The organism is Oceanisphaera avium, from assembly GCF_002157875.1.
GTDB lineage: Bacteria > Pseudomonadota > Gammaproteobacteria > Enterobacterales > Aeromonadaceae > Oceanimonas > Oceanimonas avium.
On sequence record NZ_CP021376.1, the window covers coordinates 2049748 to 2107418 of the forward strand.

51 protein-coding genes (2 of these 51 only partly in view) are annotated in these 57671 nt (G+C 46.6%); 39 read left to right on the plus strand and 12 right to left on the minus strand.

All coding sequences use genetic code 11. The features are described from left to right. Positions 1-119, minus strand: the beginning of a protein-coding gene (rph, locus tag CBP12_RS09495) for a ribonuclease PH (RefSeq protein WP_086964216.1). 604 nt of this gene lie to the left of the window's left edge; only the first 119 of its 723 coding nucleotides appear in the window; it begins with the start codon at positions 117-119; its stop codon lies off the left edge, out of view. Positions 120-288: 169 nt separating this feature from the next. Here rph and CBP12_RS09500 point away from each other — a divergent pair, with 169 nt between their 5' ends. Continuing rightward, positions 289-1152 carry a YicC/YloC family endoribonuclease gene (locus CBP12_RS09500; RefSeq protein ID WP_086965512.1) on the plus strand — a complete coding sequence of 288 codons (864 nt, stop codon included), beginning with the start codon at positions 289-291 and terminating at the stop codon, positions 1150-1152. Positions 1153-1267: 115 nt separating this feature from the next. Here CBP12_RS09500 and thpD read toward each other — a convergent pair whose 3' ends face one another. After that, complete coding sequence (gene thpD, locus CBP12_RS09505) at positions 1268-2185, minus strand: ectoine hydroxylase (RefSeq protein WP_086964217.1); 918 nt, start codon at positions 2183-2185, stop codon at positions 1268-1270. 647 nt (positions 2186-2832) lie between these two features. Here thpD and gmk point away from each other — a divergent pair. From gmk to murQ, 7 genes are all read left to right on the plus strand, one after another. Beyond that, positions 2833-3462, plus strand: coding sequence for a guanylate kinase (gene gmk, locus CBP12_RS09510; RefSeq protein ID WP_086965514.1), 630 nt, complete (start codon positions 2833-2835; stop codon positions 3460-3462). A gap of 49 nt (positions 3463-3511) precedes the next feature. Then, complete coding sequence (gene rpoZ / locus CBP12_RS09515) at positions 3512-3790, plus strand: DNA-directed RNA polymerase subunit omega (RefSeq protein ID WP_086964218.1); 279 nt, start codon at positions 3512-3514, stop codon at positions 3788-3790. Positions 3791-3867: 77 nt separating this feature from the next. Then, the gene (gene spoT / locus CBP12_RS09520; RefSeq protein ID WP_086964219.1) at positions 3868-5985 is read left to right on the plus strand and encodes a bifunctional GTP diphosphokinase/guanosine-3',5'-bis pyrophosphate 3'-pyrophosphohydrolase; all 2118 of its coding nucleotides are present in this window, start codon (positions 3868-3870) and stop codon (positions 5983-5985) included. 107 nt (positions 5986-6092) lie between these two features. After that, on the plus strand, positions 6093-7115 hold the full coding sequence (locus tag CBP12_RS09525; RefSeq protein ID WP_232455049.1) for an alpha/beta fold hydrolase: 1023 nt from the start codon (positions 6093-6095) through the stop codon (positions 7113-7115). Positions 7116-7225: 110 nt separating this feature from the next. Next, entirely contained in the window at positions 7226-7426 is a 201-nt protein-coding gene (locus CBP12_RS09530; RefSeq protein ID WP_086964221.1) for a hypothetical protein, read from the plus strand. Beyond that, a complete protein-coding gene (locus tag CBP12_RS09535) occupies positions 7426-8553 on the plus strand; it encodes an anhydro-N-acetylmuramic acid kinase (protein ID WP_086964222.1) in 1128 nt (375 codons plus the stop codon). Before CBP12_RS09530 ends, CBP12_RS09535 begins: the two co-directional genes overlap by 1 nt. Positions 8554-8743: 190 nt before the next feature. Beyond that, a complete protein-coding gene (murQ, locus tag CBP12_RS09540) occupies positions 8744-9646 on the plus strand; it encodes an N-acetylmuramic acid 6-phosphate etherase (RefSeq protein ID WP_456299469.1) in 903 nt (300 codons plus the stop codon). Between the two features lie 28 nt (positions 9647-9674). Here the strand turns inward: murQ and CBP12_RS09545 are convergent, their stop codons facing one another. Further along, complete coding sequence (locus CBP12_RS09545) at positions 9675-9992, minus strand: hypothetical protein (protein ID WP_086964224.1); 318 nt, start codon at positions 9990-9992, stop codon at positions 9675-9677. Positions 9993-10143: 151 nt separating this feature from the next. Between CBP12_RS09545 and CBP12_RS09550 the strand changes: the two genes are divergently transcribed. The 5 genes from CBP12_RS09550 (at position 10144) to CBP12_RS13575 (ending at position 13318) form a co-directional block, all read left to right on the plus strand. After that, positions 10144-11019 carry an aldo/keto reductase gene (locus CBP12_RS09550; RefSeq protein WP_086964225.1) on the plus strand — a complete coding sequence of 292 codons (876 nt, stop codon included), beginning with the start codon at positions 10144-10146 and terminating at the stop codon, positions 11017-11019. 65 nt (positions 11020-11084) lie between these two features. Beyond that, positions 11085-12047: a sulfurtransferase gene (locus CBP12_RS09555; RefSeq protein ID WP_086964226.1), complete on the plus strand. Its 963-nt coding sequence runs from the start codon at positions 11085-11087 to the stop codon at positions 12045-12047. A gap of 1 nt (position 12048) precedes the next feature. Further along, on the plus strand, positions 12049-12963 hold the full coding sequence (locus CBP12_RS09560; protein ID WP_198341781.1) for a YeeE/YedE thiosulfate transporter family protein: 915 nt from the start codon (positions 12049-12051) through the stop codon (positions 12961-12963). 41 nt (positions 12964-13004) lie between these two features. Then, positions 13005-13139: a YeeE/YedE thiosulfate transporter family protein gene (locus CBP12_RS13830; protein ID WP_269765815.1), complete on the plus strand. Its 135-nt coding sequence runs from the start codon at positions 13005-13007 to the stop codon at positions 13137-13139. 11 nt (positions 13140-13150) lie between these two features. Further along, positions 13151-13318, plus strand: a complete 168-nt coding sequence (locus CBP12_RS13575) for a hypothetical protein (RefSeq protein WP_198341782.1) — start codon at positions 13151-13153, stop codon at positions 13316-13318. 61 nt (positions 13319-13379) lie between these two features. On the opposite strand, the gene CBP12_RS09565 is transcribed toward CBP12_RS13575, so the two are convergent. Then, positions 13380-14582: a BaiN/RdsA family NAD(P)/FAD-dependent oxidoreductase gene (locus CBP12_RS09565; RefSeq protein ID WP_086964227.1), complete on the minus strand. Its 1203-nt coding sequence runs from the start codon at positions 14580-14582 to the stop codon at positions 13380-13382. Positions 14583-14803: 221 nt separating this feature from the next. Here CBP12_RS09565 and CBP12_RS09570 point away from each other — a divergent pair, with 221 nt between their 5' ends. The 3 genes from CBP12_RS09570 (at position 14804) to CBP12_RS09580 (ending at position 17441) form a co-directional block, all read left to right on the plus strand. Further along, positions 14804-16012, plus strand: a complete 1209-nt coding sequence (locus tag CBP12_RS09570) for a methyltransferase (RefSeq protein WP_086964228.1) — start codon at positions 14804-14806, stop codon at positions 16010-16012. A 27-nt stretch (positions 16013-16039) separates the two neighbouring features. Further along, positions 16040-16822, plus strand: coding sequence for an ion transporter (locus CBP12_RS09575; RefSeq protein WP_086964229.1), 783 nt, complete (start codon positions 16040-16042; stop codon positions 16820-16822). A 172-nt stretch (positions 16823-16994) separates the two neighbouring features. Continuing rightward, the gene (locus CBP12_RS09580; RefSeq protein WP_086964230.1) at positions 16995-17441 is read left to right on the plus strand and encodes a universal stress protein; all 447 of its coding nucleotides are present in this window, start codon (positions 16995-16997) and stop codon (positions 17439-17441) included. 7 nt (positions 17442-17448) lie between these two features. On the opposite strand, the gene CBP12_RS09585 is transcribed toward CBP12_RS09580, so the two are convergent. Beyond that, a complete protein-coding gene (locus CBP12_RS09585; protein WP_086964231.1) occupies positions 17449-18372 on the minus strand; it encodes a LysR family transcriptional regulator in 924 nt (307 codons plus the stop codon). A gap of 528 nt (positions 18373-18900) precedes the next feature. On the opposite strand from CBP12_RS09585, the gene CBP12_RS09590 reads away from it, so the two are divergent. The 3 genes from CBP12_RS09590 to CBP12_RS09600 all read left to right on the plus strand — a co-directional run bounded on the left by CBP12_RS09590 (position 18901) and on the right by CBP12_RS09600 (position 22244). Further along, positions 18901-19764: a carboxylate/amino acid/amine transporter gene (locus CBP12_RS09590; RefSeq protein ID WP_086964232.1), complete on the plus strand. Its 864-nt coding sequence runs from the start codon at positions 18901-18903 to the stop codon at positions 19762-19764. A gap of 101 nt (positions 19765-19865) precedes the next feature. Beyond that, positions 19866-20840, plus strand: a complete 975-nt coding sequence (locus tag CBP12_RS09595; protein ID WP_086964233.1) for an MDR family oxidoreductase — start codon at positions 19866-19868, stop codon at positions 20838-20840. A gap of 375 nt (positions 20841-21215) precedes the next feature. Then, the gene (locus CBP12_RS09600; protein ID WP_086964234.1) at positions 21216-22244 is read left to right on the plus strand and encodes a CobW family GTP-binding protein; all 1029 of its coding nucleotides are present in this window, start codon (positions 21216-21218) and stop codon (positions 22242-22244) included. 286 nt (positions 22245-22530) lie between these two features. Here the strand turns inward: CBP12_RS09600 and dps are convergent, their stop codons facing one another. From dps to prlC, 3 genes are all read right to left on the minus strand, one after another. Continuing rightward, positions 22531-23007, minus strand: a complete 477-nt coding sequence (gene dps / locus CBP12_RS09605; protein WP_086964235.1) for a DNA starvation/stationary phase protection protein Dps — start codon at positions 23005-23007, stop codon at positions 22531-22533. 356 nt (positions 23008-23363) lie between these two features. Further along, positions 23364-24173 carry a class I SAM-dependent methyltransferase gene (locus tag CBP12_RS09610; protein WP_086964236.1) on the minus strand — a complete coding sequence of 270 codons (810 nt, stop codon included), beginning with the start codon at positions 24171-24173 and terminating at the stop codon, positions 23364-23366. Positions 24174-24279: 106 nt separating this feature from the next. Continuing rightward, complete coding sequence (prlC, locus tag CBP12_RS09615; protein ID WP_086964237.1) at positions 24280-26328, minus strand: oligopeptidase A; 2049 nt, start codon at positions 26326-26328, stop codon at positions 24280-24282. A gap of 239 nt (positions 26329-26567) precedes the next feature. On the opposite strand from prlC, the gene gorA reads away from it, so the two are divergent. Beyond that, entirely contained in the window at positions 26568-27923 is a 1356-nt protein-coding gene (gorA, locus tag CBP12_RS09620) for a glutathione-disulfide reductase (RefSeq protein WP_086964238.1), read from the plus strand. Between the two features lie 143 nt (positions 27924-28066). Here the strand turns inward: gorA and CBP12_RS09625 are convergent, their stop codons facing one another. After that, positions 28067-28384 (minus strand): DUF736 domain-containing protein, encoded by a 318-nt coding sequence (locus tag CBP12_RS09625; protein ID WP_425383207.1) that lies wholly within the window; start codon positions 28382-28384, stop codon positions 28067-28069. A 175-nt stretch (positions 28385-28559) separates the two neighbouring features. On the opposite strand from CBP12_RS09625, the gene CBP12_RS09630 reads away from it, so the two are divergent. The 8 genes from CBP12_RS09630 to CBP12_RS09655 all read left to right on the plus strand — a co-directional run bounded on the left by CBP12_RS09630 (position 28560) and on the right by CBP12_RS09655 (position 42127). After that, positions 28560-31844 carry a DEAD/DEAH box helicase gene (locus tag CBP12_RS09630; RefSeq protein WP_086964239.1) on the plus strand — a complete coding sequence of 1095 codons (3285 nt, stop codon included), beginning with the start codon at positions 28560-28562 and terminating at the stop codon, positions 31842-31844. 470 nt (positions 31845-32314) lie between these two features. Beyond that, positions 32315-33313 carry a hypothetical protein gene (locus CBP12_RS09635; RefSeq protein WP_198341783.1) on the plus strand — a complete coding sequence of 333 codons (999 nt, stop codon included), beginning with the start codon at positions 32315-32317 and terminating at the stop codon, positions 33311-33313. Positions 33314-33380: 67 nt separating this feature from the next. Then, a protein-coding gene (locus CBP12_RS09640) for an IS3 family transposase (RefSeq protein WP_157420055.1) occupies positions 33381-34561 on the plus strand; the annotation gives its coding sequence in 2 pieces (ribosomal slippage) (positions 33381-33648 and positions 33648-34561; 1182 coding nt in all). 253 nt (positions 34562-34814) lie between these two features. Then, complete coding sequence (locus CBP12_RS13580; RefSeq protein ID WP_002020314.1) at positions 34815-34961, plus strand: HTH-like domain-containing protein; 147 nt, start codon at positions 34815-34817, stop codon at positions 34959-34961. Between the two features lie 31 nt (positions 34962-34992). After that, positions 34993-36570 (plus strand): ATP-binding protein, encoded by a 1578-nt coding sequence (locus CBP12_RS13585; protein WP_232455050.1) that lies wholly within the window; start codon positions 34993-34995, stop codon positions 36568-36570. A gap of 218 nt (positions 36571-36788) precedes the next feature. Continuing rightward, positions 36789-39725, plus strand: a complete 2937-nt coding sequence (locus tag CBP12_RS13590) for a hypothetical protein (protein ID WP_198341784.1) — start codon at positions 36789-36791, stop codon at positions 39723-39725. Next, a complete protein-coding gene (locus CBP12_RS09650) occupies positions 39718-40581 on the plus strand; it encodes a hypothetical protein (RefSeq protein WP_086964240.1) in 864 nt (287 codons plus the stop codon). Before CBP12_RS13590 ends, CBP12_RS09650 begins: the two co-directional genes overlap by 8 nt. A 365-nt stretch (positions 40582-40946) precedes the next feature. Further along, a protein-coding gene (locus CBP12_RS09655) for an IS3 family transposase (protein WP_157420055.1) occupies positions 40947-42127 on the plus strand; the annotation gives its coding sequence in 2 pieces (ribosomal slippage) (positions 40947-41214 and positions 41214-42127; 1182 coding nt in all). Positions 42128-42506: 379 nt separating this feature from the next. Here CBP12_RS09655 and CBP12_RS09660 read toward each other — a convergent pair. Further along, positions 42507-42869 (minus strand): hypothetical protein, encoded by a 363-nt coding sequence (locus CBP12_RS09660; RefSeq protein WP_086964241.1) that lies wholly within the window; start codon positions 42867-42869, stop codon positions 42507-42509. Between the two features lie 242 nt (positions 42870-43111). Between CBP12_RS09660 and CBP12_RS09665 the strand changes: the two genes are divergently transcribed. From CBP12_RS09665 to CBP12_RS09690, 6 genes are all read left to right on the plus strand, one after another. Then, a complete protein-coding gene (locus tag CBP12_RS09665) occupies positions 43112-44542 on the plus strand; it encodes a DUF2868 domain-containing protein (protein WP_198341785.1) in 1431 nt (476 codons plus the stop codon). 27 nt (positions 44543-44569) lie between these two features. Next, on the plus strand, positions 44570-45907 hold the full coding sequence (locus CBP12_RS09670; RefSeq protein WP_198341786.1) for a GTPase/DUF3482 domain-containing protein: 1338 nt from the start codon (positions 44570-44572) through the stop codon (positions 45905-45907). A gap of 310 nt (positions 45908-46217) precedes the next feature. Continuing rightward, positions 46218-47549 (plus strand): diguanylate cyclase, encoded by a 1332-nt coding sequence (locus CBP12_RS09675; RefSeq protein WP_232455200.1) that lies wholly within the window; start codon positions 46218-46220, stop codon positions 47547-47549. A 60-nt stretch (positions 47550-47609) separates the two neighbouring features. Continuing rightward, entirely contained in the window at positions 47610-48605 is a 996-nt protein-coding gene (locus CBP12_RS09680; protein ID WP_086964245.1) for a catalase family peroxidase, read from the plus strand. Positions 48606-48848: 243 nt separating this feature from the next. Continuing rightward, entirely contained in the window at positions 48849-49292 is a 444-nt protein-coding gene (locus CBP12_RS09685; RefSeq protein WP_086964246.1) for a CopD family protein, read from the plus strand. A gap of 213 nt (positions 49293-49505) precedes the next feature. Next, positions 49506-50240 (plus strand): hypothetical protein, encoded by a 735-nt coding sequence (locus CBP12_RS09690; protein WP_086964247.1) that lies wholly within the window; start codon positions 49506-49508, stop codon positions 50238-50240. 206 nt (positions 50241-50446) lie between these two features. On the opposite strand, the gene CBP12_RS09695 is transcribed toward CBP12_RS09690, so the two are convergent. Next, the gene (locus CBP12_RS09695) at positions 50447-50929 is read right to left on the minus strand and encodes an FKBP-type peptidyl-prolyl cis-trans isomerase (protein WP_086964248.1); all 483 of its coding nucleotides are present in this window, start codon (positions 50927-50929) and stop codon (positions 50447-50449) included. 370 nt (positions 50930-51299) lie between these two features. Between CBP12_RS09695 and CBP12_RS09700 the strand changes: the two genes are divergently transcribed. Beyond that, entirely contained in the window at positions 51300-51995 is a 696-nt protein-coding gene (locus CBP12_RS09700; protein WP_086964249.1) for a TVP38/TMEM64 family protein, read from the plus strand. Between the two features lie 164 nt (positions 51996-52159). Further along, positions 52160-52711 (plus strand): polyhydroxyalkanoate synthesis repressor PhaR, encoded by a 552-nt coding sequence (phaR, locus tag CBP12_RS09705; protein WP_086964250.1) that lies wholly within the window; start codon positions 52160-52162, stop codon positions 52709-52711. A gap of 44 nt (positions 52712-52755) precedes the next feature. Here the strand turns inward: phaR and phaP are convergent, their stop codons facing one another. Next, a complete protein-coding gene (phaP, locus tag CBP12_RS09710) occupies positions 52756-53379 on the minus strand; it encodes a TIGR01841 family phasin (protein WP_086964251.1) in 624 nt (207 codons plus the stop codon). A gap of 879 nt (positions 53380-54258) precedes the next feature. Here phaP and gcl point away from each other — a divergent pair. The 3 genes from gcl to glxR form a co-directional block, all read left to right on the plus strand. Further along, positions 54259-56037 carry a glyoxylate carboligase gene (gcl, locus tag CBP12_RS09715; protein WP_086964252.1) on the plus strand — a complete coding sequence of 593 codons (1779 nt, stop codon included), beginning with the start codon at positions 54259-54261 and terminating at the stop codon, positions 56035-56037. A gap of 68 nt (positions 56038-56105) precedes the next feature. Continuing rightward, positions 56106-56891, plus strand: coding sequence for a hydroxypyruvate isomerase (gene hyi / locus CBP12_RS09720; RefSeq protein WP_086964253.1), 786 nt, complete (start codon positions 56106-56108; stop codon positions 56889-56891). A 100-nt stretch (positions 56892-56991) separates the two neighbouring features. Continuing rightward, positions 56992-57671: the 5' portion of a 2-hydroxy-3-oxopropionate reductase gene (gene glxR / locus CBP12_RS09725; protein ID WP_086964254.1), read on the plus strand. 208 nt of this gene lie beyond the right edge of the window; 680 of the gene's 888 nt are visible here — the first part of the coding sequence; its start codon is at positions 56992-56994; the stop codon falls past the right edge of the window.

Sequence of the window (57671 nt, forward strand, 5' to 3'; positions counted from 1 at the left end):
AACACCTTGGTATGACCAAACTCTACCAACACCGAGCCTTCTGCATGGCGCGTATAATGAGAAGTGAGGGTGACGGGGCGTATTTCATCAACCGCGCGCCCGCAGGCTCGTGTAGACATGGGATTCTCCGAAAGAGGCAGCGGTGTTAACACCAATTGAATTTAAGGCGTCATTATAAAGAAACTCGCCCTGCATTGCATGCGCTCACCGTTGCCGCAAGGGGTGGGGAATGGCACACTGAGCGCTTGCCTAAAGCTAAACTTACGCACCATTAATAGTGAGAGCCACATGATCCACAGCATGACCGCCTACGCGCGACACGAATTTAAACAAGACTGGGGGACGGCCGTTTGGGAAATCCGCTCTGTTAATCAGCGCTACCTCGAAACTTACACCCGTTTACCAGAGCAGTTTCGCAGTCTTGAGCCCTTAGTACGCGAAAAACTGCGCGCGAGTTTACAGCGTGGCAAAGTGGAGTGTGGCTTACGTTTTGAGTCTAATTTGGCCAGCCAAGGTCAGCTGCAAATGAATAAGCCGTTAGCTAAGCAGCTGATTGATGGTGCCGAATGGGTAATAAGTACTGCCGGCCAAGGTACTTTAAATCCACTCGATATTTTACGCTGGCCCGGCGTAATGGAAGCGCAAGCCCAAGACATGGATGCACTTAGCAATGAGCTGATGGCGTGTCTAGATAAAGTGGTGGCGGACTTTTTAGAAGCGCGCGCCAGTGAGGGCAATAAGCTAAAAGAATTAATTGAGCTACGCTTAAGCGGCATAGCGCAAGAAGTCGATCAAGTGAAAGCCGACATGCCCACTATTATGGCATGGCAGCGCCAACGCTTATTAGATCGCTTTGAAGAAGCTAAAATTGAGCTAGAACCGCAGCGCGTTGAGCAAGAAATGGTGCTGTTAGCCCAAAAAGTAGATGTCGCTGAAGAGCTAGATCGCTTAGTGACGCATATCGGTGAGACTCGTAAAATTCTCAAAAAAGGTGGGGCCTGCGGCCGGCGCTTAGATTTTATGATGCAAGAGTTTAACCGCGAGTCTAATACGCTCGGCTCAAAGTCCATTAGTACTGACATCACTAACTCAGCCGTTGAGATGAAAGTCTTAATTGAGCAAATGCGCGAGCAAATTCAAAATATCGAGTAATAGATGACTCGCTTTTAAAAGCCTCCTATTGCTAGCAATAGGAGGCTTTTTTTAACTTAGCATTGGGGATTTATCGCTTCTCGCTCACTCTGAGAGCCAATAATAGGGAAGCACTCTAAGCATACGCAGCTATATCTGAGCTCACTAAAGCACCACTGTGTTGGCGATTAGCAAGATGCTCAGGGCGCGGTGCTTGTCCACAAAAAGGCGTGGTGAGCCGATTATGCACGCTGTTATAAACAAAGAATAAATTGCTTCGCGGCCACGGAGACAGATTGGCGTTAGAAGCATGCAAAGTATTGCACTCAAATAAAATTAATGAGCCCGACGGACCCGTTGGCATACTAATGCCCCCTTGATTTGCCAAGTTATTTAGTGCTTGTTCACTTGGCACCCCGACTTGTTGTTTTTGTAACGAAGAGCGGTAGTTATTGGTAGGGGTGGGACCGACACAGGGCACAAAGTAATGATGTGAGCCCGGAATTAGCATTAAAGAGCCATTAACTTGAGTATTTGGCGTAAGCGCAATAGAGCAACTGAGCGCGCGCATGCGAGGCATACCATCTTCTGTGTGCCAGGTTTCAAAATCAGAATGCCAATCAAATCCTTTACCATAAAAAGCCGGTTTTACATTAATTCGCGACTGATGAATATAAACCTCGCTACCTAAGAGTTGCTCGACCATAGCTAACAAGCGCGGCTCGCGGGTGAGCTCATCAAAGCGCGGGTTATGTTTATGAATATCAAAGATAGAGCGAATATTAGCCTGCTGTGCTTCTTTTATAACAAGCTCATTAGGCAGTTGCTGAGGATGCTGTTGGTAGTGTTGTAAGTCTTGTTGGAAGTCTTGAACTTGCTGTTCATCTAAAAAATCTTTGATGACTAAAAAACCATCGCGCTCATATTGCGCTAATTCGGTGGACGTGAGCGGTCCTGTACTCTGGCTGCCATAAACAATGGGATCGAGTCTTTTAAAAGGAGCTAAGGTGTGGCTTAAGCGGCTAGGGTAACAGTCGTCAGTACACATCGTCATTATTCATCTCCTTGTTACAGATAATTAAGCAGTGATTATGAAAAGTGTAATATTTAGAGGGTTTATTAAACGCGTAAAACTACCTTTTCAACCATAGCGCCTATCCTTACAATCTCAAGTTGCACACAGCCCCGCTCACTATTTAAGCTAAAAGCGCAATTTTTAGGCGGTTTATAGATAACCGTCACCTCAGAAATTTCTTTTTAACTCTCAAATAAGTCGATTTTTCGCGGTTATTGGTATTTCTTTACCGTTAATGAAGGCTTTTTCGGGACGGTTGACTCTGAACGGCTAAGCCTCCTAAGTAGGCAAGCATAGCTGGCTATTAATTGCTTAATTTCATAGCTAGCAACCACTTAGCTATAATCTTTATAAATTTAGCCCACGCTATTAGAGACCTCAACTAGGCAAACAACTCGGTTTTACCGAGTATTAACTCAGGAATAATCTGTTAGAACCGATGGGATAATCTAGATCATAATGGAATTTGCGTGGAGGGCACTTCCGCAGCAAGCTATAGTTATTTTTTGATTGGCCGTTGTCTTTACAGCGGCCATTTTTTTATGGCGCACATTCTGGTAAGATTTGCCGCCCTTGGTTCCAGCCCAGCTCGGCGCTGGCAGATAACCCCGAACGGGCATAACACTATGGCGCACTGCGGTACCTTATTTATTATTTCTTCTCCTAGTGGCGCAGGCAAATCTAGCCTGATCCGTGCCCTGCTCGATCGCCCCAGCGTGGACGGTATGCTGCAGGTCTCTGTCTCTCATACGACGCGTTGCGCACGCCCCGGCGAGATAGACGGCATTCATTATCACTTTATTAAACCCGCCCAATTTGAAAGCTTAATTGAGCGCGGTGCTTTTTATGAATGGGCACAAGTGTTTGACAATTATTACGGCACTTCGCGAGAGTGGATTGATCAACAACTTGAAAAAGGCATCGATATTTTGCTCGATATCGACTGGCAGGGAGCACGCCAAATTCGTGCCCAATCTCCCAGTGCTAAGTCTATTTTTGTGTTGCCGCCCAGTAGAGTTGAGCTAGAGCGGCGTTTAAATGCTCGCCAGCAAGATACGCCCGAGGTAATAAAGGGTAGAATGGACAAAGCAGTGTCAGAAATGTCACATTATGATGAATATGACTACTTGCTGGTTAATGATAACTTTGATCATGCCCTTAATCGTCTCAGTGCCATTATTGAAGCTGAACGAGCCAGTACCGAAAAACAAGCGATCCGCTTTCAGCCCTTGCTAAATGCATTGCTGGCAGAATAAGCTGGGATCGAGTAGAATTTTGCACCTTTTTTAATCATTGGAGTCCATTATGGCACGCGTTACTGTTGAAGATGCTGTTGAGCAGGTAGGCAATCGCTTTGATTTAGTGTTGGTTGCTTCTCGTCGCGCTCGCCAACTGGCCACCCAGGGCAAAGACGCACTGGTACCACTTGAGAACGATAAACCGACGGTTATTGCACTGCGTGAAATTGAGCAAGGCTTAGTCAACCATGCAATGATGGATATGCAAGACCGCCAAGAGCAGCAAGAAACCGATGCTGCTGAACTAGCAGCGGTTGCCGCTATTGCCGAAGGTCGTTTACTCTAAGCGCGGCCTAGCGCCCAGCACTCACTGGGCGCTCAGTTTAAGTCTGCATCTATGTAGCTACATGAGCGGAGTATATATTGTATCTATTTGAATCTCTTAAAGAGCTAGCCTCCAGTTATCTTCCTCCCGAACAAATAGAGCAGCTCACTGCCGCCTATTTGGTAGCAAGAGACGCGCATCAGGGGCAAACTCGGTCCAGTGGCGAGCCCTACATCACCCACCCGGTGGCGGTGGCGCGCATTCTGGCAGAGATGCATTTGGATCATGAAACGCTCATGGCAGCCCTGCTGCATGATGTTATTGAAGACACCGCTACCACTAAAGCGGCCCTCGCCGAGCAATTTGGTATAGCGGTAGCCGAATTAGTGGAAGGGGTGTCTAAGCTTGATAAAATTAAGTTTAGAGATCACAAAGAAGCGCAGACTGAAAACTTTCGCAAGATGGTGTTAGCCATGACCCAAGATATTCGGGTCATTCTAATTAAGCTCGCCGACCGTACCCATAATATGCGCACCCTTGGCGCATTACGCCCCGATAAACGCCGCCGCATTGCCCGCGAAACCCTTGAAATTCACGCCCCTATTGCTAATCGCCTCGGCATTCACAGCATTAAAAATGAGCTGGAAGAGCTAGGCTTAGAAGCGCTCTACCCCATGCGTACTCGCGTATTGCGCTCCTCGGTAAAGCGCGCTCGAGGCAATCGTCGTGAAATTATTCAATCTATCTTTGAAGAAGTGAGTGGTCGTCTAGACGATGCACACATTGAAGCTAAGGTGATGGGGCGAGAAAAAAACATGTTCTCCATCTATAACAAGATGGTAAAAAAAGAACTGCAATTTCACGAAGTCATGGATATTTATGCGTTTCGCGTTATCGTCAAAGACATAGATACCTGTTACCGAGTGCTTGGTCAAATGCATACCTTGTATAAGCCACGTCCGGGACGCTTTAAAGACTATATCGCTATTCCTAAAACCAACGGCTACCAGTCTTTGCACACTTCCTTAGTGGGCCCTCATGGCTTGCCAGTAGAAGTACAAATTCGTACCGAATATATGGATCAAATGGCGGATAAGGGCGTAGCGGCACATTGGGCTTATAAAAACGACAGCGAGCGATCTAACACCACAGCCCAAGTGCGGGCCGAGCAATGGATGCAAAGCTTATTAGAGCTACAGCAAAGTGCCGGCTCCTCCTTTGAGTTTATCGAAGGTGTTAAAACCGATCTCTTCCCCGATGAAATTTATGTCTTTACGCCCGAGGGGCGAATTTTAGAGCTGCCCTCGGGCGCGACTGCCGTGGACTTTGCATATGCCGTTCATACCGACATTGGCCATGCCTGTGTAGGGGCGCGTGTTGATCGCCAACCTTATTCACTGAGCCAGCGTTTGCACTCGGGGCAAACAATTGAAATTATTACCGCTCCTAGCGCCCGCCCCAATGCGGCTTGGCTAAACTTTGTAGTGACCTCACGCGCGCGCACTAAAATTCGCCAGTTCTTAAAGAATCTGCGCACCGAAGAGTCGGTATTATTAGGAAAGCGCTTACTGAACCACGCCTTGGGTGCCAAAAATCTTGAAGATATCGCGCCCGAGCGCATAGCGCAGGTGTTAAAAGATACTAAGCACACTGCTATCAATGGTTTGCTGGCCGATATTGGCCTAGGCAATGCCATGAGTGTGGTAATTGCACGGCGTTTATTAGCCGATGCAAACGAAACGCAAATTGAGCCTAGCAAAGCCTTTAAGAAGATGCCGATTCGCGGTGCCGACGACATGCTATTAAATTTTGCTAATTGTTGTCGCCCTATCCCCGGCGATCCCATAGTGGCCCACATCAGCCCAGGCCGAGGCTTAGTGGTGCATTTGGAGTCGTGCAAAAACATTCGCGGCTACAATAAAGAACAAGAAAAATACCTGCCTGTCCAGTGGGACATGGAGCAAGATTTTGGTTTTGAATTTAAAACCGAAATTGGTATCGAGCTGGTGAATCAACATGGTGCATTAGCCGCCTTAGCAAACGTTATTGCAGCGACCGGTGCCAATATCCATAATATTGCCACCGAAGAGAAAGATGGCCGCGTTTATTTAGTGGAGCTGCTAATCACCACTAAGAGCCGAGTGCATTTGGCTAATATTATGCGAAAAATCCGCGTCACCCCCAATGTGTTAAAGGTATTTAGACTGCGTAAGTAATTAGCGTGAGCGCTATGGCTAACTGCCACTCTAATAGCAATTTTTTCGTTGATTGATTGGAGCCTATTATGCTCAACCGCCTGCTGCTGCTCGGGAGCTATTTATTTATGAATCTCGCCCTCGCCTCCCCGCAATTAACGACCACCGAGCAACTGGCAGAGCTAGGCTTAACCGGCTTAACAAACAAGTGGCAAGCACAAAGCGTTGAAGGGCATTTTAGTGGCTTTGATGGCTTAACTCTGCCTTATGCCAAGCTAGTCCATGCCCGCCATCAAAAAGCCATTGTACTAGTCAATGGGCGCACCGAGAGCTATTTAAAATACCAAGAGCTGGCTCTCGACCTCTTCCATAATGGTTATAACGTCTATCTCTACGATCATCGAGGCCAAGGATTAGCGCCCCGTCAATTAGCTAACCCCTATTTAGGCTATGTAGAAAGCTTTGATGACTATGTCCAAGATCTTGAGCAGTTTGTACAACAAGTGGTGCTAGAAGCGCCAGTGGAACAACTGTATTTATTATCTCATTCTATGGGCGGCACCGTAGCAGCGCTTTGGCTTAGCGAAACCCACGTGCGCCTACAAGCGGCGGCGTTAGCCTCACCCATGATCGGCATTTACTTTAAGCCACTTCCTAAATGGTTAGTTAGTGCCTTATTGAGCGTCTTTAATAAAGGCTGCGCTTGGCTAGATAAACCCGCTTGTTACGCCCCAGGGCAAAAAGATTATCAAGCACTGCCTTTTAAAGACAATGTGCTGACGCACAGCGAGCTGCGCTACCAATTACTAGTAGAGCTCTATCATCGCCACCCTCAAATACAATTAGGCGGCGTGAGTACGCACTGGCTCGAAGAAGCCATGCATGCCGGCGAGCAAGCCATAGCAAAAGCCCCGCGCATCACGACCCCCGTTTTAGTGTTACAAGCAGGCAAAGATGTAGTGGTAGATAACAAGGCACAAGATGCATTTTGCAACGCCTTGCCAGCATGTGCTGGCGGCCAACCCAAGCGGATTAACACGGCGGCCCATGAGCTATTTTTAGAGCGCGATAATGCCCGCCGTCCTGCCTTAGAAGCCGTATTATCTTTCTTTGCCCAGCATCCTCCTAAGCTCACAGTTAATCCCTCTTAATTAACATCAAAGAATGGGCGCAGGTTAAGTTTGCTTTGATATTTTGCCGCAGACAGTTTACAACAAGGCTCATTATTTATAATCGCGCTTATCTTGCTCTGGAGTGTGTTATGACTCATTTTGTTCGCGGTGTGGCCATTAGTTTATGCATTAGTTTTGCGCTGAGCGCTTGTAGCACTCCCCCACTGACTCCGGCGCCCGTTAAGGCCGCCACTGTAAAAACACCTCAGCCTGTCGCGCCTAAACCTTATGAAAATGGCGTGATCAGCGTGCCTACCAGCCCAGTACAAACGCTACCGAGCGATTGGTAATGAAGGAACTGAAACTTTATATTGGCATTATGTCAGGTACCAGTTTAGATGGCATAGATGCAGTATTAATGGCCACAAACGGTACTCAGGTTGAGCTAAAAGAACGCTGCCATCACGCCTTTGCTACACCATTGCGCCATCGTTTACTGGCGTGTGCTAATGGCGAGCCACTGAGTGCTAAGTGCTGGGGAGAGCTAGATGTAGCGCTTGGCCAAGCCTACGCTGAGTTAGTGCGACAATTATTACATACAGCAAACACGCCCGCCTCTGAAGTGGCCGCCATTGGTTGCCATGGACAAACAGTATGGCACCAGCCAGATGCACCGCTGCCTTTTTCTGTGCAACTAGGAGATGGTCATCGCTTAGCCGCGCACACCAATATTGTCACTATCAATGATTTTCGCCGTAAAGATCTCGCATTAGGTGGCCAAGGCGCACCTTTAGTGCCCGCTTTTCATCAACAGGTATTAGCGGATGCACAGCGAGTACGGGTAGTCGTCAATATCGGCGGTATTGCTAATCTCACCCTCCTCGATCCTCAACAAGCGGTACTGGGTTTTGATGTGGGCCCGGGGAATATGCTAATGGATGCCTGGTGCCAACAGCAATGGGGTTCCCCTTTTGATGAAGACGCCGCTTTTGGTTTACAGGGGCAGGTAAATCAGGCGCTATTAGCCAGCTTATTAGCCGAGCCCTGGCTGGCTCAAGCGCCACCAAAGAGCACGGGGCGCGAGTTATTTAGTATGGGCTGGTTAGTGCAGCACTTAAGCGCCCAAGCTCAGCCGGTGAATGCCTTTGATGTGCAGGCCACCTTGGCCGAATTTAGCGCGCAGGCGATTGCTGAACAAGTGCAGCTATTAACTATTAGCCAGCAGCCTTTAAGTCCGCAATTACTCGTGTGCGGCGGCGGCGCTCATAATCCGCTATTAATGCAGCGCTTAAGCGCACTGTTACCCCACTGGCATGTAAATACCACCAGCAGCGTGGGCGTGGACGCTGATGCTATGGAAGCGCTCGCTTTTGCTTGGCTGGCTCATCAAACCTTACAAGGTTTACCAGGTAATCTACCCGCGGTTACCGGCGCCAGTCGCCCTGCTATTTTAGGCGCCATCCATTTACCAGGCTAGCACGAGCCTTGGCCAAGAATAAAAACTTAACAGAGCAAAACCTATTTTTGCCACGCAATACATGGAAAATAGCAAATAATATTAGTTATCCGATGTTACCAAACAATACTTTGGCTTTTGCGCGTATGCCGTGGCGAATAGGTTTTATGGAGAATTGATTATGGACTCGACTAAAGTATCGACGTCAGACTTGCTTAACGACTTAGCCAAGCTCGCCTCTGAGGGGCGCAACCCTGAGACACTGAATATTGATAAGCTAGATACGCTAGCACTGGTCACCACCATAAATGCCCAAGACCAACAGGTGCCCTTAGCCGTAAAAAAAGTGCTGCCAGCTATCGCAAACGCCGTCGATGCCATAGAGAGGGCGTTACAAAATAATGGCCGTTTAATTTATATGGGCGCCGGCACCAGTGGGCGCCTTGGAGTATTAGACGCTGCGGAATGTCCGCCCACTTTTAGTGTCTCGCCCGACTTAGTTGTAGCATTAATTGCCGGCGGGCCCGATGCTATGTTTCGTGCCCAAGAAGGGGCAGAAGACAACAGCGCACTGGGGGCAAAGGATTTAGAACTGCTTAACTTAAGTGTACACGATGTAGTGGTCGGCATCGCAGCCAGTGGACGCACGCCCTATGTATTAGGAGGTTTGGCCTATGCTCGCACCCTAGGTGCAACGACAGTAGCACTGGCCTGTAATAGTGGCTCCGCCATCGGAGAGGTCGCCGATATTGCGATAGAGCCAGCGGTCGGTCCCGAAGTCATTACTGGCTCTACGCGCTTAAAATCTGGGACCGCCCAAAAGCTGGTGCTTAATATGCTCAGTACTGCCAGCATGATCCGCATCGGCAAAGTGTATCAAAATTTAATGGTCGATCTGCATGCGAGTAATTATAAGCTTGAAGCGCGCGCCCAGCGTATTGTTATGCAAGCTACGGATGCCACTTCTGCGCAGGCAAAAGCGGCGCTAGTTGCGGCCGATAATCAAGTAAAACTGGCTATCTTAATGCTGTTGTCAGGCTTAGATAAACACGCTGCCCAAGCGCAATTAACACAGCACAATGGCATCCTCAATAGCGCCTTAAATAAAGATTAAATGGAGCGCTAGCCTAGGAAACAGGCGCTTAAGGCTCGGGGTCATCTATAAGCTGAGCCCGTAGCTTTTCTTCGGTTTTTTGATACCAGCTGGTTTTAAGCGCCGTCCACCAGTCGGCAGAGAGCTCGCCGCCAAAATCTTCTATTACGGCAATCACCCGCTCGAGCGTCAGCTGGCTAATATCATACTCAATATCTAGCCATTGCTTTCGCACGACCACCTTCACCACACCAGGCTCAGCGGAAAATTTTTCTGCTAGCAGCTCAATTTGTAGCTGGTTAAGATCCTCTAGCCGCAAATGGCGGCGTACCGGAGTAGGATTGTCAGCATTATCTTGAATCGTCATAATAAAGCCTTATACCTTGCTAGATTTGTTATTATTTTAGATTAAATAGCATAGCAGTCAGTATAAAATCTAGCCGTATGCGCTATTAGCCCGCCGCTCTTTGGGGCGCCAGCGCTACTCATCACTCTTCTTAATTACGCCAGAGGTCTCTATGGTTGCCACTGTTACCCTTCCCGCCACCTCAACTGAAGAGGCTATTTCCTTACCTGCCATTGGCCAAGGCACTTGGTATATGGGGGAAGGATTAGCACCCCGCGCCGATGAAGTGCGAGCGCTACAACAAGGCCTAGACTTAGGGCTAACATTGATTGATACCGCCGAGATGTATGGTGAAGGGGGCGCCGAAGAAGTGGTAGGGCAAGCGCTTAAAGGCCGACGAGAGCAAGCATTTTTAGTCTCTAAGGCCTACCCTTGGAATGCCGGTAAACACAGCGCCATTGCTGCCTGTGAAGCTAGCCTTAAGCGCCTTGGTACTGATCATCTAGATTTATATTTACTCCATTGGCCAGGTAGTGTTCCTCTAGAAGAAACGCTGGCCGCCTTTGAGCAACTACGCAGTGCGGGCAAAATTAAACGTTTTGGTGTGTCGAATTTTGACCTTAATGAGCTACAAGAGTGGCATAACTTAAGCGGGCAAGACACCGCCATCAACCAAGTACTGTATCATCTTGGCTCGCGCGGCATTGAGCACTCACTACGCCCTTGGCAACGTCGCCAACACATCCCCACTATGGGTTACTGCCCACTGGCGCAAGGCGGTAGTTTGCGCCGCGACTTACTAACTAATAGCGAGTTACAGGCGGTGGCTAATGAGCTTAATATCAGCGTGCCCCAGTTATTACTCGCATGGGCGATTCGCCCCATCGACGGTCAACGGGATTTAATCGCCATTCCTAAAGCAGTGCAGCCTCAGCATGTTGTGCAAAATGCCGCAGCACTGAATATTGAGCTCAGCGATGCAGTGTTAGCGCGCTTAGATAAAGCATTTCCAGCACCTACTCGCAAAACTCATTTAGATATTGTGTAACCTGCACTTCACCAAGCGTGCCTACGGGCGCGCTTGGCTTAGACTTCATCCTTTAAGGAGCGCTCATGCCCCCCTTCTTTACTCGCGTGGCTTGGCTTTTTTGCCTGTTAATAAGTAGCGCGCACGCAGCCCCTTACGGACCTTTGCTAGAGGCGCCCGAATTAACGAGTGCCCTTAACACCCATGCCTCATTAACCTTGCTGGATATTCGAAGCAGCGAAGATTATCAAGCAGGTCATATTAACGGTGCTTTATCTGCGCCTTATGCACAGTGGCGAGGCCCTGCAGATAATCCGGGTAAGTTAGCGGAGGTCGCTTATTTTGAGCAACTCCTACAGAAACTGGGGATCACTCAGCACGATGCCATAGTGGTGTACTCTAGTGGCAGCGATCAAACCGACTTTGGCGCCGCCGCACGAGTTTATTGGACACTAAAATACTTAGGACTCACTCAATTAAGTATTCTGAATGGTGGCTATGAATACTGGCAGCGTACCCAAGCTGCTAGCGCACTTAGCTCAGCCCCAGTGAATAACCCGCCATCCAGTAATATTAAGGTGAAGCCGCAACACCAGTGGGTCATATTTAAAGAAGAGCTTCTTAATAAAATTACTCAGCAAGATAGCCAGTATCAACTACTAGATGCTCGGCCCGAGGCGTTTTTTAACGGTGAAGTAAAAGCACCAACCGCCAGTACGCCAGGCACGATAGCTACCGCAAAAAGCCTGCCCTTTGCGCAGTGGTTTAATCAGCAAGATAACCGAATACGGCCGGTAAGCGAAATTAAGGCACTGGTGGGGGCCCAAGGCTTAAATAAGGCCGCGGAAACTGTGTCTTTTTGTAATACCGGCCACTGGGCGGCCACCAACTGGTTTGTGCTCTCTGAGCTGGCCAAGCTGCCCCAAGTACGACTGTATCCCGCTTCCTTAGCGGAGTGGACTCAAGACTCTACTCTCTTACCCATGGATAATACGCCCAGTCGTTTGCAGCAGATCAAAACGAAATTTTCTACTTTGGTAAATGAATAACATGAATAATCGTGTGGTGTTAGCCTTAGTTATTGCGGCCTTTACTATTTTTTTATGTTGGTCTGTTTCCATTAGACAAAGCTTATTATTTTTAGTGGGCATTGGCTTAGGCGCCACCTTAGCAGGCGCTCGATTTGGCTTTACTACAGGCTGGCGCCATTTAATTGAGCGCCGTGACGCCAGCGGTGTCTTTGCCCAACTCATACTGATCGCAATTGCCGCCGCATTTTCACTCCCACTGCTGGCCATGTTTCCTAGCGAACTAAGTGCTGCGCTAGGCCCGCCTAGCATTAGTTTATTAATAGGTGCACTGGTGTTTGGTGCGGCCATGCAAATTGCCGATGGCTGTGGCTCGGGCACCTTATATAAAGCCGGCTTAGGGATCCCGCTTAATATGACGTTATTGCCAATATTTGCGTTAGGCAGTTTTCTTGGCTCGGCGCATTTAGGTTGGTGGTTAGAGCTGGGTCAAGTGCAACCCGTAAGCTTAGTAACAGAAGTGGGGTTAAGTGGCGCTTTAGGTGTTACTTATCTGGGGCTGTTGTTACTTGGATTAGCTGCTTGGGGCTGGTCAAAAACCGCGACTTTATCGACCGCTTTATTTAATAAGCGCCTCTTACTGGGCGCGCTGTTTATTGCGCTATTAGCGGTACTTAACTTAATCATTGCCGGCCAACCTTGGGGCGTGGTGTACGGCTTTGGATTATGGGTGGCAAAAATTGCCCAAGCAGCCGATATATTTGAGCCGGCCAGCAATGTCTTTTGGAGCCAACCCGTTAATGCTAACGCACTAACCCAATCGCTATTTTTAGATATTACCTCCATCACTAATATCGGTATATTAGCCGGCGCCTTATGGATATTTGCCCGCCATAAAACCCCCCCTCACAGCCGCTTAGTGCAAAACAATGGTTAGTCGGCATTGTTGCGGGCTTTTTATTAGGTTACAGCTCGCGCTTGGCATTTGGCTGTAATGTGGGTGCCATGATCAGCGGCATTTCTACAGGCAGTATTCATGGCTGGATTTGGGTGGTGATGGCGTTTTTAGGCTCACTAGTGGGCGTGCGGATCCGCCGCCACTTTAATTATTAAAGGGGCTCGCTATGAAAAAGCTAACTCATCTGCGCATGCTAGTATTTTGGGGTTGTCTCATTGGATTTTTTATCTGGGATTGGCAACACTCAGCCACTATTAACCTAAGACTGGAAGCACCTATTATCGCCATCGGCTCTGGCCAGGCTCCCAGTGGCGGGCACTGCGCCGTTTTTTAAATCAAGAGAAACCCCTGTTTTATAAAAATAAGGCGAGCCGTTAGGTCGCCTTATTAGCGCACTACACTACTTGGCCGGCACACCAGCCGCTACTCCACGCCCACTGAAAGTTATAGCCCCCTAGCCAACCTGTTACATCCATCACTTCGCCAATAAAATAAAGGTTAGGTACTCTTTTCGCCATCATGGTTTTAGAGGAGAGCTCATCAGTGTTCACCCCACCCAACGTCACTTCAGCGGTGCGATAACCCTCAGTACCACCAGGCTTAATAGCCCAGGCGCTAATAATAGCTTCAATGGCGGCAATTTCTTTAGGCACATATTGCTTTAGTGGCTTATTAGCAATATTAGCTTGCTGCCATTCGGTTCTTAAAAATAAGGCTTCGACTAAGCGTTTAGGTAATTGATGAGTTAACCAAGTTTTGAGTTCTTGGTTAGGGTGTTCATTAATGCCTTGCGCTAACGCGCCAGCGGGCAATAATTCAAAATGAATAGCCTCTCCCGCTTGCCAGTAAGAGGATATTTGTAATACCGCAGGCCCTGATAAGCCTCGATGGGTAAATAGCAGGTTTTCGCTAAAACGGGTGCCATCGACACTGCTCGCCACCACAGGTAACGACACCCCGGCTAAGGGCTCAAGTGTGGCCTTATCTTCTGGCTGTAAGGTAAAAGGAACCAATCCCGCACGAGTAGGTAATACTTCTAAGCCAAATTGCTCAGCCAGCTGATAGCCAAAAGGGGTCGCGCCTAGTTTAGGCATAGATAAGCCACCGGTAGCCACGACCAGTGCTTGGCAGTGGTAAGTTTCACCTGAACTATTTACGCTAAAGCCATCATTAATCTCATCATCAGCAAGGCACTCCACTTTAGTAATGGCCACGCGCGACTTAATAGTTACCCCCGCAGCCTTGCTCTCTTTTAACAACATATCAATGATATCTTGTGCCGTGTTATCGCAAAACAGCTGACCTAGCGTTTTTTCATGATAAGGAATGCCGTGCTTTTCAACTAAGCCAATAAAATCCCATTGGCTGTAACGGGCCAGCGCCGATTTAACAAAGTGCGGGTTTTGACAAAGATAGGCAGTGGGCTCGATATAATAGTTAGTAAAGTTACAGCGTCCACCGCCCGACATTAAAATTTTGCCGCCTAAGCGCTTAGCATGATCCAACACTAAGACTCGGCGCCCGCGTTTCGCCGCCTCTATGGCACACATTAAACCGGCAGCGCCTGCCCCTAAAACGATAACATCCCAGCTTTTCATGACTTTTCCACGGCAGCAATTAGCAAAAGCGCTATTCTACCGATACCTTAAGGTGGCGGCTATATGGGGGCGCAATCAATAAATAACAGGCAAAAAATCCACCGCTGGCCGCTTTTATTTTCCTCTTCTGCTGGGCGTTTATGGCACACTCTTCTTAGAGATTAGGTAATTTAGCGCACACCTAATACAAGCGCTATGAGCACAAGGCGATAAACCGCATTATGAGTATCTTTAGTCACCAGTTTCACCACCTTAGCCAGCTACTTGAGCGCGCACGTCACGACTGGCAGCACACCCCCTTTAGCTGTACTCACTTGCCTTGGGCTGATTTGGCGCCCCCCTTATTAGCCATGAATGAAGAAGAGCTAGATGAGCTTGATGAAAACGACCATCGTGCCCTAGCATGGTTAGGCCAATGGCGCCCTGCGCTCTTAACCCCTTACTTTCAGCCATTGCCAGAGCTAAATCGCGCCAGCGATTACCACACGCCCCATTGGAGTAGTGGCATAGGGGGGCGAAAATGGGCGCAGATTAAAGACTTTGCCGCCAATATCACCGCCTTTGGCTCTCAACTTGCCAAAAACCCTACTTTGCCCATTTTGGAGTGGTGCGCGGGTAAAGGGCACTTAGGTCGCTTACTTGCTCAACAAGGTGCCAACATCACCAGCTTAGAATGGTCAGCCGAGCTGTGCGCCCAAGGGCAAGCATTAGCCGAGCAATTACAGCTAAATCATACCTTTATTTGTACCGACGCCCTTAGTGAGAGCGCCGCCACTCTTTTTAAAGCTCAACAATGTGGCGTGGCTTTACATGCTTGTGGTGAGCTGCATTTGCGTTTTCTTCAGCATGCTGCTCAGGCCGGCACCCAGGAATTAGCACTTTCACCTTGTTGCTACCATCTTATTAGTGGCGAGTGTTATCAGCCGCTATCTAAGTTAGGTCAAGCGCATGATCTAAAGCTGGATCGCCAAAGCTTGCGCCTCCCCTTACAACGCCAAATCACAGGGGGAGAGCGCGTGCGCAAACTGCGCCACCTCGAGTTAACTTGGCGCTTAGCCTTTGATGAACTGCAGCGCACCCTGACTAAAAATAACAGTTACTTGCCCTTGCCCAGCTTTCCTAAAGCGTTATTAAGCGGCTCTTTTAGCGAGTTTGTAGGCTGGGCGTGTAATAAAAAAGGTTTAGTAGCGCCCTTAACGATCGACAGCTCCCACTGGCTCGCCTTAGCAGAGCAGCGGCGTTTGTTAGTAAAGCGTATTGAGTTAGTACGCCATCGCTACCGTTATGGCTTAGAGTTATGGCTATTGCTGGATAAGGCGTTATTTTTAGAAGAGCAAGGCTATCAGGTACAGCTAGGTACCTTTACTAACTTAGCTAATACGCCGCGGCGTTATTTAATTCAAGCTAAGCGGCCTCTTCCTGTTACCTAAACTTATCTCACACGCCTAGGAGCTACTGTGAAACCAGCTGTACGAATACTGCCACCCAGCGCCTTTGAAATCGTGATGATGGTGTTGTCTATTATCTCGGTCATTATTATTGTGCTGCATCAATTTGGCCCCTTTAATGCGACCGAAAAAGAGCTATTGCTTAAGCTGGATACGGGAATTTGTTTGGTATTGCTTAGCCATTTTTTTTATGGCTTATTTCGTGCTCATAATAAGGGGCAATTTTTGCGAGTACACTGGATAGACTTTATTGCTTCTATTCCAGCAATAGATATTTTTCGCTATGGCCGAATTTTTCAAGTACTGCGGGTATTGCGGATGTTGCGCGTCGCCAATCAGGTGATCCGCCATCTATTAAAAAACACCGGCAGTACTATGTTGGCCTCTATGTTATTAGTGCTACTGGTAGTGTTAGGCGGCAGTGCCATCGCGATTTTAATGACAGAGGCGGGTAATCCTGGCTCTAATATTGAAACGGCAGAAGATGCCATTTGGTGGGCGCTGGTAACTATTTCCACCGTAGGCTATGGTGATTACTACCCTATTACTACGGCGGGACGTGTTATTTCTGCCATCGTTATCTTAACGGGCGTGTCTATTTTTGCGGGTATTTCAGGCTTAGTGGCATCCAGCTTATTAACACCTAAAAATGAAGATGCCGAGCGCCAGCAACAAGCTAACGATAACCAACAACATCTTGAGTTAAAAAACCACTTAACTAGCCTACAACAAGAAGTGGCTGAGCTAAGAGACGAGATAAACGTATTAACAACCTTACTTAAACAACAATAACTCAGCGCTACTAGTCAAAATACACGGATCCGCAACTCTACGACCTTTAGACTAGGGGCGGCGCTTGTATCGCTACCAAGTGTTGGCCTATGCTGGCAAAGGTGTGAAATTCTAAGTAACTCACGTTTTATCTACTAACGGATTGATAGAGTTATGAAAAAGGAGAAGTGCCATGACAGAACCCTATAAATACCAACATATCTTGGCGGCGGTTGATATGACCGAAAATAACCGCAAAGTCATTACTAAAGCTGTGGATAGAGCACGCGCTAACAATGCCAAATTGTCAGTGATCCACGTGGATGTGGACTTAAAAGACCTATATACCGAGATGATCGATATCGACATCGATAATATTCAAGACCAAGTGGTCGCCGATGCAAAACAACGCCTTGAAAACTACATCGGCGTCATCGACTATCCTATCGAGAAAAAGCTAGTCATTTGTGGCGATTTGGCACTTAAAGTGAACGAAGCCGTCGATATTCACGGCATCGACTTGTTAGTTTGTGGCCATGAGCAAAGTTTTTGGAGTCTCCTCACTTCTTCAGCTCGCCAGCTAATGAACACAGTCCCCTGTGATCTATTAGTAGTGCCCTTACCTAAAAATAAAAAATAAAAAGTAATTAAGGCGATGAACGCAGTTGATCGCCTATCTCATCAAGCAACTGGCGAAACCAAATCAGCGCCGGATCAAATTCAGTTAAGGGGTGTTGCGCTATGACATAAGTACTGCGCAGTGGCTCACTTAATACGTGTTGTTGCAAAGGATAGTAATGACAAAAATCCCGCGCAATCAGCTCAGGCACCATGGCCAAGTAACGTCCGGTTGCCAACAGTTTAGGTAGCGCCTCAAAGCTGGGTACCCACACCGCAATGGGGCGCTCTAATCCTTTCTTCTTTAGCCAGTTTTCTACCAAGGTTTGGTTATGTCCCCAGGTAGAGGTAGAAACATGGCTCCAGCTCACTAACTGCTCGGCACTTAATTGGGCAGGCAAATCGCTTTCTTTGGCCGATAAACACACCATGGCATTATCAAACCAAGGGCTAATCTTTAACCGTGGTGAGAGGTGATCGCCACTGGCAAACGCCACCACCAAATCCATACCGCCGCGAGAAAGATTATCTTCATAATCAGAGTGCACTAACTCGGTGACCGCCAGTCGACAGGCAGGCGCACGCTGATGTAATAAGTCCACTAATAGCGGTACGGCGCCATGCTCAATGGATGAAGGGACGGCAATACGAAAGGTGCGCGCCGATACTTTAGGGTCAAAACTTGCTGATTGGCGGATCCCTTGTTCAATGAGCATTAATGATTGGCGTACGGGCGCCGCCAACGCCAACGCTCTTTGGGTGGGGCGCATCTCTTTACGAGTCATCACAAATAAGGGATCGTCCAGCGCTTGGCGCAAGCGCGCCAAAGCATGGCTTACCGTAGATTGAGACAAATTAAGCTGCTCGGCGGCGCGGGTAACATTGCGACTATTCATTAGCACATCAAACACGCGCAACAAATTTAAGTCGAGGCGTTGATATAAATTATCCATCGATATAGACCATAGCTTTATGCTTATAATTCATTTTTTACATGGCTTATATCACCATAGAATGCCCCCGTTAAACAAGTTAATCGTCGGCGTGATGAAGTAATTTATCTGGCATTGAACTAACTGCTTCTGGGCATGGTGGCATCATGGGGGGTACTGCCTGTCTATTGCGCTTAACGAATTATTCGAGGTAATTCGATAACTGCAATAACAACAGAGTACTTAGCGAGTGCCTAAGTAATCATGCTGACAACCTTTAAGGACTTAGGTCCCTATTTCTGCGTGTGGTATTAACCACCTTGTTTGGGATGTCGTTTTTTTGACACACCTTAGTGATTCCCGGCCGATGCTTTGCATCGGCTTTTTTTATGCCTTTTTTGACTAGGGCTTTACGCTGACCGTTAACCACAAATACCGCCTCCTATGAGCAGAGGGTCTGAACCTAGGGCGTAAAGCGCACAGCTTACAGCTGCTGCTCGTCTTTTTTGCTATTATTGCGCCTATCTTTCGCCACTTCAGTCTGTTTTCATGCCTTATCTTGTTGTCGTTACCTTACTTTGGGCTTTTTCTTTTAGCTTTATTGGCGTTTATTTAGCGGGCAACGTTGATAGCTACTTTTCTGTACTAAGCCGAGTGGGATTAGCCAGCTTGCTGTTTTTACCTTGGCTGTCGTGGCGCCAGCCTCCTCGCCTTGCTCTAGGGATAATGGCGTGCGGGGCACTGCAACTTGGCGTCATGTATTTGTTTTATTATCAGTCTTTTTTATTACTCAGTGTGCCCGAAGTGCTGATTTTTACGGTGCTCACCCCTATTTATGTCACGCTGATTTATGACCTCTTACATCGGCGCTTTAACCCAGGTTACTTACTTACCGCTCTTTTAGCGGTATTAGGCGCCTTAGTGATCCGTTTTAATGGTCTTAATAGTGACTATTGGCTGGGATTTATGGTGGTACAAGGCGCAAACTTATCTTTTGCACTTGGCCAAGTCGGCTATAAAGTCTTGCTTGAGCGCTACCAACCTAGTGCAGCGCAACATAAATTATTTGGCTATTTCTATTTAGGTGCGCTGGCGGTAGCACTGCCCGCATGGTGGCTGTTAGGCAGTGCTCTTTATCCAAGTACTCAGCTGCAATGGGGCATTTTATTATGGCTAGGCTTAGGCGCCTCAGGCTTAGGTTATTTTTTATGGAATAAAGGCGCCACCCTAGTTAACGCCGGCGCTCTCGCCATTATGAACAATGCCCTCGTCCCCGCCGGCTTGCTCGTCAATTTACTGCTTTGGAACCGTGAAGCAGACTTAGTGCGCCTAAGTTTAGGCGGTGCTTTGCTGCTCGCTTCATTAGCACTCAATCAAGTCTGGCTAAAACCTAAGACTCAGCTCACGAACTAAGCTTTTAAATACCTTAAAAGCGCAAAATTGCGCACTGCAACATGGCATTAACGCTCACAACCCTTACACTTACTACACGCCATTATGCGAGGAGGTAAGCCATGTTTAATGCTTTGTTATTAGAAGAGTCAGGTAAAGACACCTTAGCTCGCGTGCAGCGTTTAGACGTAAACCAGCTCACTGAAGGTGATGTATTAGTACGCGTGGATTATTCCAGCCTTAACTACAAAGATGCACTGGCCATCACCGGTAAGGGCAAAATAGTACGCCATTGGCCCATGGTGCCCGGCGTCGATTTTGCCGGTACCGTGCTCGCTTCAGACCATGCTGATCATAAAATTGGTGATGAAGTCTTGCTTACCGGCTGGGGGGTAGGCGAAAAAACTTGGGGCGGCATGGCAGAAAAAGTGCGGGTAAATGGCGATTGGTTACAGTCTCTACCCGGTAATATGTCCCCCAAACGCGCCATGGCTATTGGTACTGCAGGTCTTACGGCTATGTTATCAGTAATGGCGCTAGAGCACGCCGGCATCACCCCCAACCAAGGCCCTATTTTAGTGACCGGTGCTACGGGTGGCGTGGGCTCTACGGCACTGCAGCTATTAGCCAAAGCCGGCTTTGAAGTGCATGCCGCCACGGGTCGCTCAGCTCACAAAGAATGGCTAACTCGCCTTGGCGCCAGCCAAGTGATTGATCGCAACGAGTTCTTACAAGAACCCGCCCCGCTCGCTAGCCAAGTGTGGGCCGGCGCTATTGATGCAGTAGGAGGGCGAACGTTAGCTAATATTTTAAGCCAAACCAAGATGCGCGGCGCAATCGCCGCCTGCGGACTAGCAGGAGGAGTGGCATTAAATACCACCGTCATGCCTTTTATTTTACGTGGTGTACAACTGCTTGGCATCGACTCTGTCTATGCCCCTATCGCTACTCGGGAAATCGCTTGGCAACGGCTTGAAGAGACTTTACCAGTGGATTTTGAAGAGCAATGTGAGGTTTACACCCTAGAGCAAAGCATTCAAGCGGCACACGACTTATTAGCCGGTAAGCTAAAAGGCCGTGCACTGATACAGCCTTAACTGACAAGCCCAAGCACTTAGCTAGAGACTCAATAGCTGCGCTAAATAAAAACGCGATAGCGAGCCACCTTAACCCTCGTCATACCGGGCTTGCCCGGTATCTCATTTCCCTAGTTAAGTCCTAACGACTAAACCGAGATCCTGACTTGCGTCAGGATGACGGCTAAACAATACACAACGCTTAGTTATTTGCCGTCATACCGAGCTTGCCCCGGTATCTCGTTTTTTTGGTTGAGTATTAAAGACTAAACCGAAATTCTGGCCTGCGTCAGGATGACGGCTAAATAAGATAGCTTGGCGCTAGCTTTGAATTTGTATAACACATTTAGGCCAGCGGTTATAAGATAAGCCTATCATTTTACTGTGGAGCTCAGCATGAGCACTCCTGTTATCACTCACTTGGTGATGGGCTTTTTAGGCAGCGGAAAAACCACCTTATTACGTCATTTACTTGCCAATAAGCCCGAGCATGAGCGTTGGGCCATTTTAGTCAACGAATTTGGTGAAGTAGGCATAGACGGTGCTTTATTAACTGAACAAGGCGCCATGATCAAAGAAGTACCGGGCGGCTGTTTATGTTGTGTGTCTGGCTTGCCCTTTCAAATTGGTTTAAATGCTCTACTGCATAAAGCTAAGCCGGATCGCTTGTTTATTGAGCCCAGTGGTTTAGGACATCCGAGCCAAATTTTAAAAACGCTAACTAATGAGCATTATCAAGACGTACTGCAATTAGGCGCCACTTTTTGTGTAGTCGACCCTCGCCAGTGGGCAGACAAACGCTACCAAGCTCATGAGACTTACCAAGACCAGTTAGCTCTAGCCGATGTGTTAGTGCTGAATAAGTCTGATTTAAGCACGCCTGAACAAGTAACAAATTTAATCGCGGCTATTGAGCAAGGTTACTTAGCTAAACCTTTAACATCTCAAGCTTTAGCATCCAAGTCGGCGCCCCAGCAATATGTCACCGTTAGCCAAGGGCAGCTAGATATTGGCTGGTTAAACACCGCCCATAATAGCGAGCGTCACGCCGCTCACCCTCAAGCCCATGCCAGTAATGCCCCACGCCCCTTAGTTGCCCAGTCTGAACCTCGCTTAAGTCGTGCTCAGCCATGGCGCAGGTACAGTAATCTTGGCCAAGATCATTACTCGGTGGGTTGGCGCTTTCTCGATGAAGTCTGTTTTGATTTAAGTAAAGTCGATACTTTTTGCCGCTCACTTAAGGTTGCCAGACTTAAAGCGGTATTACCTACCACAGATGGCTGGTGGGCTTTTAATATGGTGGATGAGCAGTTAGCTGTGTATCGCATAGCGCCCCAAACAGAAGGACGTTTAGAGTTAATCGACCTCGAGCCCTTGCCCGCACAAGCGCTACAAAAACAGCTGTTAGCGAGCCGAGCCGAGTGATACTAAAAGCACCGAGCCCTCACAAAAATTAAGCCAAGCTAGGATCAACGAAAAATAAGTGCTTGTTAATGAAAAAAGCTCCTCACCTTTAGGTTGAGTGTTTGGCGCTGACCATTAACAAGCACTTTCAAATTTACTCACTACTTTTCTGTGTTATTGCGTGGCGAATAGTTTCAGCCTTTCATGCCTAGAATCAGCTCCTGAGCGGAAGTGAGTAAAAAAATGCCAAAGCATGAGCTTTGGCATTATTGACAATTAGCAGTGTGTAAACCGCTCTAGTAGGCGTTTATTTAGCATTAGCACCAATAAACCAGGCATCTTTATCGATAATACGGCTGGCTTCGGTAAATAAGTCGGCAGTATCTTCATCTCCCGCCTCACCCGCTGCTTCAATGGCTTCACGCAGCGTTTCGGCCACTTTTTTATAACGCTCGGTCAGTGCTTTAACGTGATCATTTACCGCAGTAATACCGGTTGGGTAAGGCTTAAGTACCGTATCTTTAGCCACGCGGCTGGCCAAGCCATTAGGCTCACCACCTAAAATGACGACGCGCTCGGCAATAGTGTCAGAGATTTCAAGAATTCGGGCAGTGGTTTCATCTAATAGCTGATGCACGCCAATAAAGCCGGCACCTTGTAAGTTCCAGTGGCACTGCTTGCCAGATAAGGTTAAGTCGATGACGTTAGCCAAATTGGCATTTAATAGCTCGATCATTTTCTTGGCAGTGTTGTCGTCCAGTCCGCTTGCGTAACGTTCTCTCATTTTTACACTCCGTATGATGAATTATAGTGATGAAACTTATTGCGTTAGCTGTTCTACCTTTAGTGAAATTAGAAATGATTGTAAGCCTGAATCAAGCAGAACTTAGTAGGCACCTATTGATACTAGCAGCTTAAACTCTGCTGTTAACCCCTAGCATACAAATAATGTGATCCTTATGTCAGACTCAGTCGCAACCATTAAAACAAAGCCGTACGCCTTACGCTGTACGCCGTTAGTTAAAGACAAAGCTTGCCCTGCTGATAAACATTAAGGTTTCGTTTTTGAGGCGAGCCCTCAAAGCAACCTGCGGGGACAAGCCCGCTAAGGCCTGTGTTTTACGTACCGCGTAAGGCTTATCACGTACGGCTGCCCGCAGGGCTTAGTGCTTGGTTAATATATAAATCAAAACGATTATTTTTGGTGGCTATTTGTGTTGCAGGCGCGCTGTTATTTAAAAAACCCGCGTAACTGGGGCGCTTTACTACGACCCTGGCTTGGGCTAATTGCAGCGCTTGGGGCAATAAAGTATCGGCGTCTAAGTCGGGGCCCACTAGCGAGTGAAACACGCGCATTTCTTTTTTTACTAACGCGGCTTTCTTCTTATGGGGAAACATGGGGTCTAAATACACCACCTCTATCGACTCTTTAAGCAGCGTACTTATCTCAGCTAACTTAGTCCCTAGAGGTAGCAGCTGCATCCGCTCAGCTACCCAATCCCCTATTTCTGCATCTTGGCGAGCGCGGCGCAAGCCATCGGCTAACAGCGCATGCACCACTGGGTGGCGCTCGCACAGCCAAACTGTGCAACCAAGAGAGGCTAAAACAAAGGCATCTCGTCCTAAGCCGGCGGTGCCATCCACTACGGTGGGGTTTTGGCCTTTCTTTAAGCCCACAGCTTTAGCAATCGATTGTCCACGTCCACCACCAAACTTGCGTCTATGAGCGACCGCACCCTCGGCAAGATCCACATAGATACCGCTGAGTTTGGGCTCATCAAGCTTTTGCAGCTCCAATCGGCCATCAATAAACACCAGAGCAAAGGGAGCGGCGGGCGTAACACCGCTTAAGGTCTCAGCCAAGAGCGCGGCATTGCTTTGCAACTCGATGTCTTTTACCACAATTTGTACGGGGTAGTGAGTGGCTAACGGATGTTGAACGTCTGTCATTAAGGGTTACCATCAAAAACGGCTGGCACGCAGCCAGCCGTCATTTAAAATATATTCGCAACACTTGGCGCCACTACATTATGCCGCTAAGGTTAAACAAGCGCTATTAAGCAGTAATGCCAGAGTGGCGCAACAGCGCATCGGTATTTGGCTCGCGACCGCGGAATTGCTTAAACAGCTCCATGGGCTCTTTAGCACCGCCCTGCTCCAAAATGGCATGCAAGAAATCACGGCCAGTTTTGGCACAAAAGATACCTTCTTCTTCAAAGCGCGAAAAGGCATCGCTCGACAACACTTCTGCCCACTTATAGCTGTAATATCCCGCGGCATAACCGCCAGCAAAGATATGAGCAAAGCCATGCTGAAAGCGATTAAAGCTCGGCGGTGTGATCACAGCTACCGACTGTCTTACTTCATCTAGGATAGCTTGCACTTGGCCGGGCTTAGCACTGTCTTTATTCATGTGCAGTTTAAAATCAAACAACGCAAACTCTAATTGGCGCAGCATCATCAAGGCCGAGTGATAATTACGCGCCGCTAACATGCGCTCTAATAAATCGGCAGGCAAGGGTGCACCGGTTTCATAATGGCCGGAGATAAAGGCCAACGCCTCTGGCTGCCAGCACCAGTTTTCTAAGAACTGACTAGGTAACTCAACCGCATCCCAAGGCACACCGTTAATACCCGACACCCCTGCCACATCGACTTTCGTGAGCATGTGGTGAATGCCGTGCCCAAACTCATGAAATAATGTTTCTACTTCGCCGTGGGTAAACAGCGCCGGCTGATCGCCAACGGGGCCATTAAAGTTACAAGTAAGATAGGCCACTGGCTTTTGCAAGCTGCCATCTTCACGGTAACGACGACCCATACAATCATCCATCCAAGCACCGCCGCGCTTATTAGCACGGGCATACAGGTCTAAGTAAAAACTACCGCGCAGCTCGCCATCTTCACCGAAAATATCAAAAAAGCGCACATCAGGATGCCATACTTCCACGCCAAAGCGCTCGGTGACTTTTACGCCAAATAAGCGTTTTACGGTTTCAAATAAACCATGCACTACTTTATTAGCAGGGAAATAAGGGCGCAGCTCTTCATCAGAAATGGTGTATTTATGCTGCTTAAGCTTTTCACCGTAATAGGTCACATCCCAGGCATTAAGTTGTTCTATACCGTGATGTTCATGAGCAAACTCTGTAAGCTCTGCCAGATCCGCTTGGCCTTGAGGATAGGAGCGCTCGGCGAGCTCACCTAAAAAGTCCAACACCTGCTGTTCGCTTTCAGCCATTTTGGTCGACAACGATAACTGAGCGTAATTTTCAAAGCCCAGTAGCTCGGCCAGCTCTTGCTTAAGCGCCAGCGTTTCTTCAATCACTTGAGTGTTATCAAACTCACCGGCGTTAGGCCCTTGGTCTGAGGCGCGAGTGGAGTAGGCGCGGTACAACTCTTCTCGCAAGGCTGCATCATCGGCATACATCATCACCGGTAAATAAGAGGGAATATCAAGTGTAAACACCCAGCCCTCTAATTCGCGCGCTTGAGCTTGGGCTTGAGCGGCGGCTTTGGCAGAGTCGGGCAAACCAGCCAACTGAGCATCATCGGTAATGTGTTTAATCCACGCTTGAGTAGCATCTAGTACTTGGTTAGAAAACTGCGAGCCTAAATCAGACAGACGAGATTTAATTTCACCAAAGCGCTGTTTTTGACCCGCCTCGAGAGCGATGCCCGATAAGCGAAAATCACGCAGCGTGTTATTGACTTCTTTTTGCTGAGCTAGGCTCAACTTTTTAAAGTTATCGCGCTTAGCGAGGCTTTGATAAGCATCGAACAAGCCCTGATGTTGCCCCATCCAAGTGCTGTATTCAGAAAGTAGCGGTAGGCACTCTTCATAAGCTAAGCGTAATTCTTCGCTATTGAGCACACTGTTTAAATGACTGGCCGGCGACCAAATACGCGATAGCCGATCTCCTACTTCTTCTAATGGCGCAACCAAGTTGTCCCACGTAAAGTTTTCATCATCGTCACGGCCTAACACCAGCTCCACGCGTTTTTTACAATCATTAATAGCATGCTCGAGCGCCGGCTTAATATGCTCTGGCTTAATCTGACTAAACGGCGGCAAGCCGTCCATGGTCAGTAATGGATTAGTCATTTGGGTACCTCTGGATGTTTTGGCCTTCGACTTGCTCAATCGCAATCGAGGAATACCTCTAACATGGTGCTCTCAAGAGCAATGTTCAAGCTTTTACTGGCGATAAGGGTCAATTTTCGGCAATAACGCCTAGATAGTGAGCAGTTTATTCATCAAGTCTTGGTGTACAATCGTTGATGGCTTAGGCTAGGTATCACTTTGGCCTTAGAATTTCTTATCTTCTCATTAGGAGCGTATACATGGCACAGCATTTTGATTACATCGCCATCGGCGGCGGCAGTGGCGGGATTGCCTCAGCAAACCGCGCTGCTATGCACGGTAAAAAAGTCGCCTTAATTGAAGCCAAAGACTTAGGTGGCACTTGTGTCAACGTAGGTTGCGTGCCTAAAAAGGTGATGTGGTATGGGGCACAAGTGGCCGATGCCATTAAGTTATATGCTAAAGATTATGGCTTTGACGTGGATCTAAAAGGCCACAGCTGGAGCAAGTTAATTGAAAGCCGCCAAGCCTATATTGGTCGAATTCATGACTCTTATGATCGGGTGCTAGGTAATAATAAAATAACCGTGATTAAGGGCTTTGCCCGCTTTAAAGATGCCAATACCCTAGTAGTGAACGGCGAAGAATATACCGCCGACCATATTGCTATTGCCACTGGCGGCGAGCCGGTTATTCCACAGATCCCTGGAGCTGAATATGGCATCGACTCCGACGGCTTTTTTGCACTCACCGAACAACCTAAGCGTGTAGCGGTAGTGGGTGCCGGTTATATTGCTGTAGAGCTGGCAGGAGTGATGAATGCACTGGGCTCTGAAACGCATTTATTAGTGCGCAAGCAATCCCCTCTTCGCGAATTTGATCCCCTTTTAGTTGAAACCCTAGTAGAGGCCATGAACAGCGAAGGGCCAACATTACACACCGAGTCGGTTCCTAAAAGCGTTGAAAAAAATAGCGATGGCAGCTTAACGCTGCATTTAGAAAACGCAAAGCAAGTGACCGTCGATTGCTTAATTTGGGCTATTGGCCGTCGTCCATTAACGGACCAACTCAACCTAGAAGCCGCCGGCGTTGAAACAGATGCGAGGGGCTACATCAAAGTTGATAAATACCAAAACACCAGCGCTAAGGGTGTTTATGCTCTTGGCGATAACATTGGCTATGTTGAGCTAACGCCAGTGGCAGTGAAAGCGGGCCGTTTGTTATCAGAGCGCTTATTCAACGGCCAAACTAACGCCCAAATGGATTATGACATGGTACCGACAGTGGTATTTAGTCACCCGCCTATTGGCACCTTAGGCCTCACCGAGCCCCAAGCTAAAGAGCAACATGGCGATGAGCAAGTGAAAGTCTATACCTCTACTTTTACCTCTATGTATACCGCAGTAACAGCCCACCGCCAGCCTTGCAAAATGAAGCTAGTGTGTGTGGGTAAAGATGAAAAAGTAGTAGGCGTACACGGCATTGGTTTTGGCATGGATGAAATCTTGCAAGGCTTCGCAGTCGCCGTGAAAATGGGCGCCACTAAAGCAGATTTTGATGCCTGCGTGGCCATTCATCCCACGGGCGCGGAAGAGTTTGTGACTATGAGGGGTTAATGTAGAAAACCCACCTACACACGTTCGTACTGTAGAAAAACTAATAGGCCAGAGCCTCGTTCTCTGGCCTTTATTGACTCATCGATACACTGCCTTTCCTAAAACGTTTATGCCCCAAAATGAGTTAACAAGTAGACGCTGGATCAGTAACGAGCAGGTAGTCCTCCTGGAAACGAAAGGTCGTCGATGGTCACGGACAGATACTCCCGTCCGGCTTCGCTAATTTTCTTCCAGGCAGCACCAATGTCGTAGCTTGCCGCCTGCACGCGGAAGTCAGGGGCGCTTTCGTTGTTGCCCTTGTCGTTGGGAACGAGTTTGACCTTGAGATTCAGGGCCAGAGTGTGGAGCTGACCCCCTTGAAGCGTGGCTTGGACGCTCCATGGCAAGACCAAGCTGTGTGTTTGTGGCTTTGCCTTTGTGACATAATGGACAACAAGCTGCCAACGCTGAGGGTGACACACGGTTATTCAACGTCCAACCAGCCATGATGAGCTAGCCCCCCCGTAATCACGACGGCATGCCATCACGTGAGGGGCACTGGGCACCGAGAAGACGGAACTATGTGTGAAATGCGTTGGGCCATACCAACAGTAAGAAGAAGGAAAGAACAAGATTGGCTATCGCAAGGGAAGAGTTTTGACTAAGCAAGAGAACATTGTCCGTTATTGGCATGCCATTGAGTTACTGCAGCCGCAATCCGCCCCCAAGTTGAAGAAGCGCAGCAGCCCCTACGGTGCGTTCATTCACGACACACCTATTGGGCAAACTATCCCGCCATGGTCGGCAGCCAGTATTGTTTCAAGGCAGCATTTGCCCAAGCGGCGCGTCTGGAGCCACACGCTCTTTGCCCATATCTATGACAGTCGGCGTGTTGCTGAACAGCTCAAGGAGGTTTATGGCGCTGACCAGGGCTATCGAGAACCGCAGTATCGAGAATCAGCACTTTTCGCTGCGAAATTCACCATGGCGGGCCAGTTGGTCGATGACAGTTTCGTTCTATCCAGTGAGGCATGGTTTCTGGGGCGTGTGTTGGCGGGGCAGGATTGGACCTGTGGTTTCGAGGATGATCAAAGGGCTATCGGCGATAAGGCAAAGGTGCTGTTCGAGGGGCAGGTATCCGGCGACGCGCTGCGTGAGCTGACCCGCTGGATTCTCCAATACCTCGGCCTAGCGGGTTTCTTTGGCGACACTGATGGCCAGGTATTTCGTTTCCGCTCTCAGCCCGTCAATCCCAATAAGCCTGAATCGGAAGACGACCCGCTCAATAGCTTCCTGCTCGACGATCTTGCTGCCGTCGCCAACAGCATCGGTAACGACCGGAAAAGCGAACCGCTGGATCACTATCTACGCCAACACGATACTCGTCATCGTCTGCATGTAGACGATGACGGCGCATCGCTGTCGCTGATCGATCGCCTGATGCCCGACGCCTATGCTATGAGCTGCTGGCCTTCGGAGCGGCATTTGGGACTGGTACATTCCCAACAACTAGCCGTCAATACGATCCTAGCCACACTTGGCAATGCCCAAGGGCTGTTAGGTATCAACGGCCCCCCTGGCACAGGCAAAACGACACTGCTGCGCGACTTGATTGCCGCCATTGTGACCGGCCGGGCAGATGCGCTCTCCAAGCTACGCCGCGCCTCCGATGGGTTCGTCAGTAACGGGCGCGAAGCGGCCAACGACGGCGGCAAGCAACAGGCTTGCTTCAAACTCAATCCAGCACTGTATGGTTTCGAGATCGTCGTGGCGTCGTCCAATAATGGCGCTGTGGAAAACGTCACGCTCGAATTACCCCAGCGCGACAAGATCGACGAGAGCTGGCTGCCCGAGGCGGAGTATTTTGCCGAGCTGGGCGAACTGGTGAGTGGGAAACCTGCGTGGGGATTGATTTCAGGTGCGTTGGGCAGCAAGGCGAGGCGAACCAAGTTCGTGGAGCGCTACTTCTATGGTCAGCGCCCGTTCGGCAGCGACAACAAGGCGGACTCAGAAGCCGAAGATGAAGCTGAGTTAGACGATGAATTTGGCGACACTTTGAACGTCATGTTTTCTACGCCCTCCACGGAGGAAGAAAATCCTGGTACAAACGAAGACCACGCAGGCGCACCGGCAGAACAGGAAGATGGACCGAAAGGCTTTCTCGGATGGCTCAATGCATGCGCAGAGGTCAACAAGGCACGCTCTCCGGAACAACGCCAAGATTTGTGGCAGCAAGCCATCGCCGAGTACGAGGCCGCCAAAACAGAGGTGCGCAAGGCGCATGCCGCTACCAATCGCATCCGCGAGCTGATCCAAGCCCGCTGCAAGACAATAAAGCAGGTCGAGGATCAATCTGAAGCGCTACGCGCTCTCGAAAAGAAGCTAGAAGATGCGGTCAATCAACTCTATCGCCTGGATGCCGAAGAGAGCCGCCCTGCCAGCCTGACGCTCAAGCACTGCTTGGATGCACTTGAAGAACATCAAGCGCGCAAGCCGGGATTTTGGGCAAAAATTTTCAGTTTATGGGGTGTGCAGCGAGACTGGGATGCCAAGCGGAAACGGCTCGAAGGCCAGCACGACTTGGCAAAAGCCGACTTCAGCCGGATAGTACGCCTCACCAAGCAGTTGGATGCCTCGCGGGAGAGTCTAGAAAAGCAGACCGCCAATACTCGACGTGAGCTTCAGTGCTTGCGTGATCAATTCCAAGCGCACACTCAAGATGCTATCAACGTGGCAAGGGACGGCCAAGCCGATCACCTGCTTGCCTGGCTACAAAATGGCGCTATCGGTCGCGGCGATGCCATCGAACTAGCCGAGCCTTGGTGTATTGATGGCTGGCGCCAAGCTCGCGCTCGTGTCTTCATTCAGGCACTCAAACTTCATCGTGTGTTCTTTGAGTTGGAAGCATCCCGAATGCGCTCCAATCTGTTCCTCATCAATGGAATGTTGACAGGCACCCGCTACCAAGGCTTTTCGCGTGACGCCATTCGTTCGGCCTGGGCGTCGCTGTTCATGGTCGTGCCGGTATTAAGTAGCACCTTCGCATCGTTTGCGCGCTCATTCGGCTCGTTGGGGGCCGGCGAGATTGGTTGGCTGCTGGTGGACGAGGCAGGCCAGGCCGCACCCCAGGCAGCGGTCGGCGCATTATGGCGCTCCCGGCGTGCATTGATGGTGGGCGATCCTCTGCAACTCAAGCCGATCGTCACCGTCTCCGACGCCGTGCTCGAACACATGCGCACGCGCTACCAGGTCGATACCCATTGGCTCCCCAATCGACAATCCGCACAGACGCTCGCCGATGAAGCCACCAGTTGGGGACGCATGGCGGGACCTACTGACGGCAAGACCTGGGTAGGTTTGCCTCTGGTCGTGCACCGCCGCTGCGACAAACCTATGCACGCTCTGGCTAACCGCATTGCCTATGACGGAGCAATGGTGTATGGAACGCTTGCACCGCGGCATGATAAAGAAACGCCAGCCAGTCTCCCGACAGGATGGATTCAAGCCAGCGGGAAGTCACAAGGCAACTGGGTACCTGCTGATGGCAAAGCTCTTCAGGAACTGCTTGCACTACTGTATCAGGATGGCGTGGAGGCTAAAGATATTTCGGTCATCACGCCCTTTAAAGCCGTCCAAGAAAATCTCAAGCGCATGCTCCGTGACAAGATGGTGTCTGGCACGATCCATACCATGCAGGGTAAGGAAGCATCCATCGTCATCATGGTGCTGGGTGGCAATACTGAGGGCTCAGGAGCCCGTAACTGGGCGGTCTCGGAGCCGAATCTCTTGAACGTGGCGGCAACACGAGCCAAACGGCGCTTCTACGTGATTGGTGATAGAGACGATTGGAAGCACAGAGCGTTGTTCTGTGACGTCATGGACTTGCTGCCATTGCAGACCATTCCTGTGCGAGAACAGGAAAAAGTGCTATTCACTCGATAGCTGCCCATTGGACTTGATAACGCCCGGTTATGGCTCTTTTTGCGCCGAGGATGAATAGGACTAGTTTGACCAGGCCGTACAGTCGGTGCCCTATACTATGAAAACTAGTTAAGATAATTTTTTAAATTCGTTTAAGAAAGAGTAGAACCAAATATGTCTTACATTTCTAATCCGAACAGAATAAAAAGTGCCCCTGTTCCTAGCTATCTTTCGTCTCAACCTGAGCTACAGCTAGAATGATAATTTAATACTCAGCTGTGGCCAGACTCAGATAGGATGTCCACTGCTAGTGTGAACCTATATCTTTTTCCTACAAATATCCCCAAAAACTTTCACATGTGAAAGTTCTAACAGCGTTATCTAATCACCGCAAGCGCTCAAGCTGCCCAAATTAGTACATTACAGGCCTTAGGATCTCGATAGCAGTAGCAGATACTGGATGAACCAACGGTTATTACAAAGTTCACCCTGTGGCTTACTTGATCAAATCAGACGATGTACATATAGGTGGTGAAATCATCACCGAAACAGACCCTATAGAGTTTCTGAATGGCCGAAATCTAGGGTCATTGCCTACTATTTATGACCAAAACTGGGGATATGTCGCACCAGTAAACCACTGGTTCATTCATCTTAAAGCGAACAAACGGCTTGAAAATCTAAGTTCCTACGCAAGAGCGCTTTTGCATTATTGGAATTTCCTAGAATCAGAAAAGTTAACCTGGGACGTTCTCCCCTTAGCAAAAGGTTTAAAGCCGACATATCGATATAGAAATGACAAACTTCTCAAGAGTGTTAAAGCTGGTGAGCTCGCATACTCAACTGCCAACACGTATATGACACATGTCGTCCAGTTTTATTTATGGGCAGCACATGAACGTTATTACCACATCAACGAGAAACACAAACCCTTCGAAATCGAATTTGTAAGAATACAGAGAAGCGACATGCTGGCTCATATGATGCCTAAATTTCTGGTTCAAACTACAGACTTGCGCATCAGAACGCCGAGGGATGCAACCAGTAAGAATATTCGGGGGCTAAAGCCCTTAACTCAAATTGCACTCACTCATTTAGCTCTACATTTACGTAATGTGCCTTGCGAATTTAGGCTGATCTGTTTGCTCGCAGCTCAATCCGGCTTACGTATTCAAGAAGCGTCAGGATTGACTTTGGCCGCACTAGAACAATCGGTTCAACGCTCAGGTTCTATAACTCATTTCGAGCTAACAATAGGACCAAGTAATGGTGTACCTACAAAATACAATAAAACTCGAACTATTGAGATAACAAGCCGCCTTTTATCAGATTTGAAAACTTATGCCATTAGTGAGCGACGAATGTGCCGACTTGACAAACTTCTTAGCAGAATTGAGTTACACAAAGGCATCAATGACATAAAAAAATCCCACTCTGTTCATGTCTCAAAGGAAAAACTCGACGCCCTGACCACAGCCCAGCGATTGTAGTGGCATAGTGAATTTGGCCACCTAATTAGAGGTGCTATCATGCATCAAGAAGCTACTAGGTGACACTATGACAACAAGACCAAAACGTAATTTTACTCCTGAATTCCGACTCGAAGCGGCACAGTTAGTGATCGACCAGAACTATACGGTTCGTCAGGCGGCTGAGGCGATGAGTGTCGGCTATTCAACGATGGATACATGGGCTCGCCAGCTGCGCAAAGAGCGCAACGGTGAGACATCAAAAGCCACACCCATGACGCCCGATCAACTCAGAATTCGTGAACTGGAAAAGCGTATTCGTGAAATTGAGATGGAGAAAGACATCCTAAAAAAGGCTACCGCTCTCTTGATGTCCGACTCCCTGAACAGTTCTCGCTAATTGAGAAACTCAAGACGAGCTATCCAGTCAGCAAACTATGCCAAGTGTTTGGTGTCCATCGCAGCAGCTTTAAATATTGGCAACAACGTTCACAAAAGCCAGTATGCGCCAAACATATTGAAGAAATAGCGAAGGTTAAAGAACTGTTTCGGGAAAGCGGAAAGTCGGCAGGCGCACGAAGTATTGCCCAAATGGCCACGACCCAAGCTGTTCCCTTAAGCCGCTATCGCGCAGGTCGTCTGATGAAAAAGCTCGGGTTGGTGAGTTGTCAGATCCGGGAGCACAGATATAAGAAAGCGAGCAATGAACATGTTGAAACCCCTAATGAGCTAGCTCGGCAGTTTAATGTTGAAGTTCCTAATGGTGTCTGGTGCGGTGACGTGACTTATATCTGGTCGGGCAATCGCTGGGCTTATTTAGCCGTGGTGCTGGACCTATTTGCTCGTAAACCTATTGGCTGGGCGATATCGCTCTCGCCGGATAGCAAGCTGACCAGTAGCGCATTGAAAATGGCTTATGAAAGTCGGGGGCGGCCTAAAGGTGTGATGTTTCATAGTGATCAGGGCTGTCATTACACAAGCCGACAGTTTCGGCAGACGTTGTGGCAGTGCCAAATAAAACCGAGCATGAGTCGACGTGGAAACTGCTGGGACAATGCTCCCATGGAGCGTTTCTTTAGAAGCTTAAAAGTTGAATGGGTGCCGACTTATGGCTATCAGTCATTATCTGAAGCACAGCATCACATCGTGAAATATTTAATCGGTTATTACAGTCAATTGAGACCCCATCAGCACAATGGTGGTATCAGTCCAAATCAGGCTGAAGTAGATTACTGGATTAACTATAAATCGGTGGCCACTTTTACTTGACCACTACATATCGGTGCTGATGCAGGTTTCCAAATTGATAGCTGTACGGTCGATGGCCTACACCAGTTGAAACAAATTGTTGAATCAGGCGGAGGAAAGCTCCACCTTCATGTTGACCTATCTGACGGCTCACATCACGGTTTTAGGCTTTGACGCTTGCACTTTCACATGTGAAAATTACCAAGGGTGAGCCAAACCATTTTCAAAATTAGCTAATTTTGCTAACAGTGCGACAAGAGGCTAAGAAGTACAGATGAAAGAGCATAAATTTCTGGCAATTCGCCAGGCTCTGGTTCGAGCTCCCCGCAACCATTGTATGGCTGAGGCGCATCTGCAAATGATTAAATACGCTGACGATCTTAAAAATATTACAGCGAAAGAGTTTTGCGAAGAGGTTTAAATCCTATACTAATTCCAAGGTGAGGAACAGTTTGAGCTTAAATAATGCGCATGAAGGATATGATTACCAAGATCTGATATCTAGCTATTTCATACTAGAAGAGATACTCAACGGCAATCGAGAAAGCATATTCTCTATAGACAAGAAGCATACGAAAGGTGATACCCCGGATAGATTCGATGACTTAGTAATAACTAACGGGGATAAAATACAACGTAAGCAAATAAAATATAGTAATGAACAGACATCTGTCAGGCTAACCAAAGATTACCTTTCTGCCGATAGCCACTATAAGATAGCGTTACATAAGCTATATGAATCATGGAAAGCTCTTAACACTACTCATTCTGAATTTAGGTTATGTTTAGCTTGGGATGAGCCTGCTGAAGAAAACCTTCTAAAGGTATTAAACCTTCAGCCTTCAAATCTATCGTCGTTCGACTCATTTTCAACTAAAGTCTTTAAAATTGACATAAACAAACTTTGGGAAATTGAACCTGAGAATTTCAACCGTTGGGATAGCCTAAAACAATATGTAAAAGAAAATAATATTGATAGAGATGAGTTCCAAACCTTCTGTGAATGCCTCTTAATTGAAGTTAGCCTTCCAAAAGCCAGTTTACAATTTAACTCCCCTAATGAACTAGAAGAAATTTTAATCTCGCAAGCCGCGCGACTAGGGGTTGGGCAATATCCAAACGATGATGTTAACATCATTGATTTTTTAGTAAGACTTGTTAAACAGGTTGGAAATTATAGAACGAGTTCTGCTGTTGTAACAACTTCAGATGTATTAAAAGATCTACGCATTAAAACTGATTTTGGAGAACTTCAGCAAAAGTTTGAAATCGATCAGAGTAAAAACGTTAAGTCAGATTGTAAATATAGTTCATTCTATAATTTTGCTGTGAGTAGCAAGAAAGTAATATTGTCAGGTGAGCCAGGATCTGGTAAGTCATGGTTTCTAACCAATTTAATAGATTATTTAGAACGTAATAAAACAACTGTTCTTCGCCATTATTGCTTCACAAGTACTGAAGATGAATTTATAGAGAAAAGAGTCAGTTCTAACACATTTTTTGGAAATATAATAAGTGGTATAGAAAAAGCATTTCCAATGCTCACTAAAGTAAAAAATCAGATTTTTGCGGCTAACCTAGATGAATTAAACCTGCTTCTGCAAAATATAGAAGAGCCGCTAGTAATAATAGTTGATGGCTTAGACCATATTAATAGGGTTTTAAGTTCATCTATTAGCTTATCTAAAGAAAAAACCCAAATCCTAGAAAATATATCTCAGATAAACACTCCTGATAACGTAACAATAATATTAGGTTCTCAGCCAGTTGATGAGTTAAATTTCCTTAAAAATGATTTCAGTTATAGAGAACACCAATTGCCAGCCTGGAATATTCAGGATACTAAAGAGTTGGTAATAAAACATGGAATAACACAAGTAGATTGCAATGATGAAGATCTCATCACGTTAATTCATGAAAAGAGTGAGGGCAATCCACTTTATTTAACTTATATATTGTTAACACTAGAAAATAGCAAAGTAGTAAGTAATGATCTCATACATTCCCTCCCCCTTATGATTTCAATCTAAAGAGATACTACGAATACTTAACAAATAAAATTGAAAATAACACAACAGCGGAGATCTTATCTTGCCTCGACTTTTCTGTAACCAGAAAAGAGCTTCAAGAGATAATTCCGGTGAAGCACCATTTCAATTCTAGTATGAAAGTACTGTCTCCTGTCATTTCTGAAAATACAGCTAGAGGTGGAATAAGGCTTTACCATGATAGTTTCAGGCGATTTAACATGGAAAAGTTGGCTGATATCGAAGCTCTAGATACCATGAATGAATTCATTATAAACTGGCTAAATCGTGACTGCTTTTTTGAAAGTGACAAATCTTACCGTTATTTATTTAGTTACCTAATGCGGACAAAGAAGTATGAGGATATTAGTAGCTATGCATCAAACAAGTTCCTACCAAATAGCTTGTATTATGCTCACCCAGAAGCATTGATTCGAAGAAACTACGAAAGCTTTCTAAGCGTCGCTAAAAAAACACAAAACTGGTCTCTATTCATTTATGCCAGTGAACTGAATAGGGCTATTAATACAACTAGTTCAGAAGAGCATCACAGTCAGTTTTTAGATAATTTTGAACTATATTTTGAGGCTATTTGTTTGATCTATGGAGTAGAAAAAGCAAATGCACTTTTATATTTTAATGGCGAAAAGAACCATAGCGATTCTGTTACAGCGCAAGCATTTAGAATATTAGAAAAGCAGGGCTATTCTCCCAAATGGGAGGATGTAAATGGGCTATTTTTAGGGAAAGTAAAGCAAGATGACTTCAAATACTACATTAGCTTTTTAAACCAAAAGAATGATGATTTTCTAGCGTTTCTAAAAAAAGTCATATATCACGAAGATAAAACCTATCTTAGAATTTTTTTAGATGAGATATTCAGACTAAAAGGCAGTGACTTTTTAATTTATCTACATAGCAAACTTACCGACATTGAAAAAGAGTCAACGGGACTTATCATCAATAACCTTTTCGAAAGAGAGAGTTGTTCTGCAAGAATACCAATAAGGGTAGAGACTAATGTGACTCTGGAGCTCTTATCTTTACCACTCATCAGCGAAAATGTAGATAACGACGAACTAGATAGGTTTTGTAGCCAATTAGAATTGTATTCAGATAACGATTTAAATAGTTTGATCTGCTTCGAAAAAACCATTACTTCTGATTTCATCGTTCACAGTTGGATAAAGTTTTTTATACGGAATCTTATCATAGGCAAGACCTGCAATGGCTCCTCATTAGAAGAAGGCATAATTCAAAGCTTCGCGTTATTAGCAGATGACATGATTAACTTTCCTAGAGCTAGGTATTCTAGTTTTCTCTTTGATAACCGAGGCTTGATTGATAGAAGCTTTGAGCAAGCATTGGTGCATATCAACTCACAATTGGCATGGAAGACGATATTTGATATCAGAAGAAAAATTGTATTTCCTATTCTCCCAACGATAGAGAATCGATTCCTCAATGAAAATAATATCAACTTCGTAATAAAGGCTTATGATAGCTTCGATGAAGAAGACTGTGATTACTATGAACACTCACAGCATTCATTCAAAAAAGCAATTTACTATGCAAAAGTAGGAGATATAGAAAAAGCCAAGTTAGAGTTGAAAAAAGCGATTCACTTAACGACTAGTTACACTTCTCGAAAAGACAGAAATTTAGCTGAAGTAATTGAGCCACTCCCTTCGATAAACAACATAAATCCTAGTTTTGCTAAAGAATACACTAAAAAGCTTAAATACCTCACTGATGCGGTGATGAAACATACTGAAGATGGCAAAGATACCAGATGGTTAACTATAGAATGGTTTGAAGTATTCATAAAAATTGATTTCGAACAAGCTACGAAATATTTAATCAATCAAATGTTGACCAATGGATATTTTTGGAAATTAGATTTTATGTTTGTGGATCTATTGCAACATAGCGATAACGTCGAGCCCAGTATTTTAAATTTTCTCTATAAATTATCTCCAACAAACATTAAAGATACATATCTCAATGATTTTCTGGAGGTAATTGAGCGTTTAGAAAAGAACGACGATAAGTTAGCCAAGGCATCTATGGTTAATCTATCCGCAAGAGACTGGAATGATTCTTATGACACATTGAGTCAAAAAACTGTTCACAAATACAATAATATTGCTCACAAATTAGGACTTAACTTACATTTAGAGGAAAGTAAAGAAAAAAGCACTGGAGTTCACCGCTCATTTGGCAATGAAAAGTTATCCATAAAACTGACTACGAAGTTATGTAAAGAAGATAGCTTAAGGAGCAAATTGACACCGGACCTTGTCGATTATTTAGTTTCTCAAGAAGTCTTGGGGAACGACAATCTCAATTACTTATATTTCTTCTTTAAAGAGGAAAACAATACAGAATTGGCAAATGAAATACTTCTGCCACTTATCCGAAAAAGATTCCCAAGAGGACAAGAATATTTTACAAATCTGCGGATGTTGATTCAAGGAATCACCATCTCAGATAGAGATAAAGTTTTTCTATTGGTCAACAATTTCGTCTACTCAAAAGACGGGTGGTTTTCTAGTTTTGTCGACAGGGAATCATTACTCCAAGCTGTTATGATTGATAGAGATATTACGCAAAACTGTTTAGCATCAGCTCTATATACTTTTTCCAAAAACATGGATTATTCATCTAAGACAACGGCTAACCTAATTATTGCGTTCGAATACGTGGGTTTTGATGAACAGACTATTTTATCAATGTATGAAACAGGTTTTGATTTCATCAAAAGTAGACTACCAGACGAAAATGAATTTGAATGGGAAAGTTTAAATTACATTGAAATATCTGAAATGAATGATGATGAAAGAGCAATTACATTACTCCTTAGTAAAGCAAACAACCTAGATTCATTAGTTCAACGAGAGATTATTTGTGCGCTAAGTTACTTGGTGAAGAATTACACTAACCTTTTAATTAAACCTCTTAATTGGTTTTTCAATAACTTTCATCTGTTCCATCACTCAACTATCGCTTCAATCCTTGAGCTTATATCGATTGAAATCGAGCAGCTTAAACCATTATTGCTAGAGATAAAGCCATCTATTGGAAAACTCATAGGGGTGCAAAATTTGTACATACATAATGTAGTCGAGAGTATTTTTTGCGAGCTAAGTAATGAATAGCAACATCATAAACTTAATCAACAACTCCAAATTCATCAGATATTTAGGGGACTTAGGAATTGATAAGAATGACGTAAATAAAGCAATAATGCAGGATTTTAATAAAGATGAATTTGATAACTTTGTTAATAGTTCCTGCGGTATGCTTTCTCCGAACACCTATATCTATGATTTAGTTTTTAAGCATGTAAATGAATTTTTATATCAACACTATAGGGAATCGGTCATTTCTGAAGGTGACGGAAAAATAGATGTTAAAACAATGATTGCAACATCTAACTCTCTAATTAGTAGACCCAACTTAGTAAAACCGATTGATAAATCAACTGGATTTAGGGCTCCTGATGAATTAGACGACTTTGTTGTCATTGCTAGATTTGAGCGCCAATTTGAAGTTAAGGATTATGGCCGCAACACTAAAGGCAATCACACAATAGTATGTGAAGGTTGTCTACCTATGAAAATTAAAATGAACCCCCTGAAAATTTTTCCGCATACTCAAGATATTTGGAAAGATGAATACTGTTACGGAACCCCTGCTATCCAAGGGTTTTGTATTAATGACAATAGTTTAGAGGCTGCGCAAGTTATTTGGATGAATGGTGAACTGCTGAGTATGTTAGGCCTGATTCTAGATTGTTATGATAACGGACTTAGAGCCCTAAATGAAAATGGTGAAGCAGTTTTGATATATCGATGCTGGAGAGAAAGTTTAATCGGAAAAGGGGCTTCCTTTGTTGGCTTAGACTCCAATATTTCAAGGCTAGAAGGTTGTGATTTAATATTAAGAAAAGACTTTTATGGAAAGTTAAAGACCTTTATTCCAAATATTGCTTTCTATACACAAATAATCTAGCTAAATGCTCTTCATTAGTAAATTATCTTATTAAGCCGTTCAGGACCAACCCAAAAGCAAATAGTAAGATTTATCAAGTTACAGTCGAAAAATTCGTCAAAATATTTGAGGGCATAGTTCAACTAGACTTACGACAAAATGGATGAAAACTCTGGAAAGTGGTATACTCAGGATTACTTTTTTAGGAAAAGCAGTGGTGTTCGCCAGCTTTTCTGGAAAAGACTACCAAGCCGCGTTAAATAGACTTTTCCAGATTTATTTCAGAACTCAGTTGTGTAAGTAAGCCAGGACTATGTAGTGGCATAGTGAATTTGGCCACCTAATTAGAGGTGCTATCATGCACCAAGAAGCTACTAGGTGACACTATGACAACAAGACCAAAACGTAATTTTACTCCTGAATTCCGACTCGAAGCGGCACAGTTAGTGATCGACCAGAACTATACGGTTCGTCAGGCGGCTGAGGCGATGAGTGTCGGCTATTCAACGATGGATACATGGGCTCGCCAGCTGCGCAAAGAGCGCAACGGTGAGACATCAAAAGCCACACCCATGACGCCCGATCAACTCAGAATTCGTGAACTGGAAAAGCGTATTCGTGAAATTGAGATGGAGAAAGACATCCTAAAAAAGGCTACCGCTCTCTTGATGTCCGACTCCCTGAACAGTTCTCGCTAATTGAGAAACTCAAGACGAGCTATCCAGTCAGCAAACTATGCCAAGTGTTTGGTGTCCATCGCAGCAGCTTTAAATATTGGCAACAACGTTCACAAAAGCCAGTATGCGCCAAACATATTGAAGAAATAGCGAAGGTTAAAGAACTGTTTCGGGAAAGCGGAAAGTCGGCAGGCGCACGAAGTATTGCCCAAATGGCCACGACCCAAGCTGTTCCCTTAAGCCGCTATCGCGCAGGTCGTCTGATGAAAAAGCTCGGGTTGGTGAGTTGTCAGATCCGGGAGCACAGATATAAGAAAGCGAGCAATGAACATGTTGAAACCCCTAATGAGCTAGCTCGGCAGTTTAATGTTGAAGTTCCTAATGGTGTCTGGTGCGGTGACGTGACTTATATCTGGTCGGGCAATCGCTGGGCTTATTTAGCCGTGGTGCTGGACCTATTTGCTCGTAAACCTATTGGCTGGGCGATATCGCTCTCGCCGGATAGCAAGCTGACCAGTAGCGCATTGAAAATGGCTTATGAAAGTCGGGGGCGGCCTAAAGGTGTGATGTTTCATAGTGATCAGGGCTGTCATTACACAAGCCGACAGTTTCGGCAGACGTTGTGGCAGTGCCAAATAAAACCGAGCATGAGTCGACGTGGAAACTGCTGGGACAATGCTCCCATGGAGCGTTTCTTTAGAAGCTTAAAAGTTGAATGGGTGCCGACTTATGGCTATCAGTCATTATCTGAAGCACAGCATCACATCGTGAAATATTTAATCGGTTATTACAGTCAATTGAGACCCCATCAGCACAATGGTGGTATCAGTCCAAATCAGGCTGAAGTAGATTACTGGATTAACTATAAATCGGTGGCCACTTTTACTTGACCACTACATCTAGCTAAATGCTCTTCATTAGTAAATTATCTTATTAAGCCGTTCAGGACCAACCCAAAAGCAAATAGTAAGATTTATCAAGTTACAGTCGAAAAATTCGTCAAAATATTTGAGGGCATAGTTCAACTAGACTTACGACAAAATGGATGAAAACTCTGGAAAGTGGTATACTCAGGATTACTTTTTTAGGAAAAGCAGTGGTGTTCGCCAGCTTTTCTGGAAAAGACTACCAAGCCGCGTTAAATAGACTTTTCCAGATTTATTTCAGAACTCAGTTGTGTAAGTAAGCCAGGACTATGCGTTAATGACTATTAACATCGAGCACCAATAAATAAGGCCGAGCATTGCTTGGCCTTATTGTTACTCACGGTTAGCGAATGACTTTCCACTCACCGGCTTGGTTTTTCTTAAAACTAAATTCTTGCATATTAGTGTTAGACACACCCATTACGGTCACGGTGGACTCTACCGTACAGTTATAAATATCGTTGCCCGCGGCTTCACAACCTTGAGGCGAGATATTATCAATTTTAGGCATCATGCTCTCGGCCATCTCTTCAAACTTAGGACCGGCTAAACCCGAGATCCCAGACACTTGCTTAAGGTCTTGTTGAATTTGGGCTTCTAGCGCTTGGCGCACTTGTGCATCGGAGGGCGCACCATTACAAGCAGTCAGTAGTGTCGCTAACGCCAAGAGGGCGCCTAATTTTGCTACCTTAGAGGGGATGGTCATTATTATTCCTTTGAACATGATTAAGCGTCATAAACAGCCATAGTAAACGGCCTCGAGCATAAGCACTTCATCTGCGCCATTCAACTGCTATTAGCCAAGGCACAGCGCTTAACTTAATTACTCCATCTGGCGGCGGCATTTTAAGTAGCCGCTGTAGAAAGTTGGCGCTTTAGCGCCATTTTTGTTATTCATCGCGTATTCTCAGGCACAATAGTGCTATGACTGCAAACCATGGATTGCTTGTGACTGACTCTGCTGTTGACCCTAATTCACGCCTACACACCCTCTGGCTCTGCGAAGCGGTGCGCCTGCGCGAAGAGCACACCGGCCTATTAGAAGATAATGAGGCCTGTCGCAAGGCGCGGGCCATAAAAGGTTCGCTTGCCGAACGCTTGCAAGTGCGCGGCTTATTTTTAGCGAAGCGCGATGGTTTAACAACGGCACTGCAGCACTGGCTACAAGGGGCTAAATTGGCCTTCTGGCTCTTAATGGTTAGCGCCATTATCTCGGGTGTAGTACTCGCTAACACCGCCCTGAGCGGCAATGCAGAAGCCATTAATATCTTTTGGGCATTATCGGGCTTAATTGGTTTAAACCTGCTGAGCCTCTTAGCCTGGTGCGGTAGTTTATTGTTCACTAAACAAACCAGCTCGCCCCTTAGCCATGCTTGGCTGTGGCTCAGTAATAAATTAGCTCGTGATGCTAAGACGGTACAGTTAGCACCCGCACTATTAGTGTTATTACAACGCCATAAGCTGCTGCGCTGGAGTTTAGGACGCATCTTAAATGGCTGGTGGCTGCTCACCTTAACCACCGCCCTACTGAGCTTAATTGCCCTGCTCGCCACTCGCCGCTACGGCTTTGTGTGGGAGTCCACCATAGTGGCCAGTGATAGCTTTATTTTTTTGGTGAATACCTTAGGCCAGCCCGGCGCTTGGCTCGGTTTTGGTTTGCCAAATCAAGAGCTCATCCAAAATAGCGGCCTGCAAGCTTTAACCGATGAGCAAGCACGGCAAGTGTGGGCCAGCTGGTTATTGGGTATGTTATTCATTTATGGCGTACTGCCACGGTTAGTATGCAGCTTATTATGCGAATGGCGCTGGCGCACTGGCATTAAGCAGCTTGAATTTAGTGCCGAGGATCCGGTGTGGCAGCCCTTACATGAGCGAGTACAACCTAGCAGCGAGCGCTTAGGGGTGATAGATAAAGCGCCAACAACGCTGCCTAGTAGCCAAGCCGGCGCATACAGCTCGGGCCATAATGCCGTGCTAGTGGGGATTGAATTAGCAGACAGCATCAGCTGGCCACCGTCGCAGTTAGCCACCACAGTAAGCGTAGGCAAGACACAAATTCTCGATGCAGGCGTTATTGATAGCCGCGAGCAACGCCGCCATATTTTAGAGCAACTGACGACTCAGCCGCCGGCTCGGTTATTAATTGTTTGTAATCCACAGCGTTCGCCAGATCGCGGCACCTTACATTTAATTGCCGAGCTCTCACGTACTGCCGTTGCCACTCAAGTATGGTTATTAGATGTGGCCGCTCCTGATGAGCGACTCAGTGTGTGGCAAGAAAAGTTAGATGAACTCAAGCTAGCTCATAGCCGCACTGCCCCTTGGGACTGGCTCCAAGGGGAGCAAGATAAAGAATATGAGGACCCTGGTCATGACTGAGCATACTCCCCCTTAACTTTGGCAGTGGTGGGCCACACCAATGTGGGTAAAACCTCATTACTGCGCACCCTTACTCGCGACGTGGGCTTTGGCGCTATCTCGCATAAGCCCAGTACCACCCAGCATGTGGAAGGCGCGCGGCTTTCAGTGGATGGCGAAGCATTAATTGAATTGTATGACACACCTGGCTTTGAAGATGCGGTGGCACTTTATGAATACATAGAGCAATTACCTGCCAGTGGTGAGCGCTTGGATGGCCCAGAGCAAGTCAGCCGCTTTTTACAAACCAGTGAGGCAGCTCAGCGTTTTGAGCAAGAAGCTAAAGTGCTACGCCAGCTCCTAAAATCCGATGCCGGTTTTTATGTCATCGATGCCAGAGAGCCCGTACTGGCTAAATACCGTGATGAGCTGGCGATTTTAGCCATGTGTGGCAAACCGCTCTTGCCGGTGCTGAACTTTGTCAATGCGCCCGAGCAGCGTGAAGCAGACTGGCGAGAAGTATTAGCGCGCCTAGGTCTGCATGCCATAGTGCGCTTTGATAGCGTGGCGCCGCCTGCTGATGGTGAGCAGCGTTTATATGAAAACTTAAGCCTAGTACTAGATAGCCAGCGCTCTCGATTACAGCGCTTAGTGGATTATAACCTTGCCCAAGTAACCGTGCGCCGCCAAGCGGGTTTGCGCTTAATTGCCGAACTATTAGTAGAGGTGAGTGCCACTCGGCGCAGCGTAGCGCCTCAGCAGTTAGACGCCTCAATTCAAGAGCTACACGACGATGTGCGAAAACGTGAACAACAGTGTGTAGAAGCGCTACTTAAGCTATATGCCTTTCGCAAAGAGGATGCCGAGGCTCAAGACTTACCACTAGCAGAAGGTCGCTGGGGCGAAGACTTATTTAATCCCGCCACCATGAAACAGCTTGGCGTAAAACTTGGCGGCGGCATGGCCGCGGGTGCAGCCACCGGTGCCGGTATCGACTTACTTACCGGCGGGCTAAGTTTAGGGGCGGCCACCATGCTCGGCGCTGCCGTGGGCGGATTTACACAAACCTTTCGCAGCTACGGCGAGCGCATTAAAGGCAAATGGCGCGGCGAACGCGAGCTTACCGTCAACGACGCTACGCTGCGTTTACTCGCTATTCGCCAGCAACGTTTATTACATGCCCTAGAGCTTCGTGGTCATGCCGCCCAAGAACGTATTCAAATGGACAATCCTCAAGAGCAACACTGGCGCCAAGGTGAGCTGGCTGAGCCTTTAATTACCGCTCGCGCTTACCCTGAGTGGTCAGGCTTAAATGGTCGCAAACCTAAGGCAGATTATGAGCGTAGCCAAGCCATAGCTCGCTTAGCAGCCAGTTTAGGCAAATAGCGCTGCTGGTATAGCTAACGATAACGTCGTTAATTACTTTCGCGAACTAACAATAATTATTTAAATAACATTAAAGCACCCTTAACTCTGCTTTAATGTAAGTAACTGAATAGCTTCACCTATTGGCGTGACAATTTAGGCCGGTGAGCCTATTAGGAAATTTTATATGGACTTAAACGACCAGCAAGCGCTCAATCAGCTGTTTGATAATTAATTAAGAAGCTATGCTAGGGGCGAGCAACAAGACTTAGCACTCTTTAGTGAGAACTTCGCGGGCTTTGTCGATGATGAGCATGGGCTGATCACCGATATCAGCCATTGGTTAAGTGCCAGCCGTCACGCGTTCGCTAAGCAGTCATCTTCACTGCGCATTGAGTTAACTGAGCGCATGAGTCAGTCGCTTTCTGCTAGGGTAGCCACTATTTTTGCTGCACTTATTATTCACCGGCCCGAACCTAGCGCTACTAATGCGCCAGAGTTAGCTCATTTAGTATTAGTTTTTCATAAAGAAGCTAAAGGCTGGAAAATTGCCAACGCCAGTATGTCCGTGCTGTCTCGCTTTAGACTGCCTAATCAACTGCTAGAAACTCAGCTGGCTCAGCGTACTCAACAACTCTTTAGTGCTAACCAACAACTCAAAATAAGTCAGGAGCAGTTGGCGCAAGCGATTGCAGATCATAAACGCATTACCGATACGTTGCGCAAAAGTGAGCAGCATTTTCGCACTATGACCGAGCGCTCGGTCGATGCGGTGTGGAAGCTAGATGATAAATATCATTTCACTTATATCAGTCCTTCCGATGAAAAGCACCGTGGTTACCCAGCGAAAGAAGTATTGGGACAACATGTGTTTGAGCTACTCGATGAGCAAGGCGTCAATGCTGTAGTAGCGGCTAAAATAGAAAGAGAAGAAGCAGAGCGTAGAGGCGAGTTATTAACCGATAGATCCTTTGAAGCTAAGCTAAAATGTAAAGACGGCAGCTGGATATGGGGAGAAATTATTTATACTCCCGAACTTGATGCCCAAGGCAAGGTGATTGGTTTTTACGGTACTTCTCGTGAAATCACCGAGCGCAAACAGATGCAAGAACAAATTCACCAACTGGCGTTCTACGGTCCTCTGACTCAACTACCAAATCGCCACTTACTAAATGAGCGTATAAACCAAGCGCTGGCGCTAAGTAAGAGAAAAAACTGTTATGGCGCGCTTATGTTCGTAGACTTAGATAACTTTAAGCCTATTAATGACTCTCATGGTCACCTCGCTGGGGATTTGCTACTGGTGACGGTAGGTGAAAGACTAAAAGCAGGCATACGCGAAATAGATACCGTCGCCCGCTTTGGCGGGGATGAATTTATTGTGGTCATTAATGAGCTAAGTAGTGAGGCCAACACCGCTCGCCAACACGCCTACCAAGTGGCAGAAAAGCTACGGCTGAGCCTCGCTAAGCGCTACCAATTAAACGTTAATTACCAAGACCAAACGCATAAGTATGTTGAGTACTGTTGCACGGCGAGCATAGGCGTGGTGCTATTTCTTGGCGAGCACGCCAGTATGGACGATCTTTTAAAACAGGCTGACCAAGCGATGTATCAGGCAAAAGAAGCGGGTCGCAACACTATTCGCTTTTATAACGCTTAACACCCTCGCTATCTTAAATGACGTTTTGGCTAAGCACCTTCACTCGCAATTGGAGAAAGTATGACTTATTCACCGACGGTGATACTGAGCACTGTGTTGCTGCTCAGTGCCCCCTTAGCAATGGCTGCCGAGCAGTCTGTTACCCCTGCACAGATGATTAGCGCCTTTGAAAGTGTCTTTGGTGCGCATAAAGGTGAGCGACGTAATCATACTAAAGGCAGTTGTGCCACGGGTGAGTTTGTGGGCTTAGCCGCGGCTAAACCTTATACTCGCGCTGCGCTTTTTTCTGGAGAAAAAATACCGGTTATTGCCCGTTTTTCCTTAGGCGGCGGCACCCCTAATGCGCCCGATACCGCTAAGTCTGCGCGTAGCATGTCGTTACAATTCCACTTACCTGAAAATAAATTGCATCATATGGCGATGCTAAACATTCCTATGTCTGGCGCCGCGACCCCACAAACTTTTTTTGATGAGCTAGTCGCCAAAACGCCTAATGCCACTACGGGTCAGCCTGATCCTAAAAAGATAAAGGCATTTAAAGCGACTCATCCCGATAGCCAGCCATTAGCTGACTACCTTACCACTTACCTGCCTCCGTCCAGCTTTGCTAACAGTCGCTATTTTGGCGTACACACCTTTAAATTTATTAATAATGAGGACGAGACCTCCTTAGTACGCTGGCGCTTTGAGCCACAAGATGGCGTACAAGACTTGACTGAAGCAGAGCTTAAGCAGTTACCTGATAATTTTCTTGAACAAAGATTAATTGCGCGCCTTGAACAAGGTCCAGTGCGCTGGGACATGATATTAAGCTTAGGGAAAGACGGCGATCCCGAGACTAACTCCACCTTGCTTTGGCCAAGCGATCGTGAAGAAGTGACAGTCGGCACACTCACGCTTAACGCCGCTACGTCACAAGAAGAGGGGGCCTGTGAAAAAATTAACTTCGATCCCTTAGTTATGGTAGATGGTATCGCGCCCACCGACGATCCTGTGCTGTTATTTCGCTCGCCCGCTTATGCCGTCTCCTTTGGTAAACGACTTAGTGGTCAGTAATAAACATCATCGATGACGCCTTTATTATTGAGCTCAATAGCAGGCTACAGACTGTTAACTGGGCGCAGCGCTTGCACAAAACGGTAACTTAACTATCGCTATCCCCTCTCAATTGGATACAGATCAAAGAGTAGGCGACTTTTTATAACAAAGCAGGCACTTAAAATAAGAAACGGGTAAGCTGATTATCTCTTATCCGTATCGCATTTTTAATGCGGTTCCTCATCACAGGGTAGAACGCCTATGCATGGCTTATTGTTATTGCTTCACTTATTAGGCGCCACCATCTGGACCGGCGGCCATCTCATTTTGTGTTTAACGGTGTTACCTAAGGTGCTAAAAGAGCGCTCGGTGCAGCGCTTGTTAGATTTTGAGTCGGCGTTTGAAAAAGTGGGGATGCCAGCCATTGCCTTACAAGTGATTACCGGCTTAATGCTGGCTTATCGCTTAGTGCCGGATGTGGGACAGTGGTTTAATATGGCCAACCCATTAGCACACGGCATTGCAGCAAAATTATTGCTACTAACGTTAACTGTGGCATTTGCTCTGCATGCCAGATTTAGAGTCATCCCGCATTTAAGTGAGAAATCACTCACCTTAATGGCTTGGCACATTATACCAGTGACGATATTGTCAATATTATTTGTAGTAGTAGGCGCTTCGTTTCGTACCGGTTGGCTTTATTAAGTCACCTAAGTTAATCCGTGAGCGGTGAATGTCTCTTAACAGAGCTATCACTCGAACATTAACCGCTCCTGCCCTTTACCGCTCAACCCGCCAAGATGGCTTAATAGCCACATAGAGTTATCAATAATTTAGCGCTACTCTAAAAGGCAAAGTAGTAGCTAATGACACGGCGCCCATATTGGTAGGCCGGTGAATTGTTAAAAGGACATAACGATGAAGACTCTGATAACTTTTACGTCGAAAGCGAAATTTTTACCGCTGGCCGCCTTAAGTTTATTATTGCCAACACTAGCATTGGCCGGTGGCAAAGCCACTCTGGTCACCACAGACCAGCCGATGCAAATGGAAGGTCAAGCAAGGGGTCCCTCTACCATGACCCTCACTTGGCGCGATGCGAAGACCCTGCGCATGGACGTCAGTGAGGCTGGTGGTGGCACCTATCTTATTATGCGCGATGGCAAAACTTATTCCGTAAGCCAAAATAATGGTCAGCCCATAGTCATGGATATGTCCGCCATGGGCGGTTTAGTAAAAAGCATGCTGCCTAAAGGCGGTGACCGCGACCACCCCTTTGGCAGCATAGATTCCATTAAAGACACTAACACTAAAGAAACCGTGGCCGGTATTGAAGGTAAGGTGTATCAAATGCAATGGACGGATCCTGATGGCAGCAAGCAAGCTGGCGAAGCCGTGCTAACCGATGATCCGGTGGTGGTAGAAATGACTCATGCCTATCTTGGCGCCATGAGTGCCATGGTGGGTGATGAATATACTCGTGTTTATCAAGATGCCATGCCTAAGGATAATAAGGGCTTATTAAAAGTAGGCGAGCAGTTTTATGTGGAGTCTATTAGCTCAGCAGAGCCGCCAGCGTCCAGTTTTGAGCTGCCCGCCGAACCCATGGATATGCGCAACTTAATGGAGCAGATGGGCAAAATGGCACAATAAAATTGAGTCAATAAGTGCATATATTGGGATTTAGTTAGCAACAGATACCAAGGTAAGCCCAGTCTCACTGTATTTTAAAACTGATAGAGTTGATTTAAGTGGTCATTAATATTTTTTCATAAAAAGGCCGAGCAGATGCTCGGCCTTTTATTTTTACCTTATGCTGAGCGCTTAAAGCTTACAGCGCCACTAAAAGCAGCACGCTGTTAGTGGTGATGACCACCTTCACCATGGGCGTGGCCATGCTCAAGCTCTTCTTCGGTGGCGGCGCGTACGCTCACCACTTCTAGATCGAAAATCAGCGTTAAACCAGCTAATGGATGGTTCATGTCAACATCGGCCATAAACTTACCCACTTTAGCTACCGTCACTTGGCGCTCCCCTTGTTCGGTATGCACGGTAGCCATCATGCCAGCGGACCACTTTTTTGCACCTTGTAGATGCTTAACGGGCACGCGCTGGATCATGTCTTCTTTGCGCTCGCCGTAAGCTTCTTCTGGGCTTAAGGTAATGCTAAAGCTTTCGCCTTCTTCTTTACCTGTTAGCGCATTTTCTATGCCTTCTAACATGCCATTGTGGCCATGCAAATAAGCCAGGGGCGCATTATTCACGTTGGTGTCTAGCACTTGGCTGTCTTCATCTTTTAGGGTGTACTTAAACTGTACCACTGTATCGTTGGCAACTTGCATCGAGGCGCTCTTCGGTTAGATAAAAAATTTAGAGAGAAAGAATAGCAGATGCCACTGTGAGGTTCACGACTTGAACACCACATATGCAGCTACTACCCTGAACAAGGGTGGCTTTTCGCCTTTGGTTTTAAAGTGTAAACACTACAAGGTTAGGTCGTGTGTTATAGCGCCACACCCTAAATAAATGGAATTAAGTCCATGATCAATCAATATTTTCGAGAAAGAGGTTATGCAGCAAACACTAAAATATTTATTCTTGCGATAAAAAATGCCGGCAATTTTCGGGTAGTACCTCCAGTTTAGGGGATATTATATATTGTGAGGAAAGGAAAAAAGCCAGCATATCTTCATTAATTTAAAGGTCTAATCAATGCTAAATACCATTCAAGCACAAGATAAGAGTGATAAAAGTAAATGGCCTTTAGCACTGTCTATAGTGTTGCTTCTCGCCCTGTTAGGGGCTTATTTTTTTATTCCTGAGGTAAAGGCGTTTTTTAATGAGGCGTGGTCAGTCTTAACCAGTGATGATGAAAGTCGTATTAAATCTTGGGTAGACGGCTTTGGCTGGTTTGGTCCTGCGTTATTAGTGCTGGCAATGATTGCGCAAATGTTTCTGTTAGTGGTACCAACGATTCTGCTTATGATTGTGTCAATTCTTGCCTATGGGCCAGAAGGGGGAAGTATCATCATCTTGGTTGCGGTTTTTGCAGCCTCCTCGGTGGGATACATGATAGGCAGCTCGGTTAGTCACTCCCTTCTGGCGCGTATTATTGGCAAAGGTGCAGAAAATAAAATTATGGAATTTTTAGACAAATATGGTTTTTGGGCCATCATTGTTACTCGGATCAACCCTTTTTTGTCCAATGATGCCATCAGTTTTGTCGCTGGGCTGTTAAGAATGAGCTACTGGAAGTTTATAGCCGCTTCCTTAGTGGGCATTGCTCCACTCACGGTTTACCTTGCTGCTATGGGGCAAAGCACTGCAAGCTTGAAAACGGGCTTGCTTTGGGGCTCGCTAGTGAGTCTGGTGATTTTTGGTCTCTACGTATGGCAAGATAAAAAATAAACTACGGGTATCTGCCGATAATCTTAACATGTTCCTGCACTTTTAATCGCTAACAGCAAGCTATGAAGACGGCTAAACGCGCACACTGAGATCTGTCAAATTGAGCACTTTCTGCCTTTGAGATACACTGGTTGTCACAATAGACGGTTAAAAAGCTGGTTCGCATGACAAAATCTCAAGACAACGTCCGCATTATTAAGAAGTATCCCAATCGTCGTTTATACGACAGCCATACCAGTAGTCATGTCACTTTGGTGGATATTCGCCGTTTAGTGCAAGAGCAAGAGCCCTTTCAAGTGGTTGATGCTAAAAGCGGGGAAGACATTACCCGCAGTATTTTACTGCAAATTATTCAAGAAGCAGAAAGCGATGGTAACCCCATCTTCTCCAGCACTATGCTAAAAAACATCATCTGTTTTTATGGCCCTTTTCAAGGCGTACTGGGCAGTTATTTAGATGAAAGCATTCAATCAGTTATTGATATTCAAGCTCAAGCGGGCTCGCAATCTACTCAAGCTTGGACTGAGTTTATGCAAGGGCAAGCGCCTATTATGCAAGACATGATGCGTCAATATGTAGAGCAGTCTCGCGACTTATATATGAATACTCAAAATATGTTTGGTTTGTTTGGCGGCTTTAGCCATAGCAAAACCTCTTCCGATAAACCGTCTGATGAGATAAAGAGCGCAGCACAAAAAAAAGGCGATAAGGACTAAACCTTATCGCCTAAAGAGTTACCGCTATTTTACAGGGAAACTACTTATTTAGTGGTGCTACGTGCACCTTTAGCTTGCTGCTCGGTGGCCGCTTTAGCGGTAGCAATATTCTTTTCTGTGGTTTGTGCTACTTCACGGGCTGTTTTTTCAGTCTGCTCAGCCGCTTGTTTTACGGCTTGCTCAGCAATGGTAGACGCATTTTTAGCAGCAGCTTGCGCCTGACCAAACACCTGGTTGGCATTTGATACGGCTGATTTAAACGCAGTGACTGCTTGCTCGCTACCTGCAGGAGCCTGGCCCGCAAAGTGCTCAACTGCTTCATTAAACTGCTGGTTATTTTTTGCTAGTTGCTGCTCAGCAAACTGGCTTACTTGCTGCTGGCTGTCGCTTAATACCGCTACTACTTCACGGTTAAAGTTTAACTGTTGCTCTAGCACCGCGCTTGGGCTGAAAAACTCATTTTGTAAGTCAAACAGCTGCTGGGTATCGCGCACTGCAAAAAATTTGTTAGCCAATTCAAACTGCTTGCTCACTAACTGAGAAAAAGCATCTTGTTGCAATTTACCCAGCTTATTAGCGTTAGTGATCAGATTAGTAGTGAGATTTTGTGCTACCTGCAAACTTTCTTGATGAGTCGCTTGCAGCTTTTCGGTGTTGAATAATGACATTGTGTATCTCCAGAAGAATAGGGAGGCGTTAAGCCTGATACGCCTGCAAGAAAAACATCATTCGCTACTTTCTTGGCTGAGGCGTAAATTCATTTTGCACTGCAACATAAACTTTGGCAAGTATTTTTTGTGCGCTGCACAATAAACACTTTTTGGCCTACCTGTTACTTCTAGCTCACGCCGCTATACAGCATAGTCATGATCTCGTTGCTTGCTAACAGCAGTGCAAAAAATGCCTTAGCCCAGCCACCTACACCTGGTACTTAGCCCTTAATAAAAGACAGCGGCGCCAGAGCGCTGTCTTATAAAGTCATTAAAAATTAAAACTGTAGAAAGTGGCGCTTAGGCCAACAGTGTTCTATATCTGGCAAGCCCATTACGTTTATCTAATAAAGAAGTGCTTAAGGTTAGCGCTAAGTAGATAGTAGGCTGCTAAATTATAAAATTTGTTAAGCAGTTTGTTCACAAAGTTGTGACCAAAAAACGCTACTAATGTTTATTTACTGATATTATTGCTATGATATGCGCCGCAAGCTTTGCAAGCCCTCTGTATTTATCACTTAGTTTGTTTTTTTATTATGGGCATTAACTGCTTATTAAGAGGCGAATACTTGATACAAGACAGTCTCAGTCGCAAGGTGTTGCTCCAGAATTAATAACATGATCATACAAGAGCGCGGTGATGAACCTTTGGAGCTGTTACAATTTCCACATTGTAAAAATCATTTCCAAAAATTGGTTGATCGTCACAGTATTTTTTGTATGATCTCGCTAAGGGTTACTGTGTTATCCCTCGCTCTCACTAGGCGAAACCAGTAACCACTACCCTAGATAATCAACAATGGTGCCGAGAGCACCTCAGATGAATGGATACCGATTATGGCTAAAATGAAAGCAATCGAGGCAGTCGCCAAAATCCTTGAGCTGGAAGGTGTAACTAAAGCCTTTGGCGTTCCCGGCGCCGCGATTAACCCTTTCTACGCAGCATTGCGTGGCTTGGGCTCAATTGAGCACGTACTGGCTCGCCACGTAGAAGGCGCGTCACACATGGCTGAAGGCTACACTCGTGCCAACCCAGGCAACATTGGTATTTGTATTGGTACTTCTGGCCCTGCCGGTACCGATATGATCACTGGTTTGTACTCAGCCATGGCTGACTCCATTCCAATTTTGTGCATCACCGGTCAAGCACCACGTGCTCGCATGCACAAAGAAGACTTCCAAGCAGTTGACATTGAATCTATTGCTAAGCCAGTAACTAAGTGGGCTTCTACCGTTCTTGAGCCAGCTCAGTTGATCGGTGCTTTCCAAAAAGCATTCCACATCATGCGCTCAGAGCGTCCAGGTCCTGTATTACTTGACCTGCCGTTCGACGTACAGATGGCTGAAATTGAATTTGACGCCGAAGCTTACCAGCCAATGACTCCGTATAAGCCAGCAGCTAATCGTATCCAAATCGAAAAAGCGCTGACTATGCTGAACGAAGCTGACAAGCCGTTGTTAGTAGCAGGTGGTGGTATTATTAATGCCAACGCTGACAAGCAACTGACTGAATTTGCCGAGCTGATCAACGTTCCAGTAATCCCAACACTGATGGGCTGGGGGACTATTCCAGACGATCACGAGTTGATGGCAGGTATGTGTGGTCTGCAGACTTCACACCGCTACGGTAACGCTAACATGCTGGCATCTGACTTCGTGTTGGGTATCGGTAACCGTTGGGCAAACCGCCAAACTGGTTCTCTTGATGTGTTCACTAAGGGCCGTAAGTTCGTCCACGTAGACATCGAGCCTACTCAAATTGGTCGCGTATTCTGCCCAGACTTGGGTATCGTGTCTGATGCAGGCGCCGCTTTGGACTTGTTCTTAGAAGTGGCTAAAGAGTGGAAAGCTGCGGGCAAGTTGAAAGACCGTGCCGCTTGGGTTGCTGAGTGTAAAGAACGTAAGAGCACCATGCAGCGTAAGACCAACTTCGATAACACGCCAATTAAACCACAGCGTGTTTACCAAGAGATGAACAAAGTCTTTGGTCGCGATACCACTTATGTATCTACCATTGGTTTGTCACAAATTGCTGCCGCTCAGTTCTTGCACGTATACAGCGCACGTAACTGGATCAACTGTGGTCAAGCTGGTCCTCTGGGTTGGACTATCCCTGCTGCATTGGGTGTGGTTGCTGCCGATAAGAGCCGTAACGTTGTCGCCATCTCTGGTGACTACGACTTCCAGTTCATGATTGAAGAACTGGCTGTTGGTGCACAGTTTAAACTGCCGTACATCCACGTACTGGTAAACAACTCTTACTTGGGTCTGATCCGCCAAGCACAACGTGGCTTTGACATGGACTTCTGTGTTCAGTTGTCATTTGAAAACATCAACTCTCCTGAGCTGGGTGAGTACGGTGTGGACCACGTTAAGGTTGTTGAAGGTTTGGGTTGTAAAGCCATCCGTGTTTACAAGCCAGAAGAAATCGCTCCTGCACTGGAACAAGCTAAGAAGTTGATGGCTGAATTCTCTGTACCAGTGGTAGTTGAAGTGATTCTTGAGCGTGTAACCAACGTTTCTATGGGCGTTGAAATTGACGCAGTTAACGAGTTTGAAGAATTAGCAGAAAAAGGCCAAGACGCCCCAACTGCTACTATCTCTTTGCTTGATTAATTACTACCTTAAAGCCCAGCCACTCGGCTGGGCTTATTTTTGCCCCCACATTAATGAAGGACATTGTTATGCCTAAATTAGCTGCCAACTTGTCGATGCTGTTTACTGAAGTGGCCTTTATGGACCGCTTTGAAGCTGCCGCCAAGGCTGGCTTTAAGGGTGTAGAATATCTGTTCCCTTATGCAGAAACTGCTCAAGACATTAAAGCCAAACTGGATGCCAATGGTCTGACTCAGGTGTTATTTAACCTGCCCGCTGGTAACTGGGACGGCGGCGAGCGTGGTATTGCTTGCCACCCAGACCGTGTTGAAGAATTTAAAGCCGGTGTTGATAAGGCGATTGAATACGCCAAAGTACTGGGCAACACCCAGATCAACTGCTTGGCCGGTATCCAACAAGATGGCGTGTCTTACGACGAAGCAGAGGCGACCTTTGTTGCTAACTTGAAGTTTGCTGCTGACAAATTAGAAGCCGCAGGCATTAAGCTGGTTATGGAAGCAATCAACACCATTGATATTCCTGGCTTCTTCTTGAACAACACCAAACAAGCACAATCTATCCGCGAAAAAGTGGGTAGCGCTAACCTGTATCTGCAGTATGACATTTACCACATGCAGATCATGGAAGGCGACTTGGCACGTACCGTTAAAAACAACCTGAGCAACATCAACCACGTACAGTTGGCTGATAACCCAGGTCGTAACGAGCCAGGTACCGGTGAGATCAACTACGAGTTCTTGTTTAAGTACTTGGACGAAGTAGGCTACGACGGTTGGATTGGCTGCGAATATAAGCCAGCGACTACCACCGAAGCCGGTCTGACTTGGTTGAATAACTACGCCAGCCTGAAATAAACCTGATCTGTGCTGCTTGCAGCATGGCAATTCTTAAAGGTCTGAGATGTTGGTGATAAACCAACAGCTACTTACCCCAAAAGTTAATAAGGAATTTACGATGAAAATAGGCTTTATCGGTACCGGTATCATGGGCAAGCCAATGGCTGAGAACCTGCAAAAAGCGGGTTACACCCTGTACTTCTCTGAGCACTTCAACAAGGCTCCTGCCGATCTGTTGGGTGACAAAGGTATTGCAGTAGCAACACCTAAAGCAGTTGCAGAAGCTGCAGACGTTATCATCACTATGGTACCCGATACCCCACAGGTTGAAGACGTACTGTTTGGTGAGAATGGTGTAGCTGAAGGTCTGTCTGCTGGCAAAATCGTAGTAGACATGTCTTCTATCTCTCCGATTGCGACTAAAGAAATCGCTAAGCGCGTTAACGAAACTGGCGCAGACTTCTTAGACGCTCCAGTATCTGGCGGCGAAGTAGGTGCCATCAACGCCACTTTGACCATCATGGTAGGTGGCGAGCAGTCAGTATTTGACAAGATTAAACCTTTGTTCGAAATCATGGGTAAGAACATTACTCTGGTAGGCGGTAACGGTGACGGTCAGACTACTAAAGTAGCGAACCAAATCATTGTTGCACTGAACATTGAAGCCGTTGCCGAAGCACTGGTATTTGCTTCTAAAGCGGGTGCTGATCCTGCCAAAGTGCGTGAAGCACTGATGGGCGGTTTCGCTTCTTCTAAAATCTTAGAAGTACACGGCGAGCGTATGGTTAAGGGTACCTT

Coding starts and splice junctions, on each gene's coding strand:
- rpoZ (WP_086964218.1), top strand. CDS start 3,512: ATGGCACGCGTTACTGTTGAAGATGCTGTTGAGCAGGTAGGCAATCGC.
- thpD (WP_086964217.1), bottom strand. CDS start 2,185: ATGACGATGTGTACTGACGACTGTTACCCTAGCCGCTTAAGCCACACC.
- CBP12_RS09650 (WP_086964240.1), top strand. CDS start 39,718: ATGAATAGCAACATCATAAACTTAATCAACAACTCCAAATTCATCAGA.
- CBP12_RS09570 (WP_086964228.1), top strand. CDS start 14,804: ATGAGTATCTTTAGTCACCAGTTTCACCACCTTAGCCAGCTACTTGAG.
- gmk (WP_086965514.1), top strand. CDS start 2,833: ATGGCGCACTGCGGTACCTTATTTATTATTTCTTCTCCTAGTGGCGCA.
- phaP (WP_086964251.1), bottom strand. CDS start 53,379: ATGTCATTATTCAACACCGAAAAGCTGCAAGCGACTCATCAAGAAAGT.
- CBP12_RS13590 (WP_198341784.1), top strand. CDS start 36,789: ATGGAAAAGTTGGCTGATATCGAAGCTCTAGATACCATGAATGAATTC.
- CBP12_RS09580 (WP_086964230.1), top strand. CDS start 16,995: ATGACAGAACCCTATAAATACCAACATATCTTGGCGGCGGTTGATATG.
- CBP12_RS09500 (WP_086965512.1), top strand. CDS start 289: ATGATCCACAGCATGACCGCCTACGCGCGACACGAATTTAAACAAGAC.
- CBP12_RS09530 (WP_086964221.1), top strand. CDS start 7,226: ATGACTCATTTTGTTCGCGGTGTGGCCATTAGTTTATGCATTAGTTTT.
- CBP12_RS09525 (WP_232455049.1), top strand. CDS start 6,093: ATGAATCTCGCCCTCGCCTCCCCGCAATTAACGACCACCGAGCAACTG.
- prlC (WP_086964237.1), bottom strand. CDS start 26,328: ATGACTAATCCATTACTGACCATGGACGGCTTGCCGCCGTTTAGTCAG.
- CBP12_RS09565 (WP_086964227.1), bottom strand. CDS start 14,582: ATGAAAAGCTGGGATGTTATCGTTTTAGGGGCAGGCGCTGCCGGTTTA.
- CBP12_RS09560 (WP_198341781.1), top strand. CDS start 12,049: ATGAATAATCGTGTGGTGTTAGCCTTAGTTATTGCGGCCTTTACTATT.
- CBP12_RS09680 (WP_086964245.1), top strand. CDS start 47,610: ATGACTTATTCACCGACGGTGATACTGAGCACTGTGTTGCTGCTCAGT.
- CBP12_RS09590 (WP_086964232.1), top strand. CDS start 18,901: ATGCCTTATCTTGTTGTCGTTACCTTACTTTGGGCTTTTTCTTTTAGC.
- CBP12_RS09600 (WP_086964234.1), top strand. CDS start 21,216: ATGAGCACTCCTGTTATCACTCACTTGGTGATGGGCTTTTTAGGCAGC.
- CBP12_RS09535 (WP_086964222.1), top strand. CDS start 7,426: ATGAAGGAACTGAAACTTTATATTGGCATTATGTCAGGTACCAGTTTA.
- CBP12_RS09545 (WP_086964224.1), bottom strand. CDS start 9,992: ATGACGATTCAAGATAATGCTGACAATCCTACTCCGGTACGCCGCCAT.
- CBP12_RS09685 (WP_086964246.1), top strand. CDS start 48,849: ATGCATGGCTTATTGTTATTGCTTCACTTATTAGGCGCCACCATCTGG.
- CBP12_RS09610 (WP_086964236.1), bottom strand. CDS start 24,173: ATGACAGACGTTCAACATCCGTTAGCCACTCACTACCCCGTACAAATT.
- dps (WP_086964235.1), bottom strand. CDS start 23,007: ATGAGAGAACGTTACGCAAGCGGACTGGACGACAACACTGCCAAGAAA.
- CBP12_RS13575 (WP_198341782.1), top strand. CDS start 13,151: ATGAAAAAGCTAACTCATCTGCGCATGCTAGTATTTTGGGGTTGTCTC.
- CBP12_RS13580 (WP_002020314.1), top strand. CDS start 34,815: ATGAAAGAGCATAAATTTCTGGCAATTCGCCAGGCTCTGGTTCGAGCT.
- CBP12_RS09690 (WP_086964247.1), top strand. CDS start 49,506: ATGAAGACTCTGATAACTTTTACGTCGAAAGCGAAATTTTTACCGCTG.
- gcl (WP_086964252.1), top strand. CDS start 54,259: ATGGCTAAAATGAAAGCAATCGAGGCAGTCGCCAAAATCCTTGAGCTG.
- CBP12_RS09550 (WP_086964225.1), top strand. CDS start 10,144: ATGGTTGCCACTGTTACCCTTCCCGCCACCTCAACTGAAGAGGCTATT.
- CBP12_RS09695 (WP_086964248.1), bottom strand. CDS start 50,929: ATGCAAGTTGCCAACGATACAGTGGTACAGTTTAAGTACACCCTAAAA.
- CBP12_RS09585 (WP_086964231.1), bottom strand. CDS start 18,372: ATGGATAATTTATATCAACGCCTCGACTTAAATTTGTTGCGCGTGTTT.
- CBP12_RS09555 (WP_086964226.1), top strand. CDS start 11,085: ATGCCCCCCTTCTTTACTCGCGTGGCTTGGCTTTTTTGCCTGTTAATA.
- hyi (WP_086964253.1), top strand. CDS start 56,106: ATGCCTAAATTAGCTGCCAACTTGTCGATGCTGTTTACTGAAGTGGCC.
- CBP12_RS09595 (WP_086964233.1), top strand. CDS start 19,866: ATGTTTAATGCTTTGTTATTAGAAGAGTCAGGTAAAGACACCTTAGCT.
- CBP12_RS09700 (WP_086964249.1), top strand. CDS start 51,300: ATGCTAAATACCATTCAAGCACAAGATAAGAGTGATAAAAGTAAATGG.
- gorA (WP_086964238.1), top strand. CDS start 26,568: ATGGCACAGCATTTTGATTACATCGCCATCGGCGGCGGCAGTGGCGGG.
- CBP12_RS09660 (WP_086964241.1), bottom strand. CDS start 42,869: ATGACCATCCCCTCTAAGGTAGCAAAATTAGGCGCCCTCTTGGCGTTA.
- phaR (WP_086964250.1), top strand. CDS start 52,160: ATGACAAAATCTCAAGACAACGTCCGCATTATTAAGAAGTATCCCAAT.